This is a genomic window from Lachnoclostridium sp. An138 (genome assembly GCF_002160765.1).
GTDB classification, from domain to species: Bacteria; Bacillota; Clostridia; order Lachnospirales; family Lachnospiraceae; genus Laedolimicola; species Laedolimicola faecalis.
In genome coordinates this window covers 57,672-115,342 of sequence record NZ_NFLF01000007.1, presented here as the reverse complement: position 1 = coordinate 115,342, position 57,671 = coordinate 57,672, and the positions used below count along the sequence as shown (strand labels likewise).

General features: G+C 53.1%; 51 protein-coding genes, 1 other RNA gene and 1 pseudogene (2 of these 53 cut by a window edge). 45 read left to right on the top strand and 8 right to left on the bottom strand.

Going from position 1 to position 57,671, the window contains the following annotated elements; genetic code table 11:
• The 31 genes and pseudogenes from hrcA to B5E82_RS07955 all read left to right on the top strand — a co-directional run.
• On the top strand, positions 1 to 958 hold the 3' portion of the coding sequence (hrcA, locus tag B5E82_RS08110) for a heat-inducible transcriptional repressor HrcA (protein ID WP_087307056.1). It extends 80 nt beyond the left edge of the window; 958 of the gene's 1,038 nt are visible here — the last part of the coding sequence; its start codon lies beyond the left edge, outside the window; it ends in the stop codon at positions 956 to 958.
• Positions 959 to 986: 28 nt separating this feature from the next.
• Positions 987 to 1,637 carry a nucleotide exchange factor GrpE gene (grpE, locus tag B5E82_RS08105; protein ID WP_087307101.1) on the top strand — a complete coding sequence of 217 codons (651 nt, stop codon included), beginning with the start codon at positions 987 to 989 and terminating at the stop codon, positions 1,635 to 1,637.
• A gap of 89 nt (positions 1,638 to 1,726) precedes the next feature.
• Entirely contained in the window at positions 1,727 to 3,598 is a 1,872-nt protein-coding gene (gene dnaK / locus B5E82_RS08100) for a molecular chaperone DnaK (RefSeq protein ID WP_087307055.1), read from the top strand.
• 150 nt (positions 3,599 to 3,748) lie between these two features.
• Positions 3,749 to 4,918 (top strand): molecular chaperone DnaJ, encoded by a 1,170-nt coding sequence (gene dnaJ, locus B5E82_RS08095; protein WP_087307054.1) that lies wholly within the window; start codon positions 3,749 to 3,751, stop codon positions 4,916 to 4,918.
• A gap of 212 nt (positions 4,919 to 5,130) precedes the next feature.
• Complete coding sequence (locus tag B5E82_RS08090) at positions 5,131 to 5,382, top strand: kinase (RefSeq protein WP_087307053.1); 252 nt, start codon at positions 5,131 to 5,133, stop codon at positions 5,380 to 5,382.
• Positions 5,383 to 5,395: 13 nt separating this feature from the next.
• Positions 5,396 to 6,511 carry an ATP-binding protein gene (locus B5E82_RS08085; RefSeq protein ID WP_087307052.1) on the top strand — a complete coding sequence of 372 codons (1,116 nt, stop codon included), beginning with the start codon at positions 5,396 to 5,398 and terminating at the stop codon, positions 6,509 to 6,511.
• A pseudogene (locus B5E82_RS18475) lies at positions 6,472 to 8,934 on the top strand (DUF5682 family protein). Before B5E82_RS08085 ends, B5E82_RS18475 begins: the two are co-directional and overlap by 40 nt.
• 14 nt (positions 8,935 to 8,948) lie before the next feature.
• Positions 8,949 to 10,076 (top strand): VWA domain-containing protein, encoded by a 1,128-nt coding sequence (locus B5E82_RS08070; RefSeq protein ID WP_087307049.1) that lies wholly within the window; start codon positions 8,949 to 8,951, stop codon positions 10,074 to 10,076.
• 53 nt (positions 10,077 to 10,129) lie between these two features.
• Entirely contained in the window at positions 10,130 to 12,289 is a 2,160-nt protein-coding gene (locus B5E82_RS08065) for an SWIM zinc finger family protein (protein WP_087307048.1), read from the top strand.
• Between the two features lie 85 nt (positions 12,290 to 12,374).
• Entirely contained in the window at positions 12,375 to 15,950 is a 3,576-nt protein-coding gene (locus B5E82_RS08060) for a DUF4132 domain-containing protein (RefSeq protein ID WP_087307047.1), read from the top strand.
• A 194-nt stretch (positions 15,951 to 16,144) separates the two neighbouring features.
• The gene (gene alaS, locus B5E82_RS08055) at positions 16,145 to 18,784 is read left to right on the top strand and encodes an alanine--tRNA ligase (RefSeq protein ID WP_087307046.1); all 2,640 of its coding nucleotides are present in this window, start codon (positions 16,145 to 16,147) and stop codon (positions 18,782 to 18,784) included.
• A gap of 140 nt (positions 18,785 to 18,924) precedes the next feature.
• Positions 18,925 to 19,440, top strand: coding sequence for a GNAT family N-acetyltransferase (locus B5E82_RS08050; protein ID WP_087307045.1), 516 nt, complete (start codon positions 18,925 to 18,927; stop codon positions 19,438 to 19,440).
• A gap of 192 nt (positions 19,441 to 19,632) precedes the next feature.
• Positions 19,633 to 20,577 carry a stage III sporulation protein AA gene (gene spoIIIAA, locus B5E82_RS08045; protein ID WP_087307044.1) on the top strand — a complete coding sequence of 315 codons (945 nt, stop codon included), beginning with the start codon at positions 19,633 to 19,635 and terminating at the stop codon, positions 20,575 to 20,577.
• Positions 20,571 to 21,089 (top strand): stage III sporulation protein AB, encoded by a 519-nt coding sequence (locus B5E82_RS08040; protein ID WP_087307043.1) that lies wholly within the window; start codon positions 20,571 to 20,573, stop codon positions 21,087 to 21,089. The genes spoIIIAA and B5E82_RS08040 overlap by 7 nt, the downstream gene beginning before the upstream one ends.
• Before the next feature lie 35 nt (positions 21,090 to 21,124).
• Positions 21,125 to 21,319, top strand: a complete 195-nt coding sequence (gene spoIIIAC / locus B5E82_RS08035) for a stage III sporulation protein AC (protein WP_087166138.1) — start codon at positions 21,125 to 21,127, stop codon at positions 21,317 to 21,319.
• A gap of 27 nt (positions 21,320 to 21,346) precedes the next feature.
• Positions 21,347 to 21,730 (top strand): SpoIIIAC/SpoIIIAD family protein, encoded by a 384-nt coding sequence (locus B5E82_RS08030; protein WP_242966271.1) that lies wholly within the window; start codon positions 21,347 to 21,349, stop codon positions 21,728 to 21,730.
• An 11-nt stretch (positions 21,731 to 21,741) separates the two neighbouring features.
• Positions 21,742 to 22,965 (top strand): stage III sporulation protein AE, encoded by a 1,224-nt coding sequence (locus B5E82_RS08025; RefSeq protein ID WP_162610740.1) that lies wholly within the window; start codon positions 21,742 to 21,744, stop codon positions 22,963 to 22,965.
• A gap of 38 nt (positions 22,966 to 23,003) precedes the next feature.
• Positions 23,004 to 23,450 carry a stage III sporulation protein AF gene (locus B5E82_RS08020; RefSeq protein WP_087307040.1) on the top strand — a complete coding sequence of 149 codons (447 nt, stop codon included), beginning with the start codon at positions 23,004 to 23,006 and terminating at the stop codon, positions 23,448 to 23,450.
• A complete protein-coding gene (locus B5E82_RS08015; RefSeq protein ID WP_087307039.1) occupies positions 23,395 to 24,021 on the top strand; it encodes a hypothetical protein in 627 nt (208 codons plus the stop codon). The genes B5E82_RS08020 and B5E82_RS08015 overlap by 56 nt, the downstream gene beginning before the upstream one ends.
• Complete coding sequence (locus B5E82_RS08010; RefSeq protein WP_164488687.1) at positions 24,018 to 24,797, top strand: SpoIIIAH-like family protein; 780 nt, start codon at positions 24,018 to 24,020, stop codon at positions 24,795 to 24,797. Before B5E82_RS08015 ends, B5E82_RS08010 begins: the two co-directional genes overlap by 4 nt.
• Positions 24,798 to 24,971: 174 nt before the next feature.
• Positions 24,972 to 26,072 carry a chorismate synthase gene (aroC, locus tag B5E82_RS08005; RefSeq protein ID WP_087307038.1) on the top strand — a complete coding sequence of 367 codons (1,101 nt, stop codon included), beginning with the start codon at positions 24,972 to 24,974 and terminating at the stop codon, positions 26,070 to 26,072.
• A gap of 1 nt (position 26,073) precedes the next feature.
• Positions 26,074 to 27,012 carry a ketopantoate reductase family protein gene (locus tag B5E82_RS18300; RefSeq protein WP_242966270.1) on the top strand — a complete coding sequence of 313 codons (939 nt, stop codon included), beginning with the start codon at positions 26,074 to 26,076 and terminating at the stop codon, positions 27,010 to 27,012.
• Positions 27,013 to 28,143, top strand: a complete 1,131-nt coding sequence (gene tgt, locus B5E82_RS18295; RefSeq protein WP_191416112.1) for a tRNA guanosine(34) transglycosylase Tgt — start codon at positions 27,013 to 27,015, stop codon at positions 28,141 to 28,143.
• Positions 28,144 to 28,278: 135 nt separating this feature from the next.
• Positions 28,279 to 28,581, top strand: coding sequence for a preprotein translocase subunit YajC (gene yajC / locus B5E82_RS07995; RefSeq protein WP_087307037.1), 303 nt, complete (start codon positions 28,279 to 28,281; stop codon positions 28,579 to 28,581).
• Positions 28,574 to 30,115: a 2,3-bisphosphoglycerate-independent phosphoglycerate mutase gene (gpmI, locus tag B5E82_RS07990; RefSeq protein WP_087307036.1), complete on the top strand. Its 1,542-nt coding sequence runs from the start codon at positions 28,574 to 28,576 to the stop codon at positions 30,113 to 30,115. Before yajC ends, gpmI begins: the two co-directional genes overlap by 8 nt.
• A gap of 109 nt (positions 30,116 to 30,224) precedes the next feature.
• A complete protein-coding gene (gene secG, locus B5E82_RS07985; protein WP_087307035.1) occupies positions 30,225 to 30,461 on the top strand; it encodes a preprotein translocase subunit SecG in 237 nt (78 codons plus the stop codon).
• Positions 30,462 to 30,541: 80 nt separating this feature from the next.
• Positions 30,542 to 32,656 carry a ribonuclease R gene (gene rnr, locus B5E82_RS07980; RefSeq protein ID WP_087307034.1) on the top strand — a complete coding sequence of 705 codons (2,115 nt, stop codon included), beginning with the start codon at positions 30,542 to 30,544 and terminating at the stop codon, positions 32,654 to 32,656.
• Between the two features lie 79 nt (positions 32,657 to 32,735).
• Positions 32,736 to 33,203, top strand: a complete 468-nt coding sequence (gene smpB, locus B5E82_RS07975) for an SsrA-binding protein SmpB (RefSeq protein WP_087307033.1) — start codon at positions 32,736 to 32,738, stop codon at positions 33,201 to 33,203.
• 353 nt (positions 33,204 to 33,556) lie between these two features.
• On the top strand, positions 33,557 to 34,204 hold the full coding sequence (locus tag B5E82_RS07965; RefSeq protein ID WP_087307031.1) for a methylenetetrahydrofolate reductase C-terminal domain-containing protein: 648 nt from the start codon (positions 33,557 to 33,559) through the stop codon (positions 34,202 to 34,204).
• Positions 34,204 to 35,130, top strand: coding sequence for a methylenetetrahydrofolate reductase (locus tag B5E82_RS07960; protein WP_087307030.1), 927 nt, complete (start codon positions 34,204 to 34,206; stop codon positions 35,128 to 35,130). Before B5E82_RS07965 ends, B5E82_RS07960 begins: the two co-directional genes overlap by 1 nt.
• A 306-nt stretch (positions 35,131 to 35,436) precedes the next feature.
• Complete coding sequence (locus tag B5E82_RS07955; protein ID WP_087307029.1) at positions 35,437 to 36,774, top strand: MATE family efflux transporter; 1,338 nt, start codon at positions 35,437 to 35,439, stop codon at positions 36,772 to 36,774.
• Here the strand turns inward: B5E82_RS07955 and B5E82_RS07950 are convergent.
• Both B5E82_RS07950 and B5E82_RS07945 read right to left on the bottom strand, forming a co-directional pair.
• Positions 36,683 to 38,176 (bottom strand): sensor histidine kinase, encoded by a 1,494-nt coding sequence (locus B5E82_RS07950; RefSeq protein ID WP_162610739.1) that lies wholly within the window; start codon positions 38,174 to 38,176, stop codon positions 36,683 to 36,685. The two genes, B5E82_RS07955 and B5E82_RS07950, sit on opposite strands and share 92 nt — an antisense overlap.
• Complete coding sequence (locus B5E82_RS07945) at positions 38,173 to 38,892, bottom strand: response regulator transcription factor (protein ID WP_087307027.1); 720 nt, start codon at positions 38,890 to 38,892, stop codon at positions 38,173 to 38,175. Before B5E82_RS07945 ends, B5E82_RS07950 begins: the two co-directional genes overlap by 4 nt.
• A 224-nt stretch (positions 38,893 to 39,116) precedes the next feature.
• Here B5E82_RS07945 and B5E82_RS07940 point away from each other — a divergent pair, with 224 nt between their 5' ends.
• Positions 39,117 to 40,577: an aminoacyl-histidine dipeptidase gene (locus B5E82_RS07940; protein WP_242966269.1), complete on the top strand. Its 1,461-nt coding sequence runs from the start codon at positions 39,117 to 39,119 to the stop codon at positions 40,575 to 40,577.
• 160 nt (positions 40,578 to 40,737) lie between these two features.
• On the opposite strand, the gene B5E82_RS07935 is transcribed toward B5E82_RS07940, so the two are convergent.
• From B5E82_RS07935 to B5E82_RS07925, 3 genes are read right to left on the bottom strand one after another with little or no spacing between them, the layout of a single operon-like run.
• Positions 40,738 to 41,094, bottom strand: a complete 357-nt coding sequence (locus B5E82_RS07935) for a hypothetical protein (RefSeq protein WP_087307026.1) — start codon at positions 41,092 to 41,094, stop codon at positions 40,738 to 40,740.
• Positions 41,085 to 41,438 carry a PqqD family protein gene (locus tag B5E82_RS07930; protein ID WP_087307025.1) on the bottom strand — a complete coding sequence of 118 codons (354 nt, stop codon included), beginning with the start codon at positions 41,436 to 41,438 and terminating at the stop codon, positions 41,085 to 41,087. Before B5E82_RS07930 ends, B5E82_RS07935 begins: the two co-directional genes overlap by 10 nt.
• A gap of 2 nt (positions 41,439 to 41,440) precedes the next feature.
• A complete protein-coding gene (locus B5E82_RS07925) occupies positions 41,441 to 43,309 on the bottom strand; it encodes an OPT family oligopeptide transporter (protein WP_087307024.1) in 1,869 nt (622 codons plus the stop codon).
• A gap of 254 nt (positions 43,310 to 43,563) precedes the next feature.
• On the opposite strand from B5E82_RS07925, the gene B5E82_RS07920 reads away from it, so the two are divergent.
• The 7 genes from B5E82_RS07920 (at position 43,564) to B5E82_RS07890 (ending at position 49,199) form a co-directional block, all read left to right on the top strand.
• Positions 43,564 to 44,415 carry a DUF368 domain-containing protein gene (locus tag B5E82_RS07920; protein WP_087307098.1) on the top strand — a complete coding sequence of 284 codons (852 nt, stop codon included), beginning with the start codon at positions 43,564 to 43,566 and terminating at the stop codon, positions 44,413 to 44,415.
• A gap of 267 nt (positions 44,416 to 44,682) precedes the next feature.
• The gene (locus B5E82_RS07915; RefSeq protein WP_087307097.1) at positions 44,683 to 45,597 is read left to right on the top strand and encodes an ABC transporter ATP-binding protein; all 915 of its coding nucleotides are present in this window, start codon (positions 44,683 to 44,685) and stop codon (positions 45,595 to 45,597) included.
• Complete coding sequence (locus B5E82_RS07910; protein ID WP_087307023.1) at positions 45,597 to 46,355, top strand: ABC transporter permease; 759 nt, start codon at positions 45,597 to 45,599, stop codon at positions 46,353 to 46,355. Before B5E82_RS07915 ends, B5E82_RS07910 begins: the two co-directional genes overlap by 1 nt.
• A gap of 4 nt (positions 46,356 to 46,359) precedes the next feature.
• Entirely contained in the window at positions 46,360 to 47,088 is a 729-nt protein-coding gene (locus B5E82_RS07905; RefSeq protein WP_087307022.1) for an ABC transporter permease, read from the top strand.
• Positions 47,089 to 47,348: 260 nt separating this feature from the next.
• Positions 47,349 to 47,688: a transfer-messenger RNA gene (gene ssrA / locus B5E82_RS07900) on the top strand.
• Positions 47,689 to 47,812: 124 nt separating this feature from the next.
• Positions 47,813 to 48,529: an MBL fold metallo-hydrolase gene (locus B5E82_RS07895; RefSeq protein ID WP_087307021.1), complete on the top strand. Its 717-nt coding sequence runs from the start codon at positions 47,813 to 47,815 to the stop codon at positions 48,527 to 48,529.
• 10 nt (positions 48,530 to 48,539) lie between these two features.
• On the top strand, positions 48,540 to 49,199 hold the full coding sequence (locus B5E82_RS07890; RefSeq protein ID WP_087307020.1) for a Crp/Fnr family transcriptional regulator: 660 nt from the start codon (positions 48,540 to 48,542) through the stop codon (positions 49,197 to 49,199).
• A 143-nt stretch (positions 49,200 to 49,342) separates the two neighbouring features.
• Here B5E82_RS07890 and B5E82_RS07885 read toward each other — a convergent pair whose 3' ends face one another.
• The 3 genes from B5E82_RS07885 to B5E82_RS07875 form a co-directional block, all read right to left on the bottom strand.
• Positions 49,343 to 51,034 carry an FAD-dependent oxidoreductase gene (locus tag B5E82_RS07885; protein WP_087307019.1) on the bottom strand — a complete coding sequence of 564 codons (1,692 nt, stop codon included), beginning with the start codon at positions 51,032 to 51,034 and terminating at the stop codon, positions 49,343 to 49,345.
• Between the two features lie 3 nt (positions 51,035 to 51,037).
• A complete protein-coding gene (locus tag B5E82_RS07880) occupies positions 51,038 to 51,358 on the bottom strand; it encodes a rhodanese-like domain-containing protein (RefSeq protein ID WP_087307018.1) in 321 nt (106 codons plus the stop codon).
• Positions 51,359 to 51,510: 152 nt separating this feature from the next.
• Positions 51,511 to 52,233, bottom strand: a complete 723-nt coding sequence (locus tag B5E82_RS07875) for a hypothetical protein (protein WP_140393101.1) — start codon at positions 52,231 to 52,233, stop codon at positions 51,511 to 51,513.
• Positions 52,234 to 52,506: 273 nt separating this feature from the next.
• Here B5E82_RS07875 and B5E82_RS07870 point away from each other — a divergent pair, with 273 nt between their 5' ends.
• The 6 genes from B5E82_RS07870 to smc all read left to right on the top strand — a co-directional run.
• Positions 52,507 to 52,878, top strand: a complete 372-nt coding sequence (locus B5E82_RS07870; protein ID WP_087307016.1) for a BlaI/MecI/CopY family transcriptional regulator — start codon at positions 52,507 to 52,509, stop codon at positions 52,876 to 52,878.
• 22 nt (positions 52,879 to 52,900) lie between these two features.
• Positions 52,901 to 55,099 (top strand): M56 family metallopeptidase, encoded by a 2,199-nt coding sequence (locus tag B5E82_RS07865; protein ID WP_087307015.1) that lies wholly within the window; start codon positions 52,901 to 52,903, stop codon positions 55,097 to 55,099.
• Positions 55,100 to 55,375: 276 nt separating this feature from the next.
• Positions 55,376 to 56,389: a phosphate acyltransferase PlsX gene (gene plsX / locus B5E82_RS07860; RefSeq protein ID WP_087307014.1), complete on the top strand. Its 1,014-nt coding sequence runs from the start codon at positions 55,376 to 55,378 to the stop codon at positions 56,387 to 56,389.
• A 4-nt stretch (positions 56,390 to 56,393) separates the two neighbouring features.
• A complete protein-coding gene (gene acpP / locus B5E82_RS07855) occupies positions 56,394 to 56,627 on the top strand; it encodes an acyl carrier protein (protein ID WP_087307013.1) in 234 nt (77 codons plus the stop codon).
• Between the two features lie 101 nt (positions 56,628 to 56,728).
• Complete coding sequence (gene rnc / locus B5E82_RS07850) at positions 56,729 to 57,412, top strand: ribonuclease III (protein ID WP_087307012.1); 684 nt, start codon at positions 56,729 to 56,731, stop codon at positions 57,410 to 57,412.
• 10 nt (positions 57,413 to 57,422) lie between these two features.
• Positions 57,423 to 57,671: the 5' end (the start) of a chromosome segregation protein SMC gene (smc, locus tag B5E82_RS07845; RefSeq protein WP_087307011.1), read on the top strand. It continues 3,312 nt past the right edge of the window; the window shows 249 of its 3,561 coding nt (coding positions 1-249); its start codon is at positions 57,423 to 57,425; its stop codon lies off the right edge, out of view.

Genomic DNA, 57,671 nt, shown 5'->3' with positions numbered 1-57,671 from the left:
CCGGACGATTTCCAAGTATTCAGACCTGAATCTGAGTTCTGCCACGATTCGCAATGAGATGTCTGATCTGGAGGAGATGGGATACATTATCCAGCCGCATACTTCAGCCGGAAGAATTCCTTCTGATAAAGGGTACCGCCTGTATGTGGATCATATTCTGGAGAGCAAGGATCAGGAGGTCCAGGAATTCAAAGATCTGATGCTGGAGCGTACCGACAAGCTGGAGCAGATGCTTCAGCAGGTGGTGAAGGTCCTGGCGGCGAACACAAATTACGCGACGCTTGTATCCGCTCCGGCCCTGAAGGGAAATAAGCTGAAATTTATACAGCTTTCCAAGGTGAACTCCACACAGATTCTCGCCGTTATTATGATAGATGGGAATCTTGTAAGAAACAAGATCATTGATGTGACGGAAGAACTGGATCAGGAGACCGTGCTGAAGCTCAACATTCTGCTGAACAGCGTGCTGAACGGCCTTTCGATAGAAGAGATCAATTTGGCCATGATTCAGAGCCTGAAGCAGCAGGCGGGCATTCACAGCGAGCTGATAGCCAGCGTCATCGACGCGGTAGCGGAAGTGATTCATTCGGAAGATGAGGTGAAGATTTATACCTCGGGCGCCACGAACATATTCCGGTATCCGGAACTTTCCGATAAGGGAAAGGCCAGCGAAATCATCAGTACCTTTGAAGAGAAGCAGGAGCTGACCGACCTGGTGAATCAGACTCTGGAAAACAGCGACAACAAAGGCATCCAGGTGTACATCGGACAGGAATCACCGATTCAGGCTATGAAAGACTGCAGCGTAGTGACTGCGACCTATGAATTAGGCGAAGGACTTCAGGGAACGATCGGTATCATAGGTCCGAAGCGAATGGATTATGAGAACGTTCTGAAGACGCTGAAGACACTGACCGAGCAGCTGGATGAAATATATAACAACAAAAAGAAGGGATAGAAAGGGGTAACGACCCGTGGAAAAAGAAATGAAACAGGAAGAGCTCCGGGAGGAAAAGCCGGAGGCTGAAAAAACTTCGGAGGACCGGGAGACGGCAGAACAGGAAGAAGCCGTGAAGACGGAGGAAGTATCCGGAGAGCAGGAAACAGAAGGCGGAGCGACTTCCGAAGAGGCTGCCCCAGAGGAACAGCCGGAGGAAGCCAGTGAGGAGCCTGAAAAAATGAAGAAGAAAAAGAAAAAAGAGAAATGGGAAGAACGGATCGAAGAGCTGGAGGACCGTGTAAAGCGGCAGATGGCTGAATTCGATAACTTCCGCAAGCGCACCGAAAAGGAAAAATCCCATATGTATGAAGTGGGAGCGAAAGATGTGATTGAGAAAATCCTTCCGGTGGTAGATAACTTTGAGCGCGGCCTGGCATCCGTGCCGGAGGATCAGAAATCTGATCCGGTGATTGACGGGATGGAAAAGGTATACCGCCAGCTGATGACGATTCTGACGGACCTGGGCGTGACGCCCATTGAAGCCGTTGGTGAGGAGTTCGACCCGAATTACCACAATGCAGTGATGCATGTGGAGGATGAGGAGCTCGGTGAAAATGTGGTAGCCGAGGAATTCCAGAAGGGCTATATGTACAGGGATACGGTCATCCGCCACAGTATGGTAAAGGTGGCCAATTAAAAGAAGGCAGTGAGTGAAAGCTCATTTCCATATAGATAAATTCATGAAATTAGGTTTATACACAGAAAATAAATGAGGAGGTCTCTATTATGAGCAAAATTATTGGTATCGACTTGGGAACAACGAACAGCTGCGTAGCAGTAATGGAAGGCGGTAAACCAGTGGTTATCGCCAATACAGAAGGCGCGAGAACTACACCGTCTGTAGTAGCCTTCACGAAGACAGGAGAAAGACTGGTAGGAGAGCCTGCAAAGCGTCAGGCGGTTACAAACTCTGAAAAGACCATTTCTTCCATTAAGAGAGAGATGGGAACCAACTATAAAGTAACCATTGACGGAAAGCAGTACACTCCCCAGGAGATTTCCGCAATGATTCTGCAGAAGCTGAAAAGCGACGCAGAGAACTATCTGGGTGAAAAAGTGACGGAAGCGGTTATCACCGTACCGGCGTACTTCAATGACGCGCAGAGACAGGCAACCAAGGATGCCGGAAAGATCGCGGGCCTGGATGTAAAGCGTATCATCAATGAGCCGACAGCGGCAGCTCTGGCTTATGGTCTTGACAATGAGAAAGAGCAGAAGATTATGGTATACGACCTGGGCGGCGGTACTTTCGATGTATCTATCATCGAGATCGGCGACGGCGTCATCGAGGTTCTGGCTACCGCAGGAAATAACCGTCTGGGCGGCGATGACTTCGATAAGAAGATTGTGGATTACATGCTGGCAGAGTTCAAGCGCACCGAGGGTGTGGATCTGTCCACAGACAAGATGGCAATGCAGAGACTGAAAGAGGCTGCAGAGAAGGCGAAGAAGGAGCTGTCCTCCGCGACGACGACCAACATCAACCTTCCGTTTATCACAGCGACCTCGGAAGGACCGAAGCATTTTGATATGAACCTGACAAGAGCGAAATTTGATGAGCTGACCCATGATCTGGTTGAAAAGACCGCAGAGCCTGTACAGGCAGCTTTGAAGGATGCGGGCATCACAGCCGCAGATCTGGGAAAGGTACTGCTGGTAGGCGGTTCCACACGTATTCCGGCTGTACAGGATAAGGTAAAACAGCTGACCGGCCATGAGCCCAGCAAGTCTCTGAACCCGGATGAGTGCGTTGCGATCGGCGCTTCTATCCAGGGCGGCAAGCTGGCAGGCGACGCAGGCGCAGGCGACATCCTTCTGCTGGATGTAACTCCGCTGTCACTGTCCATCGAGACACAGGGAGGTATCGCAACCCGCCTGATTGAGCGTAATACAACGATCCCGACCAAGAAGAGCCAGATCTTCTCTACCGCTGCCGACAACCAGACAGCCGTAGATATCAACGTCGTACAGGGTGAGCGTCAGTTCGCGAGAGATAACAAGTCTCTGGGCCAGTTCCGTCTGGATGGAATCCCGCCCGCAAGAAGAGGCGTTCCGCAGATCGAGGTTACCTTCGATATCGACGCGAACGGTATCGTAAATGTATCCGCCAAGGATCTGGGCACCGGCAAGGAGCAGCACATCACGATCACCGCAGGCTCCAACATGTCTGAGAGCGACATCGAGAAGGCCGTAAAGGAAGCGGCTGAGTTCGAGGCACAGGACAAGAAGCGTAAGGAAGGCATCGACGCAAGAAACGACGCAGACTCCATGGTATTCCAGACCGAGAAGGCAATGGAAGAGGTAGGAGCCCAGCTTGACCCGGCTGACAAGTCCGCTGTGGAAGCAGAGCTCAGTTCTCTGAAGGCAGTCCTTGACAGAACCAAGGATCAGCCGGAGATGTCCGACGCGGATATCGATGAGCTGAAAGCCGGCAAGGAAAGACTGATGAACGCGGCTCAGAAGGTATTTGAGAAGGTTTACCAGCAGGCGCAGGCGGCGCAGGGAGCTGCCGGCCAGGCAGGACCGGGACCGGATCAGAACGCAGGCGGCGCAGGCTCTGCGGATGATGTGGTTGACGGAGATTACCGCGAGGTGTAAAATAAAGAAATCGTGTGAAATTTCAGAGAGTTATGTTGTTTCACACAGATTCAGGTGTATAATGAATATCCAGGGAAAATGAATCAGAGTATCTGAGGGCTTTCCCTGGGTATTTGCGTGACTAGTAACAAAGAAGAGGAAGTTGAAGGAATGGCAGAGCAGAAAAGAGATTACTACGAGGTTCTGGGCGTAGATAAAAATGCAGATGACGCTGCGATCAAAAAGGCATACCGCCAGCTGGCAAAAAAATATCATCCGGACATGAACCCCGGCGACAAGGAAGCGGAGGCGAAATTTAAAGAAGCATCCGAGGCTTACGCAGTCTTAAGCGATCCGGAGAAACGCCGCCAGTACGATCAGTTTGGCCATGCGGCATTTGAGGGAGGCGCAGGAGGCAGCGGCTTTGGCGGCTTTGATTTCACCGGAGCGGATATGGGAGATATCTTCGGAGATATCTTTGGTGATCTCTTTGGAGGCGGCCGCAGCAGAAGAGCAAATAACGGCCCCATGCAGGGAGCCAATATCCGTACTCAGGTCCGTATTACCTTTGAGGAGGCTGTATTCGGCTGTGAGAAGGAGCTGGAGCTGACCCTGAAAGATGAGTGTACCAGCTGCCACGGCACGGGAGCGAAGCCGGGCACATCTCCGGTGACCTGTCCCAAGTGCGGAGGCAAGGGGCAGGTGGTCTATACCCAGCAGTCCCTGTTCGGTATGGTGCAGAATGTGCGCACCTGTCCGGACTGTAATGGAACCGGTAAAATCATCAAGGAAAAATGTCCGGACTGTTACGGAACCGGCTATATTGCAAACAAAAAGAAAATTTCCGTATCTATCCCCGCAGGCGTGGACAACGGACAGAGCGTCCGCTTAAGAGGCAAGGGAGAACCAGGAGTGAACGGAGGCCCCAGAGGCGATTTGCTGGTAGAGGTCATTGTAGCCCGCCATCCGATTTTCCAGCGCCAGGATATGAATATCTATTCTACAGCTCCCATCAGCTTTGTGACGGCTGCTTTGGGCGGTACTGTGCGCATCAAGACCGTGGACGGCGAGGTAGAGTACGATGTGAAGCCAGGCACCCAGACCGACACCCGTGTCCGTCTGAAAGGCAAGGGCGTGCCCTCTGTCCGCAATAAAAATGTGCGCGGCGATCATTATGTGACCCTGGTGGTACAGGTGCCGACAGACCTGAACAGAGAAGCAAAAGAGGCTCTCAGAGCCTATGACGAAGCGGTCAATGGCACGGGTCCGAAGGGCGGCGGAAAGTCAGGAAAGGGCAAAAAGAATTTTTTTGATAAGGTAAAAGAAGCGCTGGATGAATAAAGCGCAGAAGCCGGAAAACAAATTGGAATATGACAGAACCGGAAAAGCCGGGAAGTATGGAAATGAAGTCTGTACTCCCCGGCTTTTGATTATTCTTGACGTGTCCGTGGAAATTACGTATGCTATAAGAAACGCCATATGTTTATGACAGGCAGATGGAGGACAAAGCATCCGGCAGACGGAAAAACAGCGCCGGAAGAAGGAGAACGAGAATGGAACAGACAGAACGGCTGCTGCGCGTGCGCGCTTATCTGGAAGAAAAGGGCTGGGAATATGAATATCATGAGGAGGATGGCTGCGGAAGCGTGGATTTTTCCTATCGGGGCGTCCCCTACCATATCTGGGAATTTGAAGAGGATGGCGAATGGGGCGTGGAGATGAATCTGCAGCACGGGGGCCGGCAGGAGGAAGTGCTGGGGGACTATGAGACGAAGCTGATAGAGATGATGGACAGCTGGCAATAACGGGAGAAACGACATGGATTACAAAACAGAGTTAAAGCCTCCGGTGGAGGCGCGTTACCGGGAGGAACTGGAGGCTCTGCAGGCGCTGGATACAGACCGGAAGCCTCTGAACTGGAAGCTGTCGCCGAAGGCAGTGCGCACCTTTATTCTGGGAAGCAGGGAGCCGCTTTTCTGGAACGGGCGGGAAATAAGAATACGGAAAAAATATCTGGGCAACGACGCTCTGGTGGAGCGGTGCATTATCACGCTGGCGGGAAGCCGGGGCCTGATGCTGGTGGGAGAGCCGGGAACGGCAAAGACCATGCTGTCAGAGCTTTTATCCGCGGCTATCAGCGGCACCAGCATGAATACGATTCAGGGCACGGCGGGCACCACAGAGGACATGATCAAATACAGCTGGAACTATGCGCTTCTGCTGGCGAAGGGACCCTCCCGGGAGGCTCTGGTGCCGTCGCCTCTGTATGTGGGCATGGAGCAGGGAATTCTGACCCGTTTTGAGGAGATTACCAGAACGCCTGCGGAGATTCAGGACAGTCTGATCAGTGTCTTAAGCGATAAGGTTCTGAACGTGCCGGAGCTGGGGGAGGAGGGGCTTCTTTTCGCCAAAGCCGGCTTTAACGTGATAGGTACAGCCAATACCAGGGATAAGGGCGTCAATGAGATGAGCAGCGCCCTGAAACGCCGCTTTAATTTTGAGACCGTGATGCCGGTCCGGGATGTGACCCTGGAAAAGCAGATCATTTTAAATGAGGTGGAAGAGCTGGCCCGGGAGAATCAGATTGAGATGGAGCCGGATGAGGATGTGGCGGAAATTCTGGCTTCCACCTATCATGAGCTGCGGGAAGGCGTTTCTTCCATGGGACACCGGATTGACAGGCCTTCGGTAGTCATGAGCACGGCGGAAGCGGTGTCGGTCTATTACCAGACCATGCTGACAGCTTATTATTACGGGGATTCCCGGATGGATATGGGCTGCCTGGTCCAGAACCTGGTGGGAGCCGTACAGAAGGAAAATGGCGATGATCTGGAGAAGCTCCGGGGTTATTTTGAGACGGTGATCCGGGACAAGGGAGGAAAAGAGGGCGGCTTATGGAGCAGCTACTATGCGGCCAGGAAATACCTGAGATAGAGAACGTCATTGCTCCGGGGACGGAGTACGATCTGACCGGAGGAGTGCTGTATTTCCCAGTGCGCCACCACAGTCCGGTCTGTTCTTTTCACCTGCAGAAGGCCATAAAGGCTTACCGGCCGGACTGCATTCTGATTGAGGGGCCGGAGAACGCGCAGCACCTGATTCCGGTGCTCACCCATGAGGAGACGCAGCCGCCTCTGGCTTTGTATTACGCCTATCAGGATAAGACAGGCCTGATCAGTGAGAAAAAGGAAGATTACAAGTGCTATTATCCGTTTCTGGACTGCTCTCCCGAGCTGACGGCTCTGAAGGAGGTGGATCGGAAGGGGATTCCGGCCCGTTTTATCGATCTGCCTTATATGGAGATCCTGGCGGGGACTGCCAGGAACAAAGGCATCCGGAAGGAAGGAGAGAAGCAGACTTACAATGACGACTATCTTCTGAGCAGAAGCCGGTATTTTGAACTTCTCTGCGAACGGACAGGGGTCCGGGAATTTGAAGAGTTCTGGGAGAAATATTTCGAAATACAGGGGCTTTCTGTGGATACGTCTGTGTTTGTCCATCAGATGCTTCTGTACTGCGGCCTGTCCAGGCTGTATACGCCCCGGGAGGAGCTTGCGGAGGACGGCTGTCTTCTGCGGGAACGGTATATGGCGGAGCAGATCGCCGGGGCTTCCGGGGAGTACAGCAGAGTTCTGGTGGTGACGGGAGGCTTCCATACCTGGGGCCTGGGGCAGCTGCTGGAGAAAAGAGAGGATGGACCGGGGCTGCGCTTTAAAGGAACTCCGGTCCGGCTTCACAAAATCGATCCGGCTCTGCAGTCTGTCTATCCCATGGCCTATTCCATGGAGGCGGCAGACGCTCTGAACGGCTATGCCAGCGGCATGCAGTCTCCCGGCTTTTATCATCAGGTCTGGAAGCGGCTGGAGGCCGGACTGGAGCCGGAAGAGGTCTATGAGGATACGCTGCTGCATTTTCTGGCGTCGGCGGGAAAGCAGGCAAGGGGAAAAGAGGAGAGCGTATCGGCTTACGATGAGATCTGCGCTTTTTCCATGGCGAAGGGTCTGGCGGCCCTCCGGGGAAAGAAAAGTCCGGGGATCTACGAGCTTCGGGACAGCGCGCTGTCTTCTTTTGTAAAAGGAGAGTACAGCATTTCCACGGACGGAGCTTTGCGGATTCTGGCGGAGCTTACCACCGGAACTCAGACGGGGAAGCTCTGTGCGGACGCCATGCGTCCGCCTCTGCTGGCGGATTTTGAAAAGCAGTGCGGGCAGTTCGGCTTGAAAATCCATTCGACCGCAGAGCAGCAGCTTACGCTGGAGATTTTCGCAAAAGAGAAGCATCTGCGTCTGAGCCGTTTCCTGTATCAGACGAAATTTCTGGGCTGCGGCTTTGCCAGATGAAGAAAGGGATCTGATCTGACCGGCAGGAGGGACAGAAACCGGGTCCGGGAGCTGTGGTCTTACAAATGGTCGGCCCAGGTGACGGCGGCGCTTATCGATGCTTCCGTGGCCGGAGGAACCGTGGAGGAAGCCGTGCGGACTCTGCTGCGCAGAAGGTTTGCGGAAAGCACAGGCTGCCGGGAGGCGGCAGAGCTTCTGACAGAGAGCTTTCTGATGGGACTTTTGGATGAGCAGGACCAGATGGGAGAGCATCTTCAGAAGGTGCTGGCGGAGGACGGGGACTTCTTTTCCTTAAGCGGTGGATTTTCCCAGCTGGTCATGCTTACGGAGCTTCAGGATCTGTACCGGGTCCGGGGCAATCTGCAGCTGGAGGATATGATCCGGACCTGTTTCCGGAAAATCATTCAGCTTCTGCCTTTCATGGGGCAGACCGGGGAGGACAGGCGGCAGGAATGTATGGAGAGCCTGCGGACGCTGTACCAGACCTCCGGGAAGCGTTCCTGCGCGGAGATGCGGCCGGTGTTTCTGGAAGCTCTGGAGCGTATGCTGGAGCGCAGCCCCTTAAATCCCGCTGTGGAGGGAGCGGCCCTGGGAATTCTCTACGGCTGCGGGGCGGACAGAGGAGCGCAGATAAGCGCCGCTGCCCGGGGATATATGCAGGGAACAGAAGAAACCCGGGCGAAAAGCGCCGCTTTCCTGCGGGGACTGTTTTTTACAGCCCGTGATTTTGTGCTGGTAAGCCCTGACTTTCTGAAGCTTATCGACGGGCTTTTGGAAAGCCTTTCCACAGAGGAGTTTCTGCGTCTCCTTCCGGAGCTTCGTCTGGCCTTTGGTTATTTTACGCCGCTGGAGACGGATCGGATTGCTTCGAAGGCCGCGGCTCTCCATGGGAAGAAGGCGGCGGATCTGCTGGAAGGAAAGGCGTCTCCGGAGGAATACGCCTATGGAGAGACGCTGGACAGCTATGCCCGGAAGCAGACAAAAAACGGACCGGCAGTGTCCAAACCGGAAGAATAGAGGGGTAAAACAGGATGAGAGAGACGGAGATTCTGAACCGGTGGAGGCTGATATTGGGAAAAAACGCGAAGGATCAGCTTTCCTTTGGAAATGACGGGACCCTGGAAAATGGGATTTCCTGCTTTGATCTGGAGGATGCCCTGGATTTTCTTTACTCCCGGGAGGCAGGAGAGGACGTGCGCCGGGAGGGCGGCACAGAAGCCAGCCGCCTGACAGCCGCCACCTGGATCACAAAGATCCGGCGCCTGTTTCCTAGAGAGACTGTGGAGATTCTGGAACGGCATGCCCTGGAGCGGTATCAGATAAAGGAGCTTCTGACGGATAAGGAGGTTCTGGAGAAGCTGGAACCCAATCAGGAGCTTCTGAAAACGATTTTGCAGCTGAAACATCTGATGAAGGGCGAGGTCCTGGATACGGCCCGGCGGATTGTGCGGAAGGTGGCGGAGGAGATTGCGGAAAAACTTAAGAAAGAGATCCGCCGTTCTCTTCTGGGCACCCTGGACCGGAACAGTCCGAGTCCGGTGAAATCCATCCGGAATCTGGACGTCAAAAAGACGATCCGAAGGAACCTGCAGCATTATGACCCGGAGCAGAAGCGCCTTTCCCTGGAACAGGTCTATTTCAGCAGCCGTACCCGGAAATACAGCCAGTGGAGAGTGGTGATCGCTGTGGACGAAAGCGGCTCCATGCTGGATTCTGTCATTCACAGCGCCGTGATGGCCGGAATCTTCGCGAAGCTTCCCATGCTGGATACAAGACTTGTGATTTTTGACACGCAGGTGGTGGATTTGAGCGCCCATCTGGATGATCCGGTGGAAACGCTGATGAGTATTCAGCTGGGCGGGGGTACCTATATCGCAGGCGCTCTGCGGTACTGCGAGTCCCTGATTGAAGATCCCCGCAGGACCATGGTGGTCCTGGTATCGGATCTCTGTGAGGGCGGAAGCCTTTCCGGTCTTCTGTCTGTGAGCAGGGGAATCATGGAGAGCGGCGCCAGGCTGATCTGCCTGACAGCCCTGGATATGGAGGCAAATCCGGCCTATGACAGGAGGATGGCAGAACAGCTGGCGGAGCTGGGAGCCTTTGTGGGAGCCATGACGCCGGAAGCTCTGGGCGATTTTATGGGAAAGGTCATGCAGTAAAATGCAGGGAGACCGGAAAAGAGACAGGATAAAACAGGCGGCAGGGGAGAAAGATGGAAGAACTGAAGAAGCTGCTGGCACAGACGGACGAGGAATATCTGATCGGTCTGTCAAACAAAGGAACCGTAAAAAGAGCATATAAGGATCTGGAACAGGAGTCCCCTTCTGTGGTCTGGGAAGGAGAGGAAGCGGAGGTCGCTTTAAAAGAGGCAGTCTGCAGGATTCGGGCCCCGCTGGGGGACAGCACCTGCAGCTGCCCTTCCCGAAGTGTCTGCCGCCATCTGATTACCGCGGTCCTGTATCTGAAAAAAGAATTGGAGAAAAGCGCTCTGTCCTGCGGGGAAGAAGCGGGGACTGAGGCAGAGCAAAAGGCAGAAGCAGGCGCAAAAGCAGAAAAGCAGAGTCCCGGAGCGCTGCTTCCGGAGCTGGAGCAGGAGCTTCTTTCCATTCCTGCCGGCAGGCTGAGACAGGCCTGCAAAACGAGGGGATACCGGGAATTCCTGCTTCACATGGACCAGGGAGAGCTCCCGAAACTGGAACCAGGGGCATCGGGAAGCCTTCTGACAGTTCGTTTTCCATGGAATCAGATGGTGGTGAAGCTTTTAAGCCCCCTGGAGCATTCCACCTGCAGCTGCCACAGCCGGGAACTGTGCGTACACAAGGCCCAGGCAGTTCTGGCATTTCAACTGCAGAAGGGGACGCTTACGCGGAAGCAGTTGGAAGACGGAAGGAAAGAAGCCGGGGAATGGGATCTGGAAGAGCTTTCCCAGGCCGCAGGCGCCATGAAGGCGGGGCTCTCTCTCCAGCTGCTGACAGGTCTTTCCCGTCTGTCTCCGGAGGCTGAGGAGAGCATGGAGCGTCTGGCTGTCATCAGCCATGGGGCCGGTCTTCCGGATTTTGAGACGGTCTTCCGGAGCGCCGCTTCCGAGTACAGACAGTACTTTCAGCGGTCGGGAGCCTTCCGCACGGAGAGCCTTCTTGCCAGGCTTCTGGGTCTGTATGCCCGGGCTGTTGCGCTGGAGCAGATGAAAGAGCCGGAAAAGCTCCGTGCGCTGGCCGGTACCTTCCGGGACACCTATGCGCCGGTACCCCGTCTTCATCTGACAGCCATAGGGGGAAGAAGCTTTCAGAGCAAGACAGGATACGCGGGAGAGCGCTATTATTTTCTGGAGACAGAGCAGAAACGATGGTATACCTGGACCGATGTGCGTCCTGTCTTTTATGAGGGAATCCGCCGGCGCCCGGCGGGAAATTATGAGCAGGAGCAGGCGCCCTGGGGGATGAACTGCAGCCGGGCAGATATGATGGAGCTGGAATTTTATCTGGACCAGGCGAAGGCTGCGGAGGACGGAAGACTGTCTGTGAGCCGGGAGACGAAAAGCGAGATTGCCGGACAGAGAAATCTGGCCCGGGAAGAGATTCGTGAAATGGTGGTATGGGATTACCGGGAGCTTCTTCCCATGCTGGAAGGGCAGGAGCGCAGATCCCGGAAGGCAGAAGGACGGGAGCCTCTGGTTCTGGCCGGGGCGGTGCGCTGCGGTGAAGGACGTTTTGACTCGGTAAAGCAGCGGTTTGCCATGGATATTTATGACAGGTACGGGAGAAGAATCTCCGTGGCCGTGAATTATTCGAAAGAGGAAAAGCTGACGATTCAGGCGCTGGAGCGGCTGAGCGCAAGACTGGCCGGGCAGCAGGGAAAGGAACAGAAGGAAAAAGGCTGGCAGGAGAAAGCGCACACGCTGGTATTTTTCGGGATTCCTTATCTGGAGGGCGGCAGTCTCTGCCTGTATCCCATAGAATATTTTGAAGGGAAAAGGTTTGGAGCGGTTCCGGAGATTTCAGATCAGGAAGGAACGCCGCGTGTGCAGGAAAAAGAAAACCTGCCGGCAGAAGGAACAGTCAAAGCCCTGGAGCAGCTTCTTCTGGAGATGCGTCAGACGCTGGGAGATCTGTTTCAGAGCGGTCTTGATTCGGTCCAGGAGGAGAGCATGTCCCAGCTTCGCAGACTGGAGAGGGAGAGCGAGGAGATGGGGCTTCACGGCGGCAGTGAGGAATTGTCCCGGATTCGAACGGCCCTGGAGCAAAAAGCGCATCAGATGGAATTTGATCCGGAGCCGGTGATTCTGGCCTGGGGACGGCTGATGGAATATCTGGGCGCCTGCCTGGAGAAAACATCTTTTGATCAGGCTCTGATCCGGATGGAAGATACATAGGAATGGAGAACATTTTCAGACACTGAATTATGAACTGAGAGCATGGGAGTAAAAATAGACAAATAAGAGTGGGGAGGTACACGTCATGAATCTGAGTGAGGAGAGAAATTATCAAAAGCTTCTGGATACCCTGGAAGCGCTGGGGCTGACGGAAAAGAACCGGAAGCTGGCGGAGACTTATTTTGCCCAGGGTACGGGGGAACAGCCAGAGCTTTTAAAGAAGGCGGAGCTTCAGGACTTTTCCGGTCTGGCGCCGGAGAAAAAGAAGAAAAGCATCGATTACGTGGAGCATCTGAAAAAGCGGAAGAAGACGGAAGAACTGGCCCGGTACGTACACTTTGCGGCAGCTGTGGGCGGTTCTACAGCCAGTTATCTTCTGAGTCAGTACAACTGGGATTTAAAAGATGTGCTGCCATATCTGTCACCCGAACAGGAGGCGGCCATTCTGGCAGAGGGGATTGCCTGGAACCAGTACGCGCTGTCCTGGGCGAATGTCAAAGGGCTCTGCGGTCTGGCAAAGAAGGATCTGAAGATCGTCCGCCGGGCTATGGATCTGTGTACCCATAAGTATGACAATGCCAGGGTACTTCTGGCTGCGGCCTATCTTCATGAAAAGAGAGCTGAAAGAGGAAGCGGAAATCCTGTAAAGAGTATCAGGGATTTCTTTGGAAAAAGTATGTTTGATACGGAAAGCAGTCTGGAAGACAGGAAGGTGGCAGAATTTCTGGAAGCCAATCTGACAGACAGTCTTCCGGGTGTTTTCCAGTCAGGCCAGAAGAGTCCCTCAGAGGAGGAGCTCAAAAAGCTTCAGGATTATATAAAGCAGGGCAGACCCTATGGAGACTTCCCCCAGGAGCTCTCAGACATTCTGAGGGGGAGACAGGCCAGCCAGTATCTGCTCACGCTCCTTTCCGGCTGCGCTTTCCTGTCCTGGAAACATTCTGATGTCTGCCTGTGCTTTCTCCAGATCATGGCGTATCTGAGTCCGGAGTGGACTCTTGATGCCTGCAAAACCATGGCGGAGCCTTCCTGGTTTGAGGCTCAACTGCCGATTCTGGAGCGGATTCTGCCCCTGAAACCGGATGAGTTCATCCGCTGGTATCTGAAAAACAGAATTGCCGCGGGTTTAAAGAGAATGGCAAAGCAGTATCCGGAGTGTATCCGCACGGAAGCGCGGAAAGCGGCTCTGGAGGATTATCAGTTTCTGATGGATCAGGTGAAAGCGGGAAATCCGGCTTTGTATGAGCAGATGAAAAATGCTTATTCCGGGGAAGTGCAGGGAAAGCTGGCAGAGGAGCTTACGGGAAGATTTACAGTGGGAAGGGATCAGGCGAAGCAGTATCTGCTGGGGCAGATTTCTCTTTCAGAACTCTATCCGTTTGTAAATGGCTGGAGAGGAATGTCCGGATATTATTACGGAAATCAGCAGAAGCTGGAAATGATGGAAAAGGATGGGGATGAGCTTTGGAGGAGAGCCCTGGTGCTGGAGGCTCTTCAGATGAGCGGGGGTTATTTCTGCTATTCTTATCTTCCACGGCTCCGGGGAAATACGGCAGTTGATGCGGAGACCTATGAAAAGAAGGTGGAGTCTCTGGTCAGGATCTGGGAGGAAGCAGGTCTTCCCATCCAGTATCAGGCAGACGCCATGGAAGGAATTTATTCCGGTTATTATGCAGAGTCGGACAAAAATCAGTTTCTGGACGCGGCGGTCAAGGCTCTGGCGCAGAGACTTCCAAAGCATCGGGAGGAATTCTACACGGCCCTGAAAAACAGCACTTCCGTGGGACGGGATATCTGCTACCGTGTGCTGGATGAGGACTGGCAGCAGGAAAAGGATACGATTCTGGCAGGAGCCATGGACAGCTCCAAGCAGGTAAAAGAGACCCTTGCCCTGATCTGCGCGGAACACCGGGAATGGGAGCCGGACATGAAGAGATTTCTGACTTCCAGAAAATCTCAGGAGAGAGAACTGGCCATCCGCGTCCTGCGCAAATGGGGAGCGGATCAGTACCGGGCAGAGCTTTCGCAGGCGCTGGAGGCGGAGAAGAGCAAAAAGCTGAAAGAACTGCTGCAGAATATTCTCGGCACTTCCTCTTCCGGACAGGAGAGCGGGCAAACGCAGCTGCAGACCACCCGGGAGCTGGCAGCGGAGCTTTTGAAGGGCGGAAAGAAGCGGAAAGCAGCATGGGCCTATGAGACCCCCTTCAGTCCGGTGCATAAAAAGGATGGAAGCCTGGCTTCCGAGGATTATCTGCAGGCGCTCCTTGTGGCTTATGCGGATATGTCCATGCCGGGCATCAATGAAGAGGCTAAGAGGCTGGCCGCAGACCTGAACGAGAAGGAACTTGGCCGGTACATGGGAGAACTCTTTGACAAATGGATGGAAGGCGGAGCGGAAGCAAAGAAAAAATGGGTGCTCTATGCGGCTGCCATCCACGGCGGCGAAGACATAGTCCCCCTTTTCCGGAAGCAGATTCAGGAGTGGCCCCAGCACGCGAGAGGAGCCATGGCAGCGGAAGCCGTCAAAGCTTTGGCCCTGAACGGAAGCTCTGCGGCCCTGCTTCAGGTGGATCAGATTTCAAGAAAGTTCAAATTCCGTCAGGTAAAAGCGGCCGCGGCTCAGGCTCTGGATTCGGCGGCTTCGGCTCTCGGCATCAGCCGGGCCGAGCTGGAAGACCGGATTGTCCCGGATCTGGGCTTTGACGAAAGCCTGGAGAGAATCTTTGATTATGGAGAGAGAAGCTTCCACGTCTATCTGACTCCTGCTTTGGAGCTGGAGATTTTTGATGAGGAAAACAAACGGCTGAAGAATATGCCGGCCCCCGGAAAGCGAGATGACGCGGAAAAGGCGGCGGAGGCCTATGGAGAATTCAAAGCGCTGAAAAAGCAGCTGAAGACGGTGGCTTCCAATCAGAAGGCCCGGCTGGAACAGGCGCTTACGGCGGAACGGCTCTGGAGTGTGGAGCAATGGAAGAAGCTGTTCGTGAAAAATCCGGTGATGCATCAGTTTGCCATCGGTCTTGTCTGGGGCATCTATGAAAACGGAAGCCTGAAGGATACCTTCCGTTATATGGAGGACGGAAGCTTCAACACGAAAGACGAAGAGGAGTATGAATTTCCGGAGGCTGGTATGGTGGGACTGGTTCATCCCATTGAGCTTTCGGGGGAAGATCTGGCGGCCTGGAAGGAACAGCTTTCCGATTATGAGATTGTACAGCCTATCGAGCAGCTGGACCGCCCGGTGTACCGGCTGACAGAGGAAGAAAAAGGAAAGACGGAACTGACCCGCTTCGGAGGAAAAGTGCTGAACGGCCTGTCCCTGTCCGGAAAGCTCCAGGGTATGGGCTGGTACCGGGGATCGGTTCAGGATGGCGGAGTGTACACCACCTTTTACCGGGAGGACGGACAGATCGGCGTGGAGCTCGAATTCTCCGGGAGCTATGTGGGTGATGAAAACGACGAGGTCACGGTTTATGGCGCGTGCTTCTACCGGGCAGGGACGGTGAAGAGGGGAAGCTATGTGTACGATACAATTAAGAAAGAAAACCTCTTCCGGCTGGACGAGGTGAGCTCCCGCTATTTCAGTGAGACAGTGCTGCAGCTGACCCGGGCTCTGGCTTCCAGCCAGGAACAGCTTCCTTATCCGGAATGCCGGGAATAAAAGCCGGTGCGCATTGACAAACACCCGGATTCAACCTATAATATATAGGATTCCGTGCGCTATTTACGGACAGGGTGATAAAAGCGGACCAGGGAAAAGCTTTCTGCGGCTGGCAGCTGACCCGGGTTCCGGCTAAAAGGCGCCTGGAAATACGAGAAGGTCCGCGAAAGAGAGACGGACCCAGGAGGGAACAGATGAAACAGTATGGCGTAAATGAACTTCGCAGAATGTTTTTGGAATTTTTTGAGAGTAAGGGACACCTGGCGATGAAGAGCTTTTCTCTCGTGCCTCACAATGACAAGAGCCTTCTGCTGATCAATTCCGGTATGGCTCCGCTGAAGCCTTATTTTACAGGAGCAGAGATTCCGCCCCGCAGGAGAGTGACTACCTGCCAGAAATGTATCCGTACCGGCGATATTGAAAATGTGGGAAAGACAGCCCGCCACGGCACCTTTTTTGAGATGCTGGGCAATTTCTCCTTCGGAGATTATTTTAAGAGAGAGGCGATTCACTGGACATGGGAATTCCTCACCGAGGTGGTGGGCCTGGATAAAGACCGTCTCTATCCGTCCGTTTATCTGGAGGACGATGAGGCTTTCGATATCTGGAATAAGGAAATCGGTATTCCGGCAGAGCGCATTTTCCGTTTCGGCAAGGAAGACAACTTCTGGGAGCATGGTGCAGGTCCCTGCGGTCCCTGCTCAGAGGTTTACTATGACAGAGGAGAAAAGTATGGCTGCGGAAAGCCCGGCTGTACCGTGGGATGCGACTGCGACCGTTATATGGAAATCTGGAACGACGTATTTACCCAGTTTGAGAACGACGGCCACAATCACTATACCGAGCTGAAGCAGAAAAATATTGATACAGGAATGGGCCTGGAGCGTCTGGCCAGCGTGGTGCAGGACGTAGATTCCATTTTCGATGTGGATACCGTGAGAGCGCTCCGGGACAAGGTCTGTGAGTTCGCTCATACAGAATATAAGACAGATGAGACGAAGGATATTTCCATTCGTCTGATTACCGACCATATCCGTTCCGCGACCTTTATGATTTCCGACGGAATCATGCCGACGAATGAAGGACGCGGCTATGTGCTGCGCCGCCTGATCCGCCGCGCGGCCCGCCACGGACGCCTCCTTGGCATCGAGGGCAAGTTCCTGGCGCGCTTAAGCGAGAGCGTGATCGAGGGGTCCAAGGACGGATACCCGGAACTGGATGAGAAGAGAGCCTTTATCTTTAAGGTTCTTGATCAGGAAGAGGAGAAATTCAATAAGACCATCGATCAGGGATTGAATATCCTGGCAGAGATGGAAGCGGATATGCAGGCAAAGGGAGAGAAGACCCTCTCCGGCGAGAACACCTTCAAGCTGTATGATACCTACGGATTTCCGGTGGATCTGACCAAGGAGATCCTGGAAGAAAAGGGAATGTCCGTGGATGAGGAAGGCTTCAAGGCTGCCATGGAAGAGCAGCGCGTGAAGGCAAGAGAGGCCCGCGCCGTGACAAACTATATGGGTGCGGACGCTACGGTCTACGATGAGATTGATCCGGGCATCACTACAGAATTTGTGGGTTATGACAGGCTGACCGATGAGTCTGAAATCACAGTCCTGACCACAGAGACTGAGGTTGTGGAAGCTCTGACAGACGGCCAGACGGGCACCATTTTCGTAAAAGAGACTCCGTTCTATGCCACCATGGGAGGCCAGCAGGGAGATACCGGTGTGATCAGAAGCGCCGACGGAGAGTTTGAGGTACAGGATACCATCAAGCTGCTGGGCGGCAAGGTGGGCCATGTGGGCCGTGTGACGAAAGGCATGTTTAAAGTAGGAGATCCGGTGACTCTGGAGGTTGCCTCTAAGAAGCATGCTGACACCTGCAAGAATCACAGCGCAACCCACCTGCTTCAGAAAGCCCTGAAGGCTGTGCTGGGCGATCACGTAGAGCAGAAAGGTTCTCTGGTAACTCCGGACCGCCTGCGCTTCGACTTCTCACACTTTGAGGCCATGACGGCAGAGGAGATTGAGAAGGTAGAAAATATTGTAAATCAGGAGATTCAGGCAGCCCTTCCTGTTGTGACAGATATCATGAGCATCGAAGAAGCCAAGAAGACAGGAGCTATGGCTCTCTTTGATGAAAAATATGCGGAGAAGGTACGTGTGGTTTCCATGGGAGACTTCTCCAAGGAGCTCTGCGGAGGAACCCATGTGTCCAACACAGCCCAGATCATGGTCTTCAAGATCGTGTCTGAAGCGGGAATCGCGGCAGGCGTGCGCCGTATTGAAGCCCTGACCGGCGACGGTGTGTTCGCATATTATAAGGAGATTGAGCGGCAGCTTCATCAGGCGGCGAAAACTGCCAAGACCACTCCGGCGGGCCTGAATGAAAAGATCGAGCATCTGCAGGCGGAGATCCGGGAGCTTCACAGCGAGAACGAGTCTCTGAAGAGCAAGATGGCAAAGGACGCCCTGGGCGATGTGATGAACCAGGTGCAGGAGATTGGCGGCGTCAAGGTACTGGCAGCCAGAGTGGACGGCGTGGATATGAACGGTCTGCGTGATCTGGGCGATCAGCTGAAGGAAAAGCTGGGCGAAGGCGTTGTGGTGCTGGCAAGCGCCGTGGACGGCAAGGTAAGCCTGATGGCGACAGCCACAGACGGAGCCCAGAAGAAGGGCGCTCACGCCGGCAACCTGATCAAGGCCATCGCAGGCCTTGTAGGCGGTGGCGGCGGCGGACGGCCGGGCATGGCTCAGGCCGGCGGCAAGAATCCGGACGGCATCGACGCGGCAATCGCGAAGGTAGCCGAGGCAGCTGCGGAGCAGATCAAATAATACGGAATATAAGAACGACAAGAAACGGCGCGGGAATTTTCCTGCGCCGTTTCTTTAAAAAAGTGGAATTTGAATAAAGCATAAAAAAATGATATTATAGCAAAAGGAAAAAGAGTAATAAATAAGGAGAAACAAAGAGCATGCAGAATGAAAAAGGAGCAGCACTGGAACCGGCGCGTCCGGAGGAGCTGGAGACCTGCTATGCTATCATTGATTCCGGCAGGGAATTTCAGAAAGAGCAGGGATTTGTTCAGTGGACAGAGGATTATCCCAGCCGGGAGATTATCCTGGATGATATAGAGCGGGGAAAAGGCTTTGTATTGAAAGCAGAGGGGAGGCTGGCAGCTTATCTGTGTATTGATTTTGACGGAGAGCCTGCCTACCGGGAGATCAAAGGAGCGTGGCGGAGCGAAGAGCCCTACGCGACGGTTCACCGCATGGCGTTTGCCCGGGAATTCCGGGGCAAAGGACTGGCAGACGCTGTATTCCGGCTGGCTGGAGAGCTGTGTCTGGAGAAGGGCGTCCGCTATATGCGGGCGGATACGGATTATCCGAATGAACGCATGCAGCATGTCCTGAAAAAGAACGGCTTTGTGCTGTGCGGGGAGATTTTTTATCAGGGCGGCGGGAGACTGGCATACGATAAGATGCTGTAAGAAATCTACCCTTAATTGACAAAGGCGAGTATGTCCTTGTCAATTAAGGGTATGATTCAGTAAATAAGAACACTCATCTGGAGCAGAAGAATCTGCTCCTTTTTTCGTGCGGAAAATTCTGTCTGTTCTCTCTCGAAAAGGGCTAGTCTTTTTTGCGTCCCCCTCACATATATTGTCCTAAGAGGTGAGGACATGAAGGACAGAGACGACATCTTACGGATTTTTTCCCTGCATATCCGCCAGATTCTGGAGCAGGCGGACCTGGACTTTGACTGGCTGCAGGAGATAAGGCTCCGTGCGGACCGTCCGCTGGTGATTGTGGAAAGAGGCCGGGAAGCCTTTCTGACGGAGACCGGGAACCGGACCGGCGATTTCCGGCGGGCCTGGCAGGTGACGGCCCAGGAGCTGCGGGAGACCATGGAGTTTGTGGGAAAGTATTCCCTTTACGCTTATGAGGACGAGCTGAAACAGGGGTATCTGACTCTGCGGGGCGGACATCGGGTGGGTGTGGCGGGAAAGACTGTGCTGGAAGGGGACAAGGTGAAAGGAATCCGGTATATTTCCTGCGTCAATGTGCGCCTGTCCCATGAGATTCCCGGCTGCGCAGATTCAGTGCTGCCCTATCTGTACGGGGAAAGCGGCATCTGCCATACACTGATTGTCTCACCGCCCCGGTGTGGAAAGACCACGCTTCTCAGGGATCTGGTCCGGCAGATTTCCAATGGGAGTGAGAAGCGCCGGGGATATACAGTGGGAGTGGTGGATGAACGGTCGGAAATCTGTGGCTGTTATATGGGGATTCCGGGAAATGACGTGGGAATCCGCACGGATGTGATGGACGCCTGCCCCAAGGCGGAGGGCATGATGATGCTGGTGCGCTCCATGGCGCCGGAGGTAATCGCGGTGGATGAGCTCGGAAGGTACGAGGACATTCATGCCATTGAAACAGTGTTGTACAGCGGGTGCCGCCTGCTGGCTACCGTGCATGGGAGTGAGCTTTCTGACATTCAGTCCAAGCCTCTGTTTCAGAGGCTGATGACGGAGCAGGTGTTTGAGCGCTATGTCATTCTCGGGAACGGCTTTCAGAACGGCAGGATAAAAGGGATTCTGGACGGAAGGGGGAAGCTGCTTTGCTGAAATTGGCGGGAGCATGTCTGATTATGGTATCGGCGGCAGGAATTGGCGTAAGTTTTGGCTCGGATCTGAAGCGGCGCAGCCAGGAACTTCGGATTTTAAAGCAGCTTATCTATATGCTGAGGGGAGAGATCAAGTATACAAAGACGCCCCTTCCGGAAGCCTTTTACCATATTTCCGTGCGGCTTCCCAGACCGTTTGGACCATTCCTGGCTGGAGTGGCAGAGGAGCTGGGCAGAGCGGATGGAAGAATCTTCGGTGACATCTGGAGGGAGCAGATTAAGAATTCCCTGTCCTCGTCCCATCTGACCCGGACAGACAGAAACCAGATGGAGACGCTGGGAGAGGTGCTGGGGTATCTGGATTTGGAGATGCAGCTTTCTTCTATTGATCTGTATCTGGAACAGTTGGAAATCAGTATCCGGGAGGCAGAGAGCAGCATCGGTTCCAAGCAGAAGCTTTACCAGAGCCTGGGAGTGGCAGGCGGCATTTTTCTGGTGATACTGCTGATATAGGAGACGTAAACAAACGATATGTTACAGGAGGAAGCATGAGCGTCAATCTCATATTTAAAATTGCGGCGGTGGGAATACTGGTCTCCGTGCTGAGCCAGGTACTGAAGCACAGCGGACGGGAGGAACAGGCGTTTCTGACAAGCCTGGCGGGACTGATGCTGGTGCTTTTCTGGATACTGCCTTACATTTTTGAGCTGTTTGATTCCATGAGACGGCTGTTTACACTGTAGGCTTAAGAGAAGAAAGGGGGAATTCCTGTGCTTGAAGCGGCGGTAATCGGAATTACGGGAGTGCTTCTGGCGCTTCAGATCAGACATACAAAGCCGGAATATGCGGTGTACCTAAGCGTTGCCACGGGAGTATTTCTCCTGCTTCTTGCCGCCCAGAGGCTGGAGGTGGTGGTGGAAAGTGTCAGGCTGATTCAGAGCTCCATTTCCATTCAGTCTTCTTATATTCAGGTACTGCTGAAAATCATAGGGATTACCTATATCTCGGAATTCGCGGCGGATATCTGCAGGGATGCAGGGTATTCTGCCATAGCCGGCCAGATAGGAATCTTTGCCAAGCTTTCGATTCTGGCTGTCAGTATGCCGATTGTGACGGCTCTCCTGGATACGATTCACAGTTTTCTGGGCGGATGAGGGCGGAGGGCATGAGAGGAAATGGAAGAAGATTTCCACTGGGGAAGCTGCCCGGAGGGCTGCAGGGCTGCCGGTTTTTCTGTGCTGCCGCGCTTGGAATCATTCTTTTGTTTCCCATGGAGATACAGGCGGCGGAACCAGGCTCTTTTACTTATAAGAGCGTGGAAGAGCAGACGGAAGAGCCGGACACTTCTCTTTTGAATGACCTGGACTTTTCAGATATTCAACAGACAGTGGACGAGATCCTGGGCGGGGATTTTCAGTTTGAGACGGCAGTACTGGATCTGATTACCGGAAAGCAGCCTTTTACCATTGAGAGTTTTCTGGAAGCACTGATTCATCAGGCGGGCAGCAACTGGGAGACCGAGAAACGGATTCTTCTTTCCATTCTGGTGCTGGGAATCGCGGCTTCCCTCTTTTCAAATTTTACGGCTATTTTTCAGAACCAGCAGATTGCTGATGTCAGTTTTGAGATAACCTATATGCTGCTTTTTTTGATTCTTCTGCAGGTGTTTTCCGGGGCGATGGAGCTGGCAGCCAGTGTGATTGCGTCGCTGCGGCAGTTTATGAGCGCGCTGATACCGGCCTACTGTCTGGCGGTCACGATGGCTTCCGGAACTACGACGGCTGTGGTTTTTTATCAGTTTCTTCTGGGACTTATCTATGTACTGGAATGGCTGATCCAGGAGGGACTTCTGGGGCTGATACAGGTGCACGTGATCCTGGTGTTTATCAATCATCTGACAAAAGAGGAATATCTGTCCCAGATGACGGAACTGGTGGGAAAGGCGACGGGCTGGGTTCTGAAGACCATCCTTGCTGTGGTTATCGGTTTTAATACCCTGCAGGGCATTATCAGTCCGGTGATTGATTCTCTGAAGAGCACAGCTTTCAGCCGTGTGGCTGAGATGATTCCCGGTATCGGAAACATTGCCGGCTCTGTCACGGATGTGCTGCTGGGCTCAGCGGTCCTCATCAAAAACGGCATTGGGGCGGCGGCGCTTATCGTCATCCTTCTGCTCTGCATGGCGCCTCTTCTGAAGCTGGGAATTCTGGTGGTGATTCTGGAACTTTCTGCGGCCCTGATTCAGCCGGTCAGCGATAAGAGGATGACAGGCTGCGTGGCGGGGGTAGGAGATGGAATCAAGCTTTTGTTCCGGGCGGTTTTTACGGTGGCCATTCTTTTTATCATCACGATTGTAGTCGTGACTGTGTCTGTCCGGGGCAGCATATAATGGGGAATCATATAATATGGTAATGCGGGGAGAAGACAGTGAAGGAATTTATCTATGGGTGGATACAGGATATCGCCTTTTATACGCTGCTGATGGAGGTGGTTCTGCATGTGCTGCCGGAGCAGGGACAGAAAAAATATCTGCAGTTCTTTATGGGAATTGTGCTGATTATTCTTGTGATTTCCCCGATGCTTTCGGCTGCCGGGCTGGACCGGCAGCTGGATGAGACCTATGCCAGGCAGACCTACGATCAGGAACTGCAGGAATTTCAGAGAAGGCAGCAGGAGATTGAAGAGGATTATGAGAGACGCCTGGAGGAACGGGTAGAAGAAGCGGCCGGAGAGATGGAAGAGCTGGAAAAGCAGATGGAGAATCAGGAAGCTTCCGGAGAGGGGCAGGAGCGGCAGGTGGAAGAACAGGAGGGGGAACATGGCATTGAAATTCCCGGGGTCAGAGTCGAAATCGGAGAAAACGAAGAAGATTAAGGGACTGAAAAAGGACCAGCTTGTCATCCTTCTGCTGTTTGGCATTCTGCTGGTTGTGATCGCGATCCCCACGTCTCCGGGGGAGGTCAGCTCCGAAAACACCGCAGAGGAAGACGGAACACAGACAGAAACAGCCGCGGCAGGAGAAGATGGAACAACAGGCCAGACCTATGAACAGCGGCAGGAACAGCGGCTTAAGGAGGCGCTTCAGCTGGTGGAGGGCGTGGGAAAGGTGGAAGTGATGATTACCCTGGAGGCCGGAAGCGAGCTGGTGGTGGAAAAGGATCAGCCTGTAACCAGCCAGACGGTGGAAGAGACGGACTCTGACGGCGGAAGCCGCAGCACCACAGAGGAAAGCTGGTCGGAATCGACGGTATACAGCGAAGGAGAGAACGGCAGCCGCTCCCCCTATGTGGTCAAGGAGCTGGAGCCGACGGTGCAGGGAGTGATTGTGATCGCGGAAGGCGGAGGAAACGCCGCGGTAAAGCAGGATATTCTGGAGGCCGTGCAGGCATTATTTCCTGTAGAGGCACATAAAATTAAAATAATGAAGATGGAGGGTTCAAAGTGAAAAACATATTCAAGAAAAACCAGATGATCATTACCGCTCTGGCGATTATGATTGCGGTGGCCGGGTACTTAAACTATTCCGGGAGCAGGCTGGATTCCGCTAAGGTGACCACAGACGCGGACGCTTCAGCAGAAGAGGACGCGGAAGCGGCGGCTGATATCTCGGCGGAAGACATTTATGCGGAGACGGGGCTGGAGGAGCTTCAGTTCGCGGACGGCGACATCGTAAGCCTGGATCAGGACGCGGAGGACCTGGCGGCAGCGGACGCGGAAGCGTCCGCAGAGACAGAAGGGACGGAGACGGCAGATGCGGCTGCGGACGGGACCGAAACGGCGGATGCTTCCGGCACGGAGACCGCAGAAGTGGATGAAAATGAAGAACCGGGAGAAGCCGTCCTTGCAAACAGCTCCACGGCCGGCGTGAGTATTGCGGCAGAGGCAAAGCTTACAAGAGAGCAGCTCCGTTCCAAGAATAAGGAGACGCTTCTGGAGGTTATCAACAACACGAATATCTCCGACGCTCAGAAGCAGGAAGCCATCGACAGCATGGTAGAGCTTACGGATATCGCGGAGCGGGAGGCCGCGGCAGAGATTCTGCTGGAGGCCAAAGGATTCGAGGATGTGGTGGTCAGCATTACAGACGATCAGGCTGACGTGGTGGTGAATATGACGGACGTGGATGAGGCAGGCCGGGCCCAGATCGAGGATATTGTGAAGAGAAAAACCGGGATCTCCGGGGAAAACATTATCATTACGCCTGTGGCGGCCCAGGAATAGCGCCAGAGAAAGTTGCGGGACAATTGAATATGGAAAGAAAAGCAGGCAGCCCGGGAATTCCGAAAGGAAACTGTGCTGCCTGTTTTTGTCTGGATTTAATTTGACGAATCCGGCAAAGTCCGGTATGATAAACAGAAGAAAAGAAACAGTAGAAAAGAGGAAAGAGGAAAGACCATGGCAGGTTCTATATTTGGAAAGCAGTTCTGCATTTCTACCTGGGGAGAATCCCACGGGAAGGGAATCGGCGTCGTCATAGACGGCTGTCCGGCAGGACTGCCCTTAAGTGAAGAGGATATACAGAAGTATCTGGACAGAAGGCGCCCGGGCCAGTCGCAGTTTACGACCAGCCGGAATGAGGGAGACAGGGCGGAGATTCTTTCGGGTGTGTTCGAGGGCAGGACTACGGGGACGCCCATTTCCATACTGGTGGCGAATACGTCTCAGCGTTCCCAGGATTACAGCGAGATTGCGTCTTATTACCGTCCGGGACATGCGGACTATACTTTTGATCAGAAGTACGGATTCCGGGACTACCGCGGCGGCGGACGCTCCTCCGGCAGGGAGACCATCGGCCGTGTGGCGGCGGGAGCCGTGGCGGCGAAGCTGCTTTCTGAAGTGGGAGTAACCTTGAACGCTTATACCCGTTCCATCGGTCCCGCCGAGATTGATTATGACCGGTTCGACGAGCATGAGATTCGCAGAAATCCGGTGTATATGCCGGACTCCCAGGCGGCGGAGCAGGCTATGATCTATCTGAAGGAGTGTATGAGAGAAAAGGATTCCGTAGGCGGCGTGGTGGAGTGCGTAGTCCGGGGACTGCCGGCGGGACTTGGCGATCCCTGCTTTGACAAGCTGGACGCGAATCTGGCCAAAGCCATTCTGTCGGTGGGCGCTGTCAAGGGCTTTGAGATCGGTTCCGGTTTTGGGGCGGCGAAGCTTCGGGGAAGCGAGAACAATGATCCCTTTGTCAACCGAGGACAGGGCATTGAAAAGGAGCGCAACAACGCAGGCGGCACCCTGGGCGGAATCAGCGACGGAAGCCCTCTGGTGCTGCGGGCAGCCATCAAGCCGACCTCCTCAATCGCGGCAAAGCAGCATACGGTCAATCAGACCGGAGAAAACATAGAAATCAGTGTACATGGACGGCACGACCCGGTGATTGTACCGAGAGCCGTGGTGGTCATAGAGTCCATGACAGCCCTTGTGCTGGCGGATGCTCTTCTCTGCGGCATGAGCGCAAAGATGGATTATGTACGAAAGATTTGGGGAAAGTAAAATGGATTTGAAATATGTCATTGCCGGCTCCGGGGCCACCGGAGGCAGCATTGGAGCTTTTCTGGCGGCGGACGGCCAGGATGTAACCTTTCTTGCCCGGGGCGCGCAGCTTGCGGCGCTGAAAGAGAAGGGAATCTCCATGAGGCATACGGCAAAGGGAAATTTTTCAGTCTGCCCGGTAAAAGCCATGACCATGGAAGAATATCAGGAAATGCCGGATGTGATTTTCGTCTGCGTGAAAAATTATTCGCTGGAGGACGCCGTTACGTTTGCGGCGCGGACAGGCTCTGCAGAAACCGTGGTGATCCCGATTCTGAATATTTACGGTACCGGAGAACGGATGCAGAAGCGCCTGCCGTCTCTCACGGTGACAGATGGATGCATCTATGTGGCGGCCCATGTGTCGGCGCCCGGCGAGATTACCCATGGCGGCGATATTTTCCGGGTGGTGTATGGGCTGCGCCCGGGACAGAAGTCGGGCAGCGCAGTGCTTGCGAAGCTGAATCAGGTGAAAGCAGATCTGGATCATGCAGGCATCAGCGGGGAATATTCGAAGGATATCCGGAGTGATACCTTTAAAAAATTCATGTATACAAGCCCGATGGCTGCGGCGGGAGAATATTTTCACGCTCAGTCGGGAGAGTTTCAAAAAGAGGGAGAGCCCAGAGAGACTTTTATATCCATGGACAGGGAACTGCTCCGGCTGGCGGCTGCCATGGGGCTTCATGTGCCGGACAATATGGTGGAGATCAATCTGGATATTCTGGCAGGCTTAAGCCCGGAGGCCGGCACCTCCATGCAGAGAGATATAGCGAAGGGCGGAAGCTCAGAGATAGAAGGGCTGGTCTACGCGGTGGATGAACTGGCAGAGGCTTATCAGGTGGATATGCCGGTCTATCACAGAGTGATTGAAGGATTAAAAGCGAGAGGATTAAAGTAAATGTATCGAATATTGAAACGAGACGGAAACGCGAAACGCGCGGAATTTACCACCGTGCATGGCACCGTGCAGACGCCGGTGTTCATGAATGTGGGAACAGCGGCAGCCATCAAGGGAGCCGTAGCCACCTCGGATCTGGAGCAGATCGGCACCCAGATAGAACTGTCGAATACCTACCATCTTCATGTGCGCCCCGGCGATAAGATCGTGAAGAAGTTGGGAGGCCTTCACAAATTCATGTCCTGGGATAAGCCGATTCTGACGGATTCCGGCGGATTTCAGGTATTTTCTCTGTCTTCCCTGCGCAAAATTAAGGAAGAGGGTGTGTATTTCAATTCCCATGTGGACGGGCGGAAGATTTTCATGGGGCCTGAGGAGAGCATGCAGATTCAGTCCAATCTGGCCTCTACCATAGCCATGGCCTTCGATGAGTGCGCGCCGGCTCTGGCAGAACGCGATTACGTGGAGCGTTCGGTAGCCCGGACGACCCGCTGGCTCGCGCGCTGCAAGGCAGAAATGAAACGGCTGAATTCCCTGCCGGATACCATCAATCCGAATCAGCTTCTGTTCGGCATCAATCAGGGAGCTGTCTACGAGGATATCCGGATTGAGCACGCAAAACAGATTGCCGGGATGGAGCTGGACGGTTACGCCATCGGCGGCCTGGCCGTGGGCGAGAGCCACGAGCAGATGTATCAGATTATTGAGGCGGTGGTTCCGTATCTTCCTGCGGACAAGCCGACCTATCTTATGGGCGTGGGAACGCCGGCGAATATCCTGGAGGCCGTAGACCGGGGCGTGGATTTCTTTGACTGCGTATATCCCAGCCGGAACGGCCGCCACGGACACCTCTACACCAACTATGGAAAGATCAATCTGTTTAACGCAAAATATGAGCTGGATGAGCGTCCCATTGAGGAAGGCTGCCAGTGTCCGGCCTGCCGGCGCTACAGCAGGGCGTATATCCGCCATCTTCTGAAGGCTAAGGAGATGCTTGGCATGCGGCTCTGCGTACTGCACAACCTGTATTTTTACAATACCATGATGACAGAGATCCGGGAGGCTATCGAAGAGGGACGTTATCAGGCATACAAGAAAGAAAAGCTGGATAAAATGAGGTCTGGCTCTTGACCGGAGATCTGGAGTTATGCTACTATAACAATAGTGCGTCCGGGTGTGTGAAGATTCTGCCAGATCAGGAAGGAGACGGCAGAACTGACAGGTTCGAAAAGGCCGGACGGCAGTTTCATTCTAGGAGGAAAGAACATGAATTTACTTGCAACAAGCGGCGGCACAATGGGAATGGGAGTTATCATCCTTTATGTCGTAGTCATCGGAGCTTTTATGTATTTTGCGGCTATCCGCCCCCAGAAGAAGGAGCAGAAGCGTGTGAACGCCATGCTTGCCAATATGGAGGTGGGCGATGTAGTGGTAACTACAAGCGGATTCTACGGAGTCCTGATTGATATTACCGAGGACGATGTAATCGTCGAGTTCGGAAGCAACCGGAACTGCAGAATCCCCATGAAGAAATCAGCAATTGCAGAGGTGGAAAAGAGTAATGAGTAAGAAACCGACAGTACTTATGATCCTGGACGGCTACGGCCTGAATGAGAATCCGGAAGGAAATGCCATTGCCATGGCAGCTACCCCGGTTATGGATCAGCTTATGAAAGAATATCCTTTTGTAAAAGGAAACGCAAGCGGTCTGGCCGTAGGACTTCCCGACGGACAGATGGGAAACTCTGAGGTAGGCCATATGAATATGGGCGCGGGACGCATCGTATATCAGGAGCTGACCCGTATCACCAAGGAGATCGAAGACGGAGACTTCTTTGAGAATGAAGCGCTTGTGACAGCCGTGGAGAATGCAAAGGCGAAGGATTCCGCCCTGCATATGTTCGGACTGGTATCCGACGGCGGCGTACACAGCCACAATACCCATATTTACGGACTTCTGGAGCTGGCAAAGCGCCATGGCCTGAAGAAAGTCTATGTACACTGCTTCCTGGACGGCCGTGACACGCCGCCTACTTCCGGAAAGGATTACGTACAGGAACTTGTGGACAAGATGAAAGAGATCGGCGTCGGCGAAGTGGCTTCCGTTATGGGACGTTACTATGCCATGGACCGTGACAACCGCTGGGACCGCGTGGAGCTGGCGTACAAGGCTCTGACAAAGGGCGAAGGCGTAGAGGCTTCCGACGGCGTAAGCGCAATCGCGGCGTCCTATGAGCAGGATGTAAATGACGAATTCGTAGTGCCGGCAGTGGTGATGAAGGACGGCAAGCCTCTGGCTACGATCCAGGACGGCGATTCTGTTATCTTCTTCAACTTCCGTCCGGACCGCGCAAGAGAGATCTCCAGAGCTTTCTGCTGCGACGAGTTCACGAACTTCCCGAGAGAGAAGAAGCTGGATCTGACTTATGTATGCTTTACCGAGTACGATCCGACCATCCCGAACAAGCTGGTTGCTTTCCATAAGGTAGAGCTTCACAATACCTTCGGCGAGTATCTGGGAGCCCACAATATGACACAGCTCCGCCTGGCAGAGACAGAGAAGTATGCGCATGTAACCTTCTTCTTCAACGGCGGCGTTGAAGAGCCGAACAAGGGCGAGGACCGCATCCTTGTGAAGTCTCCGAAGGTGGCGACCTATGATCTTCAGCCGGAGATGAGCGCGCCCGAGGTGTGCGACAAGCTGGTAGAGGCCATTAAGTCTGACAAATACGATGTCATTATCATCAACTTCGCAAATCCCGACATGGTAGGCCATACAGGTGTGATTCCTGCGGCGGTGAAAGCCATCGAGACTGTAGATCAGTGCGTGGGACGGGCTGTGGAAGCTCTGAAGGAAGTGGATGGACAGATGTTCATCTGCGCGGACCATGGAAACGCGGAGCAGATGATCGACTATAAGACAGGAGAGCCCTGGACGGCGCATACGACCAATCCGGTGCCCTTCATCCTGGTGAACGCAGATCCGGCCTACACCCTGAGAGAGGGAGGCTGCCTGGCAGACATTATCCCGACTCTGATTGAGATGATGGGAATGGAGCAGCCGAAAGAGATGACAGGAAAGTCCCTTCTGGTGAGAAAATAGGTTTTTGCACAGGAGATGGACTTCGGATCATGACTTTTTCAGGAAACAGGCTTGATTCCGGCCTGATCCTGTGATAGAATACCTTTGTTTGACCGTAGGAGGTGTGAAAGTGGGTATTTTCAGAATTATTTTGACGGTTCTGTTTGTTTTAGTATGTATTGGCCTGACAGTAGTTGTCCTGATGCAGGAGGGAAAATCCTCCGGTCTTGGAGCCATTGCAGGCGGCAATTCTTTCTGGGAGCAGAATAAAGGACGTTCTGCAGAAGGAAAGATTGTACTGCTTACAAAGATACTGGCGGTTGCTTTTATCGTGCTGGCGCTGGTATTGAACCTGAACCTTTTCTAGAAACGCATGGAACAAAAGCACTCCCGGAGATTCCGAGGGTGCTTTGTATTTACAGGGAAAACCACGAAGCAGGGAGCAGCATGGAAAATAAGACTTTTGAAGAGAGAAAGAAAATCATATATGAATTCATCAGCGATCCCCATTATGTTCCTATGAAGCAGAAGGAACTGGCCGTGATCCTTCAGGTGGCGAAGGAGGACCGGGAGGAGCTGGGCCGTGTGCTGGAAGCTCTCCTTGGCGAAGGAAAGATAGAGCTTTCCAAGCGGGGCCGTTACAGCAAGGCTCAGCCCAGGAAGGCAGTGGGAACCTTCACCAGCCATGCGAGAGGCTTTGGCTTCGTGTCGGTGGAAGGCCAGGAGCAGGATATCTTTATCGGAGAGAACGATACGGGCGACGCTTTTCTTGGCGACACGGTGGAGGTGGCAGTCAAAGGCCGGGGAGGCCGGAGACCGGAAGGCGTCATCACAAAGGTTCTGGCCCACAGCGTGACGGAAGTGATCGGCACCTTCGAGCGGAGCAAAAATTTTGGGTTTGTGATACCGGACAACCAGCGGATCAACCGGGACATTTTTATTCCTCTGGAAAGAACCAGAGGGGCGGTTACCGGACAGAAGGTGACGGCTGAGATAACCGATTATGGAAGAGGAAGAAAGAATCCGGAAGGCCGTATTACCCAGATTCTCGGGGAGGCTTCCGATCCGGAGACGGAGGTACTGTCAATCATCATGGCCTACGGGCTGCCCACGGAATTTCCGGAACGGGTGGAGAACCAGGCGGAGCGCGTGGCGAAGCCTGTGTCGGCGGCAGATCGGGCAGGGCGTCTGGATCTGCGGGAGGAGGTCTGCGTCACCATTGACGGAGAGGACGCGAAAGATCTGGACGACGCGGTTTCTCTCCGTCGTGAGGGAGAGCATTATATTCTAAGCGTCCATATTGCGGATGTGGCCAATTACGTCCAGGAGAACAGCGCTCTGGACTGGGAAGCCCGGGAGCGGGGCACAAGCGTCTATCTGGCAGACCGGGTGCTGCCCATGCTGCCCCGGACTCTTTCCAACGGGCTCTGCTCGCTGAACGCGGGAGAGGACAGGCTGGCCTTAAGCTGTATCATGACCCTGGATGAGAAAGGAAAGATCATCGGCCATACTATCGCGGAGACGGTGATCAGAGTGTCCCGGCGGCTGAGCTATACAGGAGTGCAGAAGGTGCTGGACGGCGACCCGGAGGAGCAGGCCCTGTATCCGGAACTGGTGCCTATTCTTCTTGAGATGGAAAAGGTATCTGCCCTTCTCAGAAAAAGACGGAGAAAACGGGGTTCCATTGACTTTGATTTCCCGGAGACGAAAGTTGTGCTGGATGAGAAGGGACATGCGGTGGATATCCGGCCCTATGAGAGGAACGCGGCCACGCGGCTGATAGAGGATTTCATGCTGGCGGCCAACGAGACAGTGGCGGAGGATTACTACTGGCAGGCGCAGCCCTTCGTATACCGTGTCCATGAAAAGCCGGATGCGGACCGGATGCAGAAGCTCGGTATCTTTATCCGGAATTTCGGCTATCGTCTCCGCACAGCCGGGGACGAGGTTCATCCCGGTGAGATTCAGAAGCTTCTGGACAGGATCGCGGGTACGCCGGAGGAAGCCATGCTCAGCCGGCTGACTCTGCGTTCGATGAAGCGGGCCCAGTATGCCACGGACTGCACCGGCCATTTCGGTCTGGCAGCGTCCTATTACTGTCATTTCACCTCTCCGATCCGGCGTTATCCGGATCTGCAGATACACCGGATCATCAAGGAAAACCTCAGAGGCCGCCTGAACGCGGAGCGCATGGAGCATTATGAAAGTATTCTGCCGGAGGTGGCAAAGCATTCCAGCGAAATGGAACGGCGCGCGGATGAAGCAGAGCGGGAGACCGTCAAGCTGAAGAAAGTGGAATATATGGAACAGCATACCGGTTTTGAGTATGACGGAGTGATTTCCGGAATCACGGCTTACGGAATGTACGTGGAGCTTGAAAATACGGTGGAAGGCCTGGTTCATATCAATTCACTGAAGGATGATTTTTATGAATATGACGAAGCGGCAAATGAACTGCGGGGAGCCCATACAGGCTGTGCCTACCGCCTCGGAGAAAAGGTGCGTGTCCGGGTGAAAGGGACAGACCGTCTCTGCCGGACGATAGACTTCGAACTGCTGTGAACGTCTGCCGGCAGTTTGCCGTAGAGAAGTGAAGGATTCCGGGACTGTTCTTTCCCGGGAATATAAAGGAGTTAAAAATATGGGGAAGGATAACTTCAAACTGATTGCCAATAATAAAAAGGCATATCATGATTATTTTATTGACGCCACCTACGAAGCCGGGATTTCCCTGGCAGGAACGGAAGTGAAATCGGTCCGCATGGGGAAGTGCAGCATCAAGGAGGCCTTTATCAAGGTGGAAAAAAATGAAGAGGTGTATGTCTACGGCATGCACATCAGCCCCTACGAGAAAGGGAATATCTTCAACAAAGATCCTCTCCGGCCCAGGAAGCTTCTGCTTCACAAGTACGAAATCCGGAAAATCGCAGGCAAGACTGCGGAAAAGGGCTGTACGCTGGTGCCTTTGCGTGTCTATCTGAAGGGCAGCCTGGTCAAGGTGGAGGTCGGCCTGGCGCGGGGTAAAAAGCTCTATGACAAGCGTCAGGATATTGCGAAGAAGGATCAGCGCCGTGAGGCTGAGAAAGAGTTTAAGGTAAAAAATCTGTGACAGATAAGAAAGACTGCCGGATATTTGTGTTTTCGCGGGGGCCGGCCTGTATGCAGGCTGTGCGGGAACATGGGAGCCGGCAGTTTTTTGTTCCTGTGTGGCCGCCGGAGAAACAGATGAATGTTAGAAAATGTTATATAATCTGACATAAGATGTTATAATTGTGATAAAAAGTGTTAAAAAAAGAAAAAATCAGCTTGATTTCCTGCGAAAATGTATTAAAATAAAAAGAGAGTGTACCGGGAGACGCTTCCGGGGACAACGCGATATTTCCCATCGTCAGATTCCAGGCAATCTGATGACAGAGCCGCCTGACAGCGGCGGGGTGAAAGAAGAAAAAAGGAGAGGAAATCATGATTATCACACAGAAAAAGCCCATCGAAGAACTGATGGCAATGATCGGCGACGCGCAGAAGATCGCGATTCTGGGCTGCGGAAGCTGTGCTACGGCCTGTGCGACCGGCGGTGAGAAAGAGGTTGCGGAGCTGAAGGCGTATCTGGAATCTCAGGGTAAGACCGTGGTGGCTACCGGAATGGCAGATTACTGCTGTATGAACATGGGCGTGAAGACAGCGATGAAGAAGCTGAATGCGGCAGGACCCGACGCGGTTGTCTGTATGTCCTGCGGAGACGGCGTTCAGGTGGCGGCAAACCACAGCCCGGCTCCGGTCTACCCGTCCAATAATACCATGTTCCTGGGCGAGGCAGTCCGCTTCGGTCTCTTTGAGGAAGCCTGTCATCTCTGCGGCGACTGCGTGCTGGGAACCACCGGCGGGATCTGTCCGATTTCCCGCTGCGCGAAATCGCTGGTGAACGGCCCCTGCGGCGGACAGAAGAACGGAAAATGTGAGGTCAATCCGGAAAATGACTGTGCTTGGATTATGATTTATAAGCGGCTGGAATCCTTGGGCCAGCTTGACAAGCTGACGAAGAGAAGACAGGATAAAGGATATGAGAAGGTTGCATATCCCAGAACAATTAATATCAGGGGGAACAAGTAATGGGCATGTTGGAAAAAGCGCTGGAAAGCGGAAAATTTGGTGTAACCGTTGAAATGGCTCCCCCGAAGGGATACGATTTTACCGAGCAGATGGAGGCAGCCGAGCTTCTGAAAGGAAAGGTGCATGGCGTCAATGTGACGGATATGCAGTCCGCCTGCCTGAAGGCGTCCTCTCTGGGCCTGTGCATCAAGCTGAAACAGGCAGGTCTGGACCCGATCATTCAGGTGACCGGACGTGACCGGAGCCGTATGGGAATCATGGGGGATATGTTCTCCGCGGCGGCCTTCGGCATCGACACAATGCTGGCCCTGACCGGAGATCATCCGACTGTAGGCGACTGTAAGCAGTCCAAGCCGGTCTATGATCTGGATTCGGTGGGAATCCTTCATATGCTGACGGCCATGGAAGCGACGGACAGAGACTGCGGCGGCAATGAGATTGAAGGCGGAGCTCCTGTGTTTTACAAGGGAGCCGTAGTGACGCCGGTTTATGATCCGCTTCCTCTGCAGATCAATAAGCTGCGCCAGAAGGTAGAGGCAGGCGCGCAGTACATTCAGACTCAGGGAATCTTCGATATCGAGAGCCTGAAGCGCTTTATGGATGAGGTGGACAAGGCCAATATCCATACCCATATCATGGCCGGAATCATTCCGCTGAAGGCAGCCGGAATGGCCAGATATATGAATGAGAATGTTCCCGGAATCGCGGTTCCGCAGGATATGATTGATCGTCTGGCGGCAGCGGCGGCTGAAGGCAAGGAGAAGGGCGTCAAGGGTCTTCCCACACAGCTTGGCATTGAGATGGCGGCTGAGATGATCGCGAAGATCAAAGAAGAGGGAATCTGCGACGGCGTACATATCATGGCGATTGGCGCCGAGAAGAATGTGCCGAAGATTCTGGAGAAAGCAGGACTTACCATCGAGTAAGACAGAATCGGAAGAGGGAAAAAGGAAATAAAGGTAAGACAGGAACGGACAGATCTTTCCGAAGGGAAGGGGCTGTCCGCTTTTGGCGCGGCAGGGCTTGACATTCATCCGATTATATAATACTATATCCAGGCTGCGCGCAAAACCGGGCAAGCGGAAATGTTCTTCGAAGCCGTATGAAAGGGCCCTGCCGCGCAAAAGAGAGGATGGCCTCGTTAACGGAGGGCAGAGTGGGAGAAGAGAAGAATATGAATGAAAATCAGGCTTTACTAATAGAACTGTTTTGGGAAGGAGGCAGGAAGGGCTATGAGTAAGCGGAACGGCTTTTTTAAATTTGTGGTTCCGTCTGTTCTGGCCTTCGCGCTTTCCGGCGTCTATACGATTGTAGACGGATTTTTCATAGGGAACAGCCTGGGAGACGCCGGCCTGGCTTCTATCACGCTGGGGTATCCGATATCAGCCTTTGTACAGGCGGCGGGAACGGGAATCGGCCTGTCCGGCGCTATCCGGTTTACCATACTGCGGGGACAGCAGAAGGAGGAAGATGCGAAACGATGCCTGGGGAGTACTGTGCTGCTGTTTGCTCTGGCCAGCATGCTGCTGACCGGCCTGGCGCTTCTGTTCCTTTCTCCCCTGCTTCGGATTCTGGGAGCGGAGGGCGAGGTCCTGGGAATGACAGCAGAGTATGTACGGATCATTGCGCTGGGAGCCGTGTTTCAGATATTTTCGACGGGACTGGTGCCTTTTATCCGGAATCTGGGCGGAGCGTCCTTTGCCATGTTTTCCATGGGAGCAGGCTTTCTCACCAATATCATACTGGATTATCTGCTCGTATGGGTATATCCATGGGGGATGGCAGGGGCTGCGCTGGCGACGATCCTCGGGCAGGCAGTCACCATGCTGGCTGCGGCCGCTTTTCTGGTGAACAAAAGGCCGGGATTTTCCATTCCGGCCCTGAGAGAGCTGCCTGCATTCTTCGGGCGGATTTTAAAGGTCTCCGCCGCACCTTTTGGACTGATTTTTTCGCCGCAGATCACAGCGGTTTTCATGAACCGCTTTCTGATGCTCTACGGCGGAGACCGGGCGGTCGCAGTATACGGATGCATCAGCTATATTACAGCCATCGTCTATCTGCTGCTGCAGGGGGTGGGCGACGGCAGCCAGCCTCTTATCAGCCGGTATTTCAGTGAGAACCGATTTCCGGTCATGAAGCAGATGCGGAAGCTGGCCTATCTGTCCAGCGGAGCGATTGCCGCTGCCTGTATGGCCGGCCTGTTTCTGACAAGAGGCTTTGTGGGAGTCGTTTTCGGCGCGTCTGAGACGACCAATCTGGAGGTCGCCCTGTATCTGCCGCTGTTTCTGCTGACTCTGCTTCCTCTTGCCTATGTGAGAATCACAACGGCTTTTCTGTATGCCACAGAAAAGAGCGCACTGTCTTATCTGCTCGTATATGCGGAGCCGGTTCTGATTTTCATACTGCTTCTGATTCTGCCGCGGATACCGGCCTTTGGCTTTGTGGGTGTCTGGCTGTCTGTTCCGGCGGCACAGCTGCTTACCTGGTGCGTGGCAGTCTTTGTGAAGCATCGGGTGGATGCGGCGTATCGTCCGGCAGAGGCGCACGGGACGAAGATGTGTGCAGAGTGATTTTCACACAGTGACAGACATCTTTTTGAAGTTCAAATTCCAGCTGGCCCTGATGGGCTTCGATAATCTGTTTGACAATGCGGAGTCCCATAACGTGGGGAGAAGCCGCGTTCTGTCCCTTATCTGAGGAAGATAAGGGATTTTTTTCTGTGGAAGGCTTTCGGGAAGCCGGGCGGTACAGGGTCTTGATCACGGACACTGGAATTCCGCGTCCGGTATCGGAAAAGCGCAGCAGAACCAGGTCCTTCTTCAGGGAAGCGTCAATCCGGATCAGGCAGCCCTCCGGATTGTGCCGGATGCTGTTGCCGGTCAGGTTCCGAAAAGCGCGGGAAAGGAGATCGGCGTCGCCCATGACTGTCACCCCTTCCATTTCCGGAGAGATGTTTATATCCAGCTGACAGTTATCCGGAAGCTCGTTATTCATATGCCAGGCGGCCAGGCTGCGGATCAGGGCGGCGGGAGAGCAGGGAGCCAGACGCAGAGGATAGGAGTCATATTCCAGCTTTGAGGTCAGGTTCAGATCTGAGATAAGATTCCGGATCTGAAGACTGTTCTCACGGATAGAAGCGGCCTCTTTCTTTTCATCCTCTCCCAGAGACGGATTTTTCTCCAGACTGTCCGCATGGCCCATGATCAGGGAAAGAGGAGTGCGGATGTCGTGGGAGACGCCGGAGATCCATTCGGTCCGAGCGTTGTCCCGCTTCTCCAGGGCCAGCTTCTGGCGGAACAGCAGAATAGAAGCGTCGTTCAGCTTCCTGGCCAGAGTGGCGGTCGTGCCGTGCTCCGGCAGGTTCAGAGGCTTCATGTGATGCAGATTCTCGATGCCTCCCGCCACGGCTTTCAGGGATTTATAGAGACGGACGCCGAAAAAAAGGGAGAGAAAAAATACCATCAGCAGGTTGCAGAGGATATAGGCTCCCAGATAAGAGGGCAGGGCGTTCAGCGTGCTCATACTGAACTCCAGGTCGTATTTGGCGATAGAACTTTTTTCTTCCGCGACTACAAAAAGCCCGTCGGAATGTTCCCAGACCTTCACCGGGTAATCTTTCAGATACCAGCGGGTCATAGAGGCGATGTCCGTGAGAGAATAGGAGAGCGGAATTTCCTCCGGCAGGTTCCGGCTCCAGACCACTTGTCCCTGCTGGTTGATCAGCATGGCAAAGGCATAGCTGTCGTCTATTTTCCGGGCGGCGTCTTCTGACAGTGTATAACCGTCCTCACCCAGAGTCAGAGAATCGGCCAGACGCTCCGTACGCCAGTTGTAATAGTAAGGATCAGCTTTATGCATTTTTTCCCGTACGACATAGACGAAAAAGAAAATGATATTGACTGCGAGCACCAGACATACGGTCAAGACAGCCATGATAATATAGCGGCGGCAGATTTTCAGCAGATCCTTCATGAGCGTCCCTCCTGTTCCAGGCGGTATCCGATGCCCCGGGCTGTGAGAAGCCATCTGGGGTGGGAGGGATCTTCCTCAATCTTTTCCCGCAGACGCCGGATATGCACCATCAGGGTATTTTCGTAGGTATAGTATCCGTCGCCCCAGACCGCGTCGCAGAGAGCGTCGAAGGTGACGATTTTTCCCCGGTTTTCATAGAGCTTTCGGAGAATCAGGAGCTCCTTGGCAGTCAGGGAGACTTCACCGTCCGGGCTGCTTACCGTACCCCGGTCAAAGCGGACGGTACGGTTTCCAAGCGTCAGGCCGGAATCAGAGCTCTTTGCCGCAGAGCCGGAGAGATAGGTTCTGCGGATGATGGCCGCCAGCCGGAGCGTCAGCTCTTTTGGCAGAAAGGGTTTTGTCAGATAATCGTCTGCGCCCAGTCCGAGTCCGAGAAGGCGGTCATTATCCTGGTCCCGCGCAGACAGGAACAGGATGGGAATGTCTGTATGCGTGCGGAACTCCTGAAACAGGGCGAAGCCGTCTCCATCAGGGAGCATTACGTCCAAAATGATCAGGTCCGGCATTTCGGCCTCAAAGGCTTTTCTGGCCTCCACGCAGCTTCCGGCTGTACAAAGACGCTGGTAGCCTTCCTTTTTCAAAATGGAGACAAGCATGTCCAGAAGCTGTATATTATCATCTACGATCAGAATTTTGCATTCATAAATATGGTTCATGATGGATTACCTCCCTGCTCTAAAGTATAGTCCAAATCCGTCCGGATTTCATTCGTTTTCGGATAAAATTAAGGTAAACGTAAGGAAAGGTTTTTTCGTTCCTGTGTACGCGGGGAGCAGCAGTGCTTTTCTGGAGCGTCCGAACGGTCCATGAAAAGTAACAGGTGAATTCTTTCCCTGAATCTGTTATAATGGAGAAAATGCTTGCAGAAAGGAAAGACAGTATGATGGAGTACCAGATTACAGGCTATCAGCCTGAAAAATTATTTCATTTTTTTGAGGAGATCAGCGCGATTCCGAGAGGCTCAGGCAACGAGAAGGGAATCAGCGATTATCTTGTGGCTTTTGCAAAGGAGAGAGGCCTCTGGGTGCGTCAGGATGAGGCGTGGAATGTGATTATCAAAAAGGCCGGAAGCCCGGGAGCAGAGGATCGGGAGCCTGTGATGCTGCAGGGGCATCTTGATATGGTGTGTGAGAAGCTGGCTGGCGTGGAGCATGATTTTACAAAGGACGGGCTGAAGCTGGTCGTGAAGGATGGCGTGCTTACTGCGAATGGAACGACGCTGGGAGCTGATAACGGCGTAGCTGTGGCTCTGATGCTGATGGTCCTGGACGATGAGGAGCTTATCCATCCTCCGGTGGAGTGTGTCTTTACCACAGAAGAAGAGGTAGGATTAAACGGGGCTGTGGCTCTGGACAAGTCTCTGATCAAGGCCCGCACGATGATCAATATGGACTCCGAAGAGGAAGGCATCGGAACGGTAAGCTGCGCGGGCGGCCTGCGGATTGAGTGTACAAGGCCGGTAAAAAGAGAAGCGGCAGAGGGAACGCTGATTCAGCTCGGGATTACCGGACTGAAGGGCGGACACTCCGGCATGGATATCGATAAGGAGCGGCAGAATGCGAACCGCCTTATGGCAAGAGTGATCTGGCAGCTGATGAAGAACACAGACGGAAAGCTGGTGGATTTCACAGGCGGAAATAAGGACAACGCCATTCCGAGAGAGTGCCGCGCCTCCATGATTTACGCAAATCCGGAAGAGGCAGGAAAGGCAGAGGAGCTGGCGCGCGCGCTGGCAGATACGCTGGCAGCAGAGATTACTCCTTATGAGGAGAATTTCGTGTGCAAGGTAGAAAAAGAAGAGGGAAAGAGCGCTGCAGCCATCCCGGCTGAAGACGCCAGGGCTTACGTGACCGCCATGTATCTGGCTCCCAATGGCGTTCAGAGCCGCAACATGCACATGGATGGCTTTGTAGTTACATCTGTCAATATGGGCGTGGTACGGGCGGAAGAGGAGCGTCTGGCGATTACCTTCTCCCCGCGTTCCTCCGTGGCTTCCCTTCAGGAGGAGATGAAAGCGCGTCTGGGACTTCTGGCGGAGACCTTCGGTTTTGCCTGCTCTTACAGCGGAGAGTATCCGGGCTGGAGTTACAAAGAGGATTCCAGAATACGGGAAGTATTCAAGGAGAGTTATAAGGAACTGTTCGGCGAAGAAATGAAGATGGAAGCGATTCATGCCGGACTGGAATGCGGACTTTTCTCCGACGCCCTGCCCGGACTGGACGCGATCGCAGTGGGACCGACGCTGAATCATGTCCATACGCCGGAAGAGAACCTTCCGCTTGATTCTTTTGAGAGATTTTATAAGCTGCTGAAGGATGTGCTGAGAAGACTGGCAGAGTAATTCCTGCATTTTGCAGTTCACAGATTTTTTCACAGAGTGGAAGGGCGGTGTATCAGAGACGTATTGTTTCGGTACGCCGCCTTAGCTCAGTCATGCAGATAAAAAAGGATGCCCATGTTCTGGAACTGTGAATGGTTCCTGGTTTTGGGGCATCCTTTTTCTATTTACGGTACCGGTAAAGTATCTTTCCGTTTTCCTTTTCTTCTGTAATGAGCTTTTGCTTCACCATATAGGGAAGAATGGAATTCAGAAAAGCTTTTGGATCTGTCACTGTAATCTGTTCGCTGGTGAAGGGGAGCTTTGCGGTCAGATTTTTTACCGCAGGCTCCAGTTCGGCGCGGGACAGGGGACCTTTTTTACGCAGGGTCTTCCGGATCTTAGACACTCCTTTGGAGGAGAGCAGATTGGACAAATCCTGATTCTGCCGCATGGACCGCCACAGTCCCCATCCGTAGATGAGAGCTGTGGCTGCCGCGAACAGAAGAACATACGGGATATAATGAAGTATCAGTTCCATTTTTCTCCTTTCCATCGGATTAGATGGTTATCTCGAAGAATCTCCAGAAATTTGATAAGCCTGGAGAGTGATTTTTCCATGTTCGGAAATCTGGCATTCAGTTCTTTGGAAATCTGATGCACGTCTTTGCTGTCATCGATGGACAGCCAGACAAAGCTGCCGTAGTCATCCAGCCTGATATCACTGACTCTGGGCCGGTGGAAAAATTTCTGCGCGATGCGGTGGTAGAAGCCTTTCCATTCGATGAAAAGGGTCACAGTTCCGTCATCGCCTGTCTGATATTCGATTTCCGGGTTTTTTACCGGTATAAAATCCAGATAATTTCCCTGGTTCTTCGCTTTCATTTTTATTTATCCTTTTTCATACACTGCCGGAACAGTATGAGCAGAAGCCCTATGAAGATGACAAGACTGAGAATCTGCGGCAGAGAGAAGTCAAGGGCGATGTTTACTTCGAAAACAGTCAGAACCGCCAGCAGGATACCTACGATTCCTTCTCCCGCGATCAGGCCGGAAGTAAAGAGAACGCCCCGGTCTGTGCGCTCCTTCTTTTCTTTATCTGTGCCCTTGATACGCTCCACGATAAAGCGGACAGCGCCGCCGGCCATAATGCCTGCGCTTAAGCTGAAGGGAAGATACATTCCTACTGCGAAGGGCATCACCGGAACCTTCAGGATTTCTACTGCGATGGCGATAAATACGCCGGTCAGAATCAGTCCCCACGGAAGCTCCGCGTTCATAATGCCTTCTACCAGCATCTTCATCATTGTAGCCTGGGCCGCCGGAAGGTCCTCGGTTCCGTATCCCCATGCTTCATTCAGAAGATAAAGAACAAAGCCTACGGAGAGAGCGGATACCACGACTCCGAGAAGCTCGCCGATCTGCTGTTTAATCGGGGTAGCGCCTACGATAAAGCCGGATTTCAAATCCTGAGAAGTGTCTCCGGCGATAGCAGCTACGATACAGATGATGCCTCCGATGGCTACTGCTCCCACCATACCTGTGGTTCCGACAGTGCCGGTAGCCTTCAGCACCAGTGTGGCGATGATAAGCGTAGCGATAGCCATACCGGATACCGGGTTATTGGAGGAGCCGATGAGTCCTACCATACGGGAGGAGACAGAGGCAAAGAAGAAGCCGAAAATTACAACGATCAGCGCTCCGATGGGGCTCACCGGGAAGGTGGGAATAATCCAGATCAGGATTGCGATTACCACAATGGTTCCAAGCAGAAGCGGCATCGGCAGATCCCGCTCCGTACGGAGAGAACTGTTGGAATGCTTCCTGGACATGCTGGCCATTGCCTGTTTAAAGGTGCGGATAATCAGCGGGAAAGTCTTGATCAGGCTGATCATTCCACCGGCCGCCACGGCTCCGGCGCCGATGTACTTAATATAGCTGCCCCACAGATCGCCGGGTGCCAGCGAAGAGATGGGCTTGGTTCCCGGGAAGATGACAGCGTCTCCGCCGAACAGCGCGATCAGCGGCATCAGCACAAACCAGCTTAAAGTACCGCCGGCAAACATGTAGCTGGCGATCTTGGGTCCGCAGATGAAACCTACTCCCGCCAGGGACGGCAGCACCTGAATTCCGATCTGGGAACCGGCGTAGCTTTTGAACGCATAGCCGATTTCGCTGGGGAACAGTTTCAGTCCGTCAGCCACGAGCTTGTAAAAAGCGGCAAGTCCCAGGCCCTTAAATACGGTTCCGGCCTTTGAGCCGCCTTCTTCTCCGGCCAGCAGAACTTCAGCGCAGGCGGTTCCTTCCGGGAAGGGGAGAGTTCCGTGCTCTTCCACAATCAGCGCCTGACGGAGCGGAACCATGAAACATACGCCGAGAACGCCTCCGAATAAGGCGATAAGGAAAATCGTGAGAATGCTCGGAAACTCGATTTTTCCTTCCTCAGCCCATAAGAACAGTGCAGGAAGCGTAAAAATAGCTCCTGCTGCGAGTGATTCACCGGCTGAGCCGATGGTCTGGACCATGTTGTTCTCAAGAATGGAATCCCTGCGGAGAATCACACGGATGATACCCATAGAGATAACGGCCGCCGGAATGGAAGCGGAGACTGTCATGCCGACAATCAGTCCCAGATAAGCATTCGCAGCGCCGAATACAACCGCAAGAATCAGACCTATGAGAACAGAGGTCACCGTAAATTCCGGTACGATTTTGTCTGCCGGGATATACGGTTTGAAATTTGAATTCTTGTCCATAAAATTTTTCCTTTCTTTTATTTTTTCCGAAAATTTTTGACACGGCAAAGGAAATTATATCATTTTTGGAAAGCAAAAGGAAGAAGAAAATGAAGAAATATGTGAAAAAACAGCAGATCCCGGCGCGGTCTGGGACGGGGAGAAGCAGGGGCTGGACTTTGCAGGAAGATTGTGCTAAGATAAGACGCGAATCTTGGATAACGAAAGCATCTGCTTCCTGGCAGGCGGATGCTGTATTTATGAAGGAGGATTTTATGAATCAGAAGTCAACCGGACTTAGTCCGGCACAGTTCATTTTTCGAATTTTTCAGGGGGCGCTGATTGGCCTGGGCGCTGTGCTTCCCGGAATCTCCGGCGGAGTGCTGGGCGTAATCTTCGGTGTCTATAAGCCGATTATGGAGCTGATCTCCCATCCCTTTGCCAATTTTAAAACCCATGTTCCGAAGCTGATCCCTGTTTTTATCGGAGGTATCATCGGTTTCCTGGGAATTGCCAATCTGCTGGCTTTCTTTCTGGAAAAATATCCGGACCCGTCCGTATGCCTGTTTATCGGCCTGATTGCGGGTATGCTGCCTTCTCTGTTTCGTGAGGCAGGAGAGCAGGGAAGAAGCAAGGGGTCTTTTATCTCTCTGATTGTGTGCATGATTGTGATTTTTGTAATTCTGAATGCGCTGAACGTGGCCTCTGTAACCATTGAGCCGAATTTTTTCTGGTATCTGTTCTGTGGTTTCTGCCTTGCCTTAAGTGTCATTGCTCCGGGCATGAGCTTTTCCACGCTGCTGATGCCGCTGGGCCTTTACACCCCGTTTATCGATGGGATCGGCCATCTGGATTTCTCTGTTCTGATTCCCGGCGGAATCGGAGCGCTGCTTACTGTGATTATTCTGGCCAAGGCAATCAACGCGCTGTTCACACATCACTATTCCCTGGCTTTCCATGGAATCATCGGCATCGTAATCGCGGCTACGGTTATGATCGTTCCGTTTTCCAGCTTTGCGGCTTCTGCGCAGCAGGCTCTGATTAACGTGGTCTGCCTGGCGGTGGGTGTTGTATTTGCGCTTCTGCTTGATAAGTTCAACAGCCGCGTAGAGGTGCCGGAGGCTTAGCTCTGATGTGCCAGGGATGTATCGTCGTTTGTACGCCGGCGCCTGGAAAATCCGGTTGACAAATCCGGAAAAAGCATTATGATAGGAAACAGTAACACTTGATAGATGTCTTCCTTTGCTGGAAGAAATGCCCAATGGGCAGAGTATTTCAGCGAAGGAGGGCATTTTTATGCGCTCGAAAGATTTAAGGTAAACGTAAGGCTGGCTTCATGGGCCTGTAAGCCGGGGACGCTATACTTCTCTTATCAAAACGAGGAGGAGCCGGACATGAAATATATTGTGGAAACAAAAGGCTTATGCAAGAGCTATGGAAATAAGCAGGTGGTAAGGAATGTGGATCTGAAGGTCCCGAAAGGCTGTGTTTATGGGTTTATGGGACCGAACGGGGCAGGAAAGAGCACGACCTTAAAGATGCTGCTGGGATTGATCAAGGCCAGCAGCGGAAAGGCGGAGATTGCCGGAAAGGAAATGAACCAGAAAAACCGCCTGGAGATCCTGCGGGAGACAGGGTCCCTGATCGAATCGCCGTCCTATTACGGACACCTGACCGGACGGGAAAACCTGGAGATTGTACGGACGCTGAAAAACGCGCCGGAAAAGGAAGTGGATCAGGTTCTGAAGCTGGTGCGGATAGAACGGCAGCAGAACAAAAAGGCCCGGGAGTATTCCCTGGGTATGAAGCAGAGGCTGGGACTGGCGGCCGCCCTGATAGGAAGGCCGGAGCTTCTGATCCTGGACGAACCCACAAACGGCCTGGATCCGGCGGGAATCCAGGAGATCCGGGAGCTGATCTGTGAACTGCCGAAACGCATGGGGATCACGGTCCTGGTTTCCAGCCATCTCCTGAGCGAGATGGATCAGATGGCGGACTATGTGGGAATCATCAATCACGGCCAGCTGATTTTTCAGGATAAGCTGGACGCCCTCCATGAGCACAGCAAGAGCAAGCTGCTTTTGCGGGTCATGAACCGGACGGTAACTCTTAAAATACTGGAAAACAATGGAGTAGAAGGCAGGGTGACAGAGGAAGGCATTCTGATTCCCGGCTTTTCCGATGACCGGACGGCGGCCCTGGTATCTGCGCTGGCAGAGGGAGGGGCTGGCCTCTACCGGATAGAAGAGCGTCAGAAGAGTCTGGAGGACATCTTCCTGAGTCTGACGGGAAGGAGGGAGAGCCTGTGATGCTGCGGGAATGGAAAACGGAGTGGATGAAGCTGCGCCGCAGGAAAGTGGGTATGCTGCTTCTGGCATTTCTTGGATTTACAGGGCTCTGGTGCGCCTGGGTACTTTCCGACGCGGATCCGGAAGACCTGATAGACGGATACCGCTGGGTCTTTGCCAATCTGTCCATGATCAACACGATTCTGCTGCCGACCATGATTGCCATGATGGCGAGCCGGATCTGTGATATGGAAATCAAGGGAAACACGCTGAAGCTGATCTGTACGATGGAAAAGAAGGGGCGGCTTTTTGACATGAAGGTTCTGACAGGCGGCCTGTATCTGGTTCTTTATGTGGCGGCAGAGCTGGCGCTTCTGTATCTGGGCGGTCTGGCCTATGGCTTCGGCAATCCGATACAGCTCCGCCATGTCCTGTATTTTGCGATTCAGAATGTGCCGGTGAGTCTGGTGCTCTATCTGCTTCAGATGATGCTGTCCTTCTGGTTTGAGAATCAGATTATTCCGCTGGCGGCTGGAATCTTTGGTTCCTTTATCGGGCTTTTTTCCTGGTTCTTTTCTGATACAAACCTTTTCCGGTGGATTTTTGTGTGGGGCCATTATTCGCTTCTGCATTTTATCGGAAATACCTGGGATGAGGAGACCAGAATCGTAACCTACTACAATGTGGAACCGAACTGGGCGGCCCTGTGTCTGGTTCTGGCCGTTTTGATCGGAGGATACCTGGTCAGCAAATATCTGTTTGTGAGAAAGGAGATCTGAAGCCATGCTTTTTGCCTGTGTAAGGACGGAACAGAAGAAACTGCGCCATTCTCATCTCTGGGTGGCTTTTCTGGTAATTCCCCTGCTTCCCACGGTGATGGGGGCGGCCAACTATATGAACAATCTGGGACTGCTGAAATCGGAATGGTATTCCCTGTGGACTCAGCATTCCCTGTTTTACGCCAATTTCTTTTATGCGCCGCTGATCGCGCTTTACTGTTCCTATATCTGGAGAGTGGAACATTTAAACTATAACTGGAACCATCTGATGACGATGCCGGTCTCTGCGGCGGACGTCTTTTTGTCCAAACTGCTTCTGGCTGTCCGCTGTACGGTATTTCTGCAGATCTGGATGTGGGTGCTCTTTCTCATAGCGGGTAAGGCGGTGGGCCTGCCTGGTATGCCGGACCTGCAGATTCTGGTATGGCTTCTGCGGGGAAGCCTTGGGGCTCTGGCAATCACGTCACTGCAGCTTTTGCTTTCCATGATAATTCGGAGCTTTGCAGTGCCCATCGCGCTGGCGCTTCTGGGAAGCGTGGCAGGACTTCTGGCCAGTAACGGCGGCCTGGGACTGTTCTGGCCCTATTCGCTGATGCTGATGGGCATGAATGCCAACAAGACCGAGGATATGGTGTCCAGCTCTCTGGGGTTTGGTATCAGTACGCTGGTGTTCTTTGTGGTGTTTACCGGAGTGGGGATATTATGGCTGAGGAAGCGGGATGTGCATGCGTAGCCGGCTTTTGGATTCCCTTCGGAACTCGCTTGCGCTCCTGTCAAGCGTAACGGCACTAAGGCTTCCCGGGCCAAAAAGCGGCCCGGGAAGCCAAGTGCCGACGCTCTCCAAGGGTTCCTCAGGGAATCCAAAAGCCGGGGCCGGATGAAGGCGGAAGGCTGCGGATGAAAAAGGAAGGAATTCCTTGTGAAAAACCGCTTGCAAAACGGCTGCATCGGCGGTATACTATTACTCACAGATGCCCGCAGGGCAGTATACCAGGGCTTGTACTGGTTTCGACGGGGGTCTCGCAGCTGGTGAAGCTATCCGCAGGCGATGCGTCAAATCGCAAACCTAAATATAAACGCTGAAGATAATTTAGCATACGCTGCCTAATGGCAGCTGTCGGCCTTAGGGCACCTGCACCTTAAGAGTCCGGCATCGACGATGCAGGAAACGACATGCGTTAAGCTTTGCGCGCATGGGCGTATGATGAAGCTACTGAAGCTGTCAGGGTGTCCGTTCCCGGGCAGCGGAGGGAATGTCAAATAACTGACTATGATAGTAGAAGAACAGGGAACAGGCTTTCGGACAGGGGTTCGATTCCCCTCAGGTCCATAAACCGCAGAGAAGAAATTCACTGCGGTTTTTTTCTTAAATGTATGAGAGATGCTTTTAGGGATAAGGAAAGACCTTGGTTAGCGGGGAACGAGTACCTTTGTTGGCTGAGGGTGAGGAATAAGCAATGAAAATTACTTATATTGCACACAGCGGTTTTCTGGCAGAACTGGACCATATTATTCTGCTGTTTGACTATTATCAGGGGGAGATTCCGAGACTCCCGGAAGGTAAGATGCTTTATGTCTTTGCAAGCCACCGCCATCCGGATCATTTTAATCCGGAAGTTTTTCGGCTGGCAGAAGGAAGGGAAGATGTTTTTTATATCCTGTCCCATGATATATGGAAGAGCAGGGTACCGGAAAGTCTGCAGGATCAGACGGTGCACCTGAAGGCGGGAGAGGAGTGGAAGCAGGGTGAAATCACTGTGCAGACGCTCCGTTCCACAGACGAGGGGGTGGCGTTTCTGGTACAGGCGGATGGATGTATGCTGTATCATGCAGGAGATCTGAATGACTGGCGCTGGGACGGGGAGCCGGATGACTGGAACAGGGCCATGGCGGAGAAATTCCGCAGGTATATCGAGCCGCTTAGAGGGCGGCGTATGGATGCGGCTTTTATTCCTCTTGACCCGAGACAGGAAGCGAATTATGCCCTTGGACTGGATTATTTTCTGCTGCTTGCGGATTATGGAGAAGCCAAAAGCGGAGCAGAGAAAATCTATCCGATGCATTGCTGGGATGATTACGGGATTATTGGGCGCTGGCTTGTGGAGCATCCGGACAGCCCGGCCCGGAATCGGATCGTGAAAATCAGCAGGCGTGGGGAGACGTTTATACAGTAGGAGGATACCTATGGATTTTGCGGAATATTTTCCGATATGGAATAAGCTGACGCCGGAAGAGCGGGAACTGCTTTTGGGCAGCGTGGTGTTAAGGCAGGTGAAAAAGGGAACGCTGCTCCATGGCGGCGCGGAAGACTGTCAGGGACTTTTTTTGGTGGCCTCCGGCCAGCTGCGGGCCTATATTGTGTCTGAGGAAGGGCGGGAGATTACGATTTACCGTCTGTTTGAGCGGGATCTCTGCCTGCTTTCTGCTTCTTGTGTCATGCAGAATATCCAGTTTGAGGTTACGATAGAGGCGGAAAAGGATTCCAGTCTGTTTGTGGTTCCGGCCAGAATCTATAAAGCGCTTCAGGAACAGTCGGCGGTCGTGGCGAACTATACGAGCCAGCTGATGGCGGGCCGTTTTTCCGAAGTGATGTGGCTGCTGGAGCAGATTATGTGGAAGAGCTTTGACAGGCGACTGGCGGAATTTCTGCTGAATGAGACCCTGCTGGAAGAAAGCAGCTCTCTTAAAATCACCCATGAGGCCATCGGAAACCATCTTGGCACGGCCCGGGAGGTAGTGACGAGGATGCTGCGTTATTTTCAGAGTGAACAGATGGTAAAGCTGTCGCGGGGAGTCGTGGAAGTGACGGACGCTGTCCGCCTGCGGAAGCTGTGCGGAGAATAGAACGCAGATAAGCCGTGGATAGTGAAACGAAAAATTTCTTGTGCGAGAAGAAAGTGCGGCGTGCGGAGAAAAAGAGAATTGAGAAAAAGAGAATCCCGGGAAGAGGACGAAAGTCCGCTTTCCGGGATTTTACAGTTTGTGATTTAGGGTTCTTTTCCGCAGGGCAGCGCCTGATCTGCGGCAGCCTGCTCCAGCTTTACAGTCTGGTACAGGCGGTAGCCGCCTGAGAAATTCCGGCAGTCAAAGCCGTGCTGCATGAGAATCCGGCAGGCGATATAGCTGCGCAGTCCGCTCTGGCAGATGACATAGACCGGTTTTCCCGTCTCCAGCTCTCCCAGACGTTCCCGGAGCTCATCCACCGGAATGTTGACAAAGCCGTCGATATGGCCGCTGCCAAATTCTTCTTTCGTCCGCGTATCCAGAAGGACAGCGCTTCCGTCCATGGGAAGCGTATCAAGCTCATCCCAGAAAAACTGCTTTAAATAGCCTTTGGAAATATTTTCAATCATGAAGCCTGCCATATTGACGGGATCTTTGGCAGAAGAATAGGGAGGCGCGTAGGCCAGATCCAGTTCTTTCAGATCCGCAGCGGACATTCCCGCGTGTATGGCGGCTGCCAGCACGTCGATGCGTTTATCGACGCCCTCATATCCCACGATCTGCGCGCCCAGAAGACGGAAGGTTCCTTTCTCAAACAGAACCTTCATGGTCATGACTCTGGCGCCGGGATAATAGCCGGCATGGCTGGAGGGAGAAAGATATACCTTGTCGCAGTCGATACCGGCTTTTCTGGCCGCGCGTTCATTGATACCGGTGCAGGCAGCTGTCATGTCAAAAAGCTTAATGACGGAGGAGCCCAGGGAACCTGAGAAACGGCTGTCCCCTCCGCAGATATTGTCGGCGGCGATGCGGCCCTGTTTGTTTGCAGGCCCGGCAAGAGAGATGAGCGCATCCTCTCCGGTCACGAAATGCTTTACCTGCACGGCGTCTCCTACGGCATAGATATCAGGCACAGAGGTCTCCATGCGGTCGTTGACCAGGATACTTCCTTTTATGCCAAGTTCCAGTCCGGCCTTCTGGGCAAGCGGCGTATCCGGCGTAACGCCGATAGCCAGGACTGCCATGTCGGCGCTTACGGGCTCTTCCCCTTTTAAAAGCACCTGAATGGTTCCGGATTTTTCCTGAAAGCCCTCCACAGAAGATCCAAGCATCAGGCGGATGCCTTTTTTACGCATTTTGGCATGCAGAAAAGCAGCCATTTCCGGATCAAAAGGACTCATCAGCTGGCGGGGCCGCTGCACGATCGTGACTTCCATGCCCTGTTCTTTGAAGTTTTCAGCCAGCTCCAGTCCGATAAAGCCGCCGCCGGCCAGAACGACGGAGCGGGGCTTCTGCTGCCGGACGAAATCGTGAATGCGGAAGGTGTCTTCCACGGTGCGCAGGGTGAAAAGCCTGTCCAGTCCGATTCCGGGCAGATCCGGCTGTGTGGGTCTGGCTCCGGGAGAGAGGAGGAGCTTATCGTAGCTTTCCTCAAACACAGCTCCGGTTTCCAGATTCCGCACGGTGACGGTCTTCTGCTCCGGGTAGATGGCGGTGACCTCGTGGCGCACCTTCATTTCCACACGAAACCGTTCCCAGAAGCTTTCCGGCGTCTGGAGGGTCAGTTCTTCCGAGGCTGTGATAACGCCGCCGATGTAATAGGGCAGTCCGCAGTTTGCGTAGGACACATAGCCGGACCGTTCGAATACAAGTATCTGCGCAGATTCATCAAGCCGCCGGATGCGGGCAGCCGCAGTGGCGCCTCCCGCCACTCCTCCGACAATTACAACCTTCATAGCTTACCTCTCCATTCTTCCGTGATAGCGGTTGATGCCTCCCAGATCGGTCACATGGGTGTAGCCCATGTGCTTCAGGCCAGATACGGCCTGCCGGCTTCTGGCGCCGCTGAAGCAGTAGACGAACAGCGGGGTGCCGGGATTTGGAACAGCGGATTTTATCTGATTCAGTTCGTGCAGGGCAATGTTTTTGCTTCCGGGAATTCTCCCCTCGGCGTATTCTTCGTCAGTGCGCACATCCAGCAGAACAGCGCCGGGCGTGGCCTTATATTTTTCCAGTTCTTCATTGATATCGGGCATTTTCAGAAAATCAAAGAGTCCCATAGGTCTGTCCTCCATTTGGTATAATGATTTGTAAGACGGCGGGAATCCAAGTTTCGGGCTTTTCCCCGCCGGATATCTGTATTCTACAGCGGGGAAATTCTTTTTTCTGTGACAAAGTCACCGTTGTGACGAAATAGCCGGAGAAACCGCCGCTATTGCAGCAGTTTCTCCAGCCAGGTGTCTTTCCCCAGAGGGCCGAAGCCCCAGGCTTCGCTGAGAGAACGGCACATGCGTTTGTAATTGCTTTTGGGGAAGAGACCGGCTTCTGTATCATTGAAGGCGGCCGCTTCCGGGTCAATGAGCGCGATCAGCCTGCGGGCGGCTGTATCGCAGTTATGTGTATAGATCTGGTATTTGGGAAGCTGTTCCTGAGAGAGAAAGGCTTCCATAGAACTTTCCGCAGAAAGGCGGCCGCTTTCGCTGTTTCCGGGAGCGTGAAGTGCGGCATACAGTTTTTCGAACTCCTCTCCTGCAGCGATATAGCCTTTCGTACCCGACAGAATGGTATCAAATTCATTTCTTGTGATATACCGGTAAAGAATACGGTCAAAATCACGGCATTCATCAAATTCATTCGTAGAAAAGGCGGAGGCGGGCGGTTCGCCTGTCTCTAGAAACACAGCCGTTTCTTCCGGGGTCATGGAAATTACTTTCATTTTTCCGATTCCCTCTTTTCCAAGCAGGCATGGAAGCAGACCGTACTGCATCCCATTGTAGCTGAAAAGCTGGCCCGCGCCAGTCTCATCAATCAGCAGAAGAGCAGAATGGCCGAGGCCCTTCATGCCGTCCAGGTTCAGGAGATAGCAGACCTGGCAGTCTGGAATTTCAGATTCACAAGTTTCCTCACTTTGCGCGGAGCCGGGGAAAGATGCCATGCGCTCAGGCGTCATGTAAATAAAAAGTTTATATATGGAAAAGAACGTAATGAGCAGAAGAAAAATGAGAAGGAAAATAAATGTTTTTTTCCCATGATTTTTCTGGAAGATTTTCATACCATTTTCCTTTCCGTAAATTTACTGTTTCAGGTAGAGTGTACAGGAATGTTCTGCTGTTGTCAATTCAGGGAGAAAAACCCTTGACATTTTGAGACTACAGATGTAGACTATATATGTCTACAAAGGTAGTCACCATAATGGAGGTGAAACAGCATGGAGAAAAAAACATCGGTTTCCGACGCAGAGCTTGAGATTCTGGAAGTGCTCTGGGCGTCGGGAAAGCCTTTGAATACCACGGAAATACGGGGGCTCCTTGAAAAGAACAAAAAATGGGAACGGACCACAGTGCTGACGCTGATTCAGCGGCTGGTGAAAAAAGGAATGCTGGAGCAGGAGAAGCGGGAGGTTTACTATTACCGGCCCTGCGTGGAGCGGAAAGCCTATGTAAAGGAAGAAACCAGAAATTTTGTGAATAAGTTTTTTAAGGGGAATGCCGGAAATATGGCGGCGGCTCTGATGTCAGATGACAGCCTGACGGAAAAGGATATCGAAGAACTCAGGGACTTTTTTAACAGCCGGTTCTGAAAAGCAGGGAGGGGAGGATTCTATGGAACGTCAGATTATTTTGGAACTTCTGTTTCTGACTCTTTCGGGAACAGCGCTGGGTCTTTTGTTCTGCCTGTTCCGGCCGCTTACCGGGAAAGTGTTTTCCTTCCGGTGGCATTATTATCTCTGGCTGATTGTGCTTCTCCGGCTGATTCTGCCTGTGCATGTGGATATGGGAATTTTTCCGGCTCCGGCGGTCTTTAGTCCGGCGCAGACGCAGACGGCAGGCATAGAAGAGACAGGGAATGCTGCCGGAGAGACAGAAGGAGCGGGAGCTGACGCGGCAGATGCAAAAGCAGATACAGAAGCGGATACAGCGTCAGATACAGAAGCAGATACAGCGGCAGGGAAGAATGTACAGAACAGCTCTTCCAGCCAGATGGAGAGTGCAGTTCCCACAGTACAGACAGAAGAACAGAGCTGGACAGTTTACCGGTGGCTGTTTCTGATCTGGCTTTTTGGAGCGTTGCTGTCCCTGGCAGTCAGAATCAGTAATTACCGGAATTTCGTGAATTATGTAAAAGCGGATTGTGCGCGTGTCGAGGATGACAAGATCCAGCACCTGGCGGGAGAGATGGCAGAAAAGCTTCATGTCCGGAAATGGCTCTGGATATATGAAAGCCCTCTTGTGGCAAGCCCTGTGCTGATCGGGGTCCGCCGTCCTTTTATTGTTCTGCCCCGGGAGGAGCTGGCGCCGGAAGAGGCAGAGCTGATCTTGCGGCATGAGTTTATCCATTTAAAACGTCATGATCTGTGGTATAAATGGCTGCTTCAGCTGATTCTCTGCGTACACTGGTTTAATCCGGCGCTGCTGCTTCTGGGAAAGCTGATGGACAGAGACTGCGAGCTTTCCTGCGATGAAGCAGTGATTGCGCCCTTGACAGAGCAGGAGCGGCAGAGTTATGGAAATATTTTGCTGGATACGGCGGAGAGACAGATAAAGCTGCGCAGAAGCGTTCTCTCAGCCACTCTTCTGGAGGGGCGGGAAAATCTGAAGGAGCGTCTGCGGGGAATTCTGGTTTTCCGGAAGCGGGGAACAGCGGTCATCTTTCTGTCTGTTCTTCTCTTTGCAGCCGCGGCGGTTCTGGCAGCCTGTACGCCCTCTGCTTATAGGCAGACGGATAACGTGCCCTCAGAAGATTCTTCCGTGAGTGGCGGTGCCTCGGAAGAGGGAGGGGAGGACTCTGGAGGCTTCCTGTCCAGCCTGATAGACGGAATCGGAGGCGGCTGGAGAAATGAAATAATGAACGCTTCCTTCGACATCAGCCCTTCCGAGGATGCCTGGCGCGTCTATGATGACGAAGAGCTTCTCGCGGGTAAAGATGTGGATGGAGTATGGCGGGCATATTTTTACAGCGGCGGAGGAGAGGGCGGCAGCCGGGAGATTCAGGCGGAGAGCTTTGCCTTCTGCGGCTCTGATTCTATCCTGATCGCGCAGGCGGAGGAACCGGTGGAAATTACGGTCCGTTCTTCCTGGAAACTTCTTTCCGGGGAGTTTAAGCTGGTCTATACAAATCCGGACGGAGCTGTAAGGACTCTGACGGAAGATGGAACAGAACAGGACATTTCTCTGACGCTGGAGCCCGGACGGAATGTTATTAAGATGACCGGGCGGGAGACAAAGCTGGAAAAGCTGGATATTTCGCTGAAAGGCCTGAATTCAGGGAAACTTTCGGCTGTGTATCATACGGAGGAGGACGAAGATGCGGGCCGGCTGGTTGAGAATATTCGAGCCGGCATGGCCGGAAAGGAAGAGTTTCTGTCTGCCCTGAGCAGTCTGGACAAGGATGTGGCAGGAGGGGCATTTCAGGCTCTTCTCGTTCAGGGCCAGACTTTTACCGGACTGGAGCTGGAGGAGGTATTTCTCTACGCAGATGAGAAGGAAGCGGGAGACATCCTGGTGCAGGCTGTGAAAGACGGAGAGCACCCGGCTCTTTCCGGAAGAACTATTGTGGAACTTCTGCCATATATGGAAGAGGACACGGCAGTAGAACTGGTACAGGAGACGGATAAGGAAGACTTTCCGTTTGACGTACTGCAGGATCTGCTCTATTATCTGGGGGATGATGCCTGTGAACGCTGCCTGAATCATTATCTGGCTCTGGGAAACACGCTGACCCACAGCCAGTATTCAGATGTAACATATCTGCTGAGTGAAGATGCCGTTCAGAGACTGGACAGAAGACTGGAATCACAGTAGAAAAATTACCGGGAAAAGACGGAGAAGCGAAGATAGAAAAATGGCTGGAAAAGGAAGGCAGCTGTATGCGGGGGTGTACAGCCGCCTTCTTTTTATTTCCGCGGGCAGCGGGGCATCCAACCGGCTGCCTGCGGCGGGGTATTTGACTCCCCGGGACGGATCTATTTTTTGCAAAAATACGGTTGCTTTCTCAATTAATATCTAGTATTATGATAAAGGACCTGGCCGGGTGGGGAATTCTGCCTGTCCCGGCAGGAAGACCAGGAGGAAGAGATCATGCAGGAAATGATTAAGGTTGCGCTGGATGCAATGGGCGGCGACAATGCTCCTGATGAGATTATCAAGGGAGCCATGGAGGCCGTCGGTTTACGGGAAGACATCAAGGTATTTCTTGTAGGAAAGGAAGAACTGATTCGGGAAAAGTTAAAGGCTTATTCTTATAGAGAGCCTCAGATCGAAGTGGTGAACGCGACGGAGGTCATCGAGACGGCAGAGCCGCCGGTGGCTGCAATCCGGAAAAAGAAGGATTCTTCCATCGTAGTCGGGATGAAGCTTGTAAAGGATGGAACGGCAGACGCTTTTGTATCTGCTGGCAGTTCAGGAGCCGTGCTGGTAGGAGGACAGCTGCTGGTAGGCCGTATCAAAGGAGTGGAAAGACCGCCTCTCGCACCGCTGATTCCCACAGAAAAAGGAGTTTCCCTTTTGGTGGACTGCGGCGCGAATGTGGACGCCAGACCTTCTCATCTGGTGCAGTTCGCAAAGATGGGTTCCATTTATATGGAACATGTCATGGGAGTGAAGAATCCCAGGGTGGCGATTGTCAATATCGGCGCGGAGGAGGAAAAGGGAAATGCTCTTGTGAAAGAGACCTTTCCGCTTCTGAAGGCGTGCACAGATATTAATTTTATCGGAAGCATCGAAGCCAGGGAGATTCCCCACGGGCAGGCGGATGTGATAGTCTGCGAAGCCTTTGTGGGCAATGTGATTCTCAAGCTTTATGAAGGCGTGGGAGCCGTGCTGATCAGCAAGATCAAAGAAGGAATGATGAGCTCTCTGCGCAGCAAGATAGGAGCCCTTCTCGTGAAACCGGCCCTGAAGCAGACAGTGAAGTCCTTTGACGCTTCGGAGTACGGCGGAGCTCCGCTTCTGGGCCTGAACGGCCTGGTAGTGAAGACCCATGGAAGCTCCAAGGCAAAGGAAGTAAAGAATTCCATTATCCAGTGCGTCACATTTAAGGAGCAGCGGATTAATGATAAAATCAGAGAGAATATTTTAAGAGAGGAAGGATAAGACAATGGAATTTGAAAAATTAAAAGGAATTATTGCGGACGTCCTGAATGTGGATGAGAATGAAATTACAATGGAGACCACCTTTGTGGATGATCTGGGAGCAGATTCTCTGGACGTATTCCAGATTATCATGGGAATCGAGGAAGAGTTCGACATTGAGATCGATCAGGAAGAAGCAGAGAAGATCGTGTCTGTAGGCGACGCGGTAGAAGAGATCAAGAACGCGCTTAATAACTAAGCTGTTTTACGAAAACCAGGGGCTGCTGTAAATGTAGATGAAAGGAAGTCCTGATTCTATATTTCCGGCAGCCTTTTGTCAAATTCATTGGGAGAAACGATATGAAACTGGAAGAACTGGAAGAAAAGCTGGGGTATCATTTTCATGACAGAAGGCTTCTGGAGCAGGCCCTCTGCCACAGCTCATACGCCAATGAGCGCCACATGGACAGGCTTTTGAATAATGAGAGGCTGGAATTCCTGGGCGACGCGGTTCTGGAGCTGGCCACAAGCGAATATTTGTATCTGAATTACCCGGAGATGCCGGAGGGAGAAGCCACCCGGACCAGGGCAAGCATCGTCTGTGAGCAGACGCTGGCGCTCTGCGCGCGGGATCTGGGACTTGGAACCTGGCTGCGCCTGGGAAAGGGCGAGGAACTGACCGGAGGAAGGGAGCGGGACTCCATTACCTCGGATGCCATGGAAGCTTTGCTTGGAGCCATTTATCTGGACGGTGGTTTTGCTAATGCGAAAGAATTTGTTCATCATTTCATTTTAAATGACATTGAACATAAAAAACTCTTTTTCGATAGCAAGACTATCCTTCAGGAGCAGATTCAGAGCGAGACAGAAGAGCCTCTGCGCTATGAGCTGATCAAAGAAGAGGGGCCGGATCACAACAAGCGTTTTACGGTCACGGTTTCCCTGGGAAACGATATTCTTGGGACAGGCAGCGGCCGGACCAAGAAGGCGGCGGAGCAGGAGGCTGCTTACCGTGCCATTTTAAAGAGACAAAAAGACAGATAGGTCGTGAGACATGTATTTAAAAAGCATTGAAGTACAGGGCTTTAAGTCCTTTGCAAATAAAATTGTATTTGAATTTCACAATGGAATTACGGGAATCGTAGGGCCGAACGGAAGCGGAAAGAGCAACGTGGCCGACGCGGTGCGCTGGGTGCTGGGAGAACAGAGAGTCAAGCAGCTGCGCGGCGGCAGCATGCAGGATGTCATTTTTGCGGGAACAGAGAACCGCCGGCCCTTAAGCTATGCCTACGTGGCGATTACC

Excerpts from the sequence above, each read along its gene's own strand:
- grpE (WP_087307101.1), top strand. The coding sequence starts at position 987 with ATGAAACAGGAAGAGCTCCGGGAGGAAAAGCCGGAGGCTGAAAAAACT.
- dnaK (WP_087307055.1), top strand. The coding sequence starts at position 1,727 with ATGAGCAAAATTATTGGTATCGACTTGGGAACAACGAACAGCTGCGTA.
- dnaJ (WP_087307054.1), top strand. The coding sequence starts at position 3,749 with ATGGCAGAGCAGAAAAGAGATTACTACGAGGTTCTGGGCGTAGATAAA.
- B5E82_RS08090 (WP_087307053.1), top strand. The coding sequence starts at position 5,131 with ATGGAACAGACAGAACGGCTGCTGCGCGTGCGCGCTTATCTGGAAGAA.
- B5E82_RS08085 (WP_087307052.1), top strand. The coding sequence starts at position 5,396 with ATGGATTACAAAACAGAGTTAAAGCCTCCGGTGGAGGCGCGTTACCGG.
- B5E82_RS08070 (WP_087307049.1), top strand. The coding sequence starts at position 8,949 with ATGAGAGAGACGGAGATTCTGAACCGGTGGAGGCTGATATTGGGAAAA.
- B5E82_RS08065 (WP_087307048.1), top strand. The coding sequence starts at position 10,130 with ATGGAAGAACTGAAGAAGCTGCTGGCACAGACGGACGAGGAATATCTG.
- B5E82_RS08060 (WP_087307047.1), top strand. The coding sequence starts at position 12,375 with ATGAATCTGAGTGAGGAGAGAAATTATCAAAAGCTTCTGGATACCCTG.
- alaS (WP_087307046.1), top strand. The coding sequence starts at position 16,145 with ATGAAACAGTATGGCGTAAATGAACTTCGCAGAATGTTTTTGGAATTT.
- B5E82_RS08050 (WP_087307045.1), top strand. The coding sequence starts at position 18,925 with ATGCAGAATGAAAAAGGAGCAGCACTGGAACCGGCGCGTCCGGAGGAG.
- spoIIIAA (WP_087307044.1), top strand. The coding sequence starts at position 19,633 with ATGAAGGACAGAGACGACATCTTACGGATTTTTTCCCTGCATATCCGC.
- spoIIIAC (WP_087166138.1), top strand. The coding sequence starts at position 21,125 with ATGAGCGTCAATCTCATATTTAAAATTGCGGCGGTGGGAATACTGGTC.
- B5E82_RS08025 (WP_162610740.1), top strand. The coding sequence starts at position 21,742 with ATGAGAGGAAATGGAAGAAGATTTCCACTGGGGAAGCTGCCCGGAGGG.
- B5E82_RS08015 (WP_087307039.1), top strand. The coding sequence starts at position 23,395 with ATGGCATTGAAATTCCCGGGGTCAGAGTCGAAATCGGAGAAAACGAAG.
- aroC (WP_087307038.1), top strand. The coding sequence starts at position 24,972 with ATGGCAGGTTCTATATTTGGAAAGCAGTTCTGCATTTCTACCTGGGGA.
- B5E82_RS18300 (WP_242966270.1), top strand. The coding sequence starts at position 26,074 with ATGGATTTGAAATATGTCATTGCCGGCTCCGGGGCCACCGGAGGCAGC.
- tgt (WP_191416112.1), top strand. The coding sequence starts at position 27,013 with ATGTATCGAATATTGAAACGAGACGGAAACGCGAAACGCGCGGAATTT.
- yajC (WP_087307037.1), top strand. The coding sequence starts at position 28,279 with ATGAATTTACTTGCAACAAGCGGCGGCACAATGGGAATGGGAGTTATC.
- gpmI (WP_087307036.1), top strand. The coding sequence starts at position 28,574 with ATGAGTAAGAAACCGACAGTACTTATGATCCTGGACGGCTACGGCCTG.
- rnr (WP_087307034.1), top strand. The coding sequence starts at position 30,542 with ATGGAAAATAAGACTTTTGAAGAGAGAAAGAAAATCATATATGAATTC.
- smpB (WP_087307033.1), top strand. The coding sequence starts at position 32,736 with ATGGGGAAGGATAACTTCAAACTGATTGCCAATAATAAAAAGGCATAT.
- B5E82_RS07965 (WP_087307031.1), top strand. The coding sequence starts at position 33,557 with ATGATTATCACACAGAAAAAGCCCATCGAAGAACTGATGGCAATGATC.
- B5E82_RS07960 (WP_087307030.1), top strand. The coding sequence starts at position 34,204 with ATGGGCATGTTGGAAAAAGCGCTGGAAAGCGGAAAATTTGGTGTAACC.
- B5E82_RS07955 (WP_087307029.1), top strand. The coding sequence starts at position 35,437 with ATGAGTAAGCGGAACGGCTTTTTTAAATTTGTGGTTCCGTCTGTTCTG.
- B5E82_RS07950 (WP_162610739.1), bottom strand. The coding sequence starts at position 38,176 with ATGAAGGATCTGCTGAAAATCTGCCGCCGCTATATTATCATGGCTGTC.
- B5E82_RS07945 (WP_087307027.1), bottom strand. The coding sequence starts at position 38,892 with ATGAACCATATTTATGAATGCAAAATTCTGATCGTAGATGATAATATA.
- B5E82_RS07940 (WP_242966269.1), top strand. The coding sequence starts at position 39,117 with ATGATGGAGTACCAGATTACAGGCTATCAGCCTGAAAAATTATTTCAT.
- B5E82_RS07935 (WP_087307026.1), bottom strand. The coding sequence starts at position 41,094 with ATGGAACTGATACTTCATTATATCCCGTATGTTCTTCTGTTCGCGGCA.
- B5E82_RS07930 (WP_087307025.1), bottom strand. The coding sequence starts at position 41,438 with ATGAAAGCGAAGAACCAGGGAAATTATCTGGATTTTATACCGGTAAAA.
- B5E82_RS07925 (WP_087307024.1), bottom strand. The coding sequence starts at position 43,309 with ATGGACAAGAATTCAAATTTCAAACCGTATATCCCGGCAGACAAAATC.
- B5E82_RS07920 (WP_087307098.1), top strand. The coding sequence starts at position 43,564 with ATGAATCAGAAGTCAACCGGACTTAGTCCGGCACAGTTCATTTTTCGA.
- B5E82_RS07915 (WP_087307097.1), top strand. The coding sequence starts at position 44,683 with ATGAAATATATTGTGGAAACAAAAGGCTTATGCAAGAGCTATGGAAAT.
- B5E82_RS07910 (WP_087307023.1), top strand. The coding sequence starts at position 45,597 with ATGCTGCGGGAATGGAAAACGGAGTGGATGAAGCTGCGCCGCAGGAAA.
- B5E82_RS07905 (WP_087307022.1), top strand. The coding sequence starts at position 46,360 with ATGCTTTTTGCCTGTGTAAGGACGGAACAGAAGAAACTGCGCCATTCT.
- B5E82_RS07895 (WP_087307021.1), top strand. The coding sequence starts at position 47,813 with ATGAAAATTACTTATATTGCACACAGCGGTTTTCTGGCAGAACTGGAC.
- B5E82_RS07890 (WP_087307020.1), top strand. The coding sequence starts at position 48,540 with ATGGATTTTGCGGAATATTTTCCGATATGGAATAAGCTGACGCCGGAA.
- B5E82_RS07885 (WP_087307019.1), bottom strand. The coding sequence starts at position 51,034 with ATGAAGGTTGTAATTGTCGGAGGAGTGGCGGGAGGCGCCACTGCGGCT.
- B5E82_RS07880 (WP_087307018.1), bottom strand. The coding sequence starts at position 51,358 with ATGGGACTCTTTGATTTTCTGAAAATGCCCGATATCAATGAAGAACTG.
- B5E82_RS07875 (WP_140393101.1), bottom strand. The coding sequence starts at position 52,233 with ATGGCATCTTTCCCCGGCTCCGCGCAAAGTGAGGAAACTTGTGAATCT.
- B5E82_RS07870 (WP_087307016.1), top strand. The coding sequence starts at position 52,507 with ATGGAGAAAAAAACATCGGTTTCCGACGCAGAGCTTGAGATTCTGGAA.
- B5E82_RS07865 (WP_087307015.1), top strand. The coding sequence starts at position 52,901 with ATGGAACGTCAGATTATTTTGGAACTTCTGTTTCTGACTCTTTCGGGA.
- plsX (WP_087307014.1), top strand. The coding sequence starts at position 55,376 with ATGCAGGAAATGATTAAGGTTGCGCTGGATGCAATGGGCGGCGACAAT.
- acpP (WP_087307013.1), top strand. The coding sequence starts at position 56,394 with ATGGAATTTGAAAAATTAAAAGGAATTATTGCGGACGTCCTGAATGTG.
- rnc (WP_087307012.1), top strand. The coding sequence starts at position 56,729 with ATGAAACTGGAAGAACTGGAAGAAAAGCTGGGGTATCATTTTCATGAC.